Source organism: Ruegeria sp. K11 (assembly GCF_056531905.1).
This window is the reverse complement of the sequence record NZ_JBQFMP010000010.1, coordinates 57,158-114,541: the sequence shown is the minus strand read 5'-3', so window position 1 is coordinate 114,541 and position 57,384 is coordinate 57,158. Positions and strand designations below refer to the sequence as shown.

The 57,384-nt window shown below is 57.8% G+C and carries 51 protein-coding genes and 2 tRNA genes (2 of these 53 only partly in view); 24 read left to right on the top strand and 29 right to left on the bottom strand.

The annotated features are described in order from the left end of the window. From ACR0K4_RS16690 to ACR0K4_RS16650, 9 genes are all read right to left on the bottom strand, one after another. Window positions 1–628 carry the 5' portion of a carbon-nitrogen hydrolase family protein gene (locus ACR0K4_RS16690; protein ID WP_480854874.1) on the bottom strand. It extends 281 nt beyond the left edge of the window, so 628 of the gene's 909 nt are visible here — the first part of the coding sequence; it begins with the start codon at window positions 626–628; the stop codon falls past the left edge of the window. Window positions 629–708: 80 nt separating this feature from the next. Further along, entirely contained in the window at window positions 709–1,122 is a 414-nt protein-coding gene (locus tag ACR0K4_RS16685; RefSeq protein ID WP_480521188.1) for a GFA family protein, read from the bottom strand. A gap of 37 nt (window positions 1,123–1,159) precedes the next feature. Further along, window positions 1,160–1,870 carry a glutathione S-transferase family protein gene (locus ACR0K4_RS16680; protein WP_480854873.1) on the bottom strand — a complete coding sequence of 237 codons (711 nt, stop codon included), beginning with the start codon at window positions 1,868–1,870 and terminating at the stop codon, window positions 1,160–1,162. After that, window positions 1,867–3,048 (bottom strand): CaiB/BaiF CoA transferase family protein, encoded by a 1,182-nt coding sequence (locus ACR0K4_RS16675; protein WP_480854872.1) that lies wholly within the window; start codon window positions 3,046–3,048, stop codon window positions 1,867–1,869. Before ACR0K4_RS16675 ends, ACR0K4_RS16680 begins: the two co-directional genes overlap by 4 nt. Before the next feature lie 88 nt (window positions 3,049–3,136). After that, window positions 3,137–4,042: a LysR substrate-binding domain-containing protein gene (locus ACR0K4_RS16670; RefSeq protein WP_480854871.1), complete on the bottom strand. Its 906-nt coding sequence runs from the start codon at window positions 4,040–4,042 to the stop codon at window positions 3,137–3,139. Between the two features lie 100 nt (window positions 4,043–4,142). After that, window positions 4,143–5,873 carry a GMC family oxidoreductase gene (locus ACR0K4_RS16665; RefSeq protein WP_480521180.1) on the bottom strand — a complete coding sequence of 577 codons (1,731 nt, stop codon included), beginning with the start codon at window positions 5,871–5,873 and terminating at the stop codon, window positions 4,143–4,145. Window positions 5,874–5,972: 99 nt separating this feature from the next. Continuing rightward, window positions 5,973–6,920 (bottom strand): AraC-like ligand-binding domain-containing protein, encoded by a 948-nt coding sequence (locus ACR0K4_RS16660; protein WP_480854870.1) that lies wholly within the window; start codon window positions 6,918–6,920, stop codon window positions 5,973–5,975. Between the two features lie 143 nt (window positions 6,921–7,063). Next, on the bottom strand, window positions 7,064–8,185 hold the full coding sequence (locus ACR0K4_RS16655) for a hypothetical protein (protein WP_480854869.1): 1,122 nt from the start codon (window positions 8,183–8,185) through the stop codon (window positions 7,064–7,066). A gap of 44 nt (window positions 8,186–8,229) precedes the next feature. After that, window positions 8,230–10,512, bottom strand: coding sequence for an adenosylcobalamin-dependent ribonucleoside-diphosphate reductase (locus tag ACR0K4_RS16650; RefSeq protein WP_480854867.1), 2,283 nt, complete (start codon window positions 10,510–10,512; stop codon window positions 8,230–8,232). 129 nt (window positions 10,513–10,641) lie between these two features. On the opposite strand from ACR0K4_RS16650, the gene ACR0K4_RS16645 reads away from it, so the two are divergent. Next, window positions 10,642–11,073 (top strand): DUF1489 family protein, encoded by a 432-nt coding sequence (locus ACR0K4_RS16645; RefSeq protein WP_480521173.1) that lies wholly within the window; start codon window positions 10,642–10,644, stop codon window positions 11,071–11,073. Here ACR0K4_RS16645 and hisG read toward each other — a convergent pair. From hisG to hisS, 3 genes are read right to left on the bottom strand one after another with little or no spacing between them, the layout of a single operon-like run. Further along, window positions 11,070–11,759 carry an ATP phosphoribosyltransferase gene (gene hisG, locus ACR0K4_RS16640; protein ID WP_480521171.1) on the bottom strand — a complete coding sequence of 230 codons (690 nt, stop codon included), beginning with the start codon at window positions 11,757–11,759 and terminating at the stop codon, window positions 11,070–11,072. The genes ACR0K4_RS16645 and hisG overlap by 4 nt on opposite strands. Then, entirely contained in the window at window positions 11,756–12,844 is a 1,089-nt protein-coding gene (locus ACR0K4_RS16635; protein WP_480854865.1) for an ATP phosphoribosyltransferase regulatory subunit, read from the bottom strand. Before ACR0K4_RS16635 ends, hisG begins: the two co-directional genes overlap by 4 nt. A 3-nt stretch (window positions 12,845–12,847) precedes the next feature. Continuing rightward, a complete protein-coding gene (gene hisS, locus ACR0K4_RS16630; RefSeq protein ID WP_480854864.1) occupies window positions 12,848–14,335 on the bottom strand; it encodes a histidine--tRNA ligase in 1,488 nt (495 codons plus the stop codon). Window positions 14,336–14,461: 126 nt separating this feature from the next. Here hisS and ACR0K4_RS16625 point away from each other — a divergent pair, with 126 nt between their 5' ends. Next, window positions 14,462–14,656: a SlyX family protein gene (locus ACR0K4_RS16625; protein WP_480521165.1), complete on the top strand. Its 195-nt coding sequence runs from the start codon at window positions 14,462–14,464 to the stop codon at window positions 14,654–14,656. 4 nt (window positions 14,657–14,660) lie between these two features. On the opposite strand, the gene ACR0K4_RS16620 is transcribed toward ACR0K4_RS16625, so the two are convergent. The 3 genes from ACR0K4_RS16620 to dnaE form a co-directional block, all read right to left on the bottom strand. Further along, entirely contained in the window at window positions 14,661–15,029 is a 369-nt protein-coding gene (locus ACR0K4_RS16620; RefSeq protein ID WP_480854863.1) for a hypothetical protein, read from the bottom strand. 5 nt (window positions 15,030–15,034) lie between these two features. Continuing rightward, window positions 15,035–15,253 (bottom strand): YMGG-like glycine zipper-containing protein, encoded by a 219-nt coding sequence (locus tag ACR0K4_RS16615; protein WP_480521161.1) that lies wholly within the window; start codon window positions 15,251–15,253, stop codon window positions 15,035–15,037. A gap of 90 nt (window positions 15,254–15,343) precedes the next feature. Further along, window positions 15,344–18,844 carry a DNA polymerase III subunit alpha gene (gene dnaE / locus ACR0K4_RS16610; RefSeq protein ID WP_480854862.1) on the bottom strand — a complete coding sequence of 1,167 codons (3,501 nt, stop codon included), beginning with the start codon at window positions 18,842–18,844 and terminating at the stop codon, window positions 15,344–15,346. A 342-nt stretch (window positions 18,845–19,186) separates the two neighbouring features. Here dnaE and xdhA point away from each other — a divergent pair, with 342 nt between their 5' ends. The 7 genes from xdhA (at window position 19,187) to ACR0K4_RS16575 (ending at window position 28,605) form a co-directional block, all read left to right on the top strand. After that, window positions 19,187–20,584 carry a xanthine dehydrogenase small subunit gene (gene xdhA / locus ACR0K4_RS16605; protein WP_480854861.1) on the top strand — a complete coding sequence of 466 codons (1,398 nt, stop codon included), beginning with the start codon at window positions 19,187–19,189 and terminating at the stop codon, window positions 20,582–20,584. Next, on the top strand, window positions 20,581–22,983 hold the full coding sequence (xdhB, locus tag ACR0K4_RS16600) for a xanthine dehydrogenase molybdopterin binding subunit (RefSeq protein ID WP_480854860.1): 2,403 nt from the start codon (window positions 20,581–20,583) through the stop codon (window positions 22,981–22,983). Before xdhA ends, xdhB begins: the two co-directional genes overlap by 4 nt. Further along, a complete protein-coding gene (gene xdhC / locus ACR0K4_RS16595; RefSeq protein ID WP_480854859.1) occupies window positions 22,983–23,918 on the top strand; it encodes a xanthine dehydrogenase accessory protein XdhC in 936 nt (311 codons plus the stop codon). Before xdhB ends, xdhC begins: the two co-directional genes overlap by 1 nt. Then, window positions 23,915–25,432: an ABC transporter ATP-binding protein gene (locus ACR0K4_RS16590; protein ID WP_480854858.1), complete on the top strand. Its 1,518-nt coding sequence runs from the start codon at window positions 23,915–23,917 to the stop codon at window positions 25,430–25,432. Before xdhC ends, ACR0K4_RS16590 begins: the two co-directional genes overlap by 4 nt. Before the next feature lie 63 nt (window positions 25,433–25,495). Then, window positions 25,496–26,578: an ABC transporter permease gene (locus ACR0K4_RS16585; protein WP_480521149.1), complete on the top strand. Its 1,083-nt coding sequence runs from the start codon at window positions 25,496–25,498 to the stop codon at window positions 26,576–26,578. A 1-nt stretch (window position 26,579) separates the two neighbouring features. After that, complete coding sequence (locus tag ACR0K4_RS16580) at window positions 26,580–27,500, top strand: ABC transporter permease (RefSeq protein ID WP_480854857.1); 921 nt, start codon at window positions 26,580–26,582, stop codon at window positions 27,498–27,500. A 31-nt stretch (window positions 27,501–27,531) separates the two neighbouring features. Then, window positions 27,532–28,605, top strand: coding sequence for a BMP family ABC transporter substrate-binding protein (locus ACR0K4_RS16575; protein ID WP_480854856.1), 1,074 nt, complete (start codon window positions 27,532–27,534; stop codon window positions 28,603–28,605). 101 nt (window positions 28,606–28,706) lie between these two features. Here the strand turns inward: ACR0K4_RS16575 and ACR0K4_RS16570 are convergent, their stop codons facing one another. Genes ACR0K4_RS16570 through ACR0K4_RS16560 form a run of 3 tightly spaced genes read right to left on the bottom strand, consistent with a single transcriptional unit; the run spans window position 28,707 to window position 30,916 of the window. Further along, the gene (locus ACR0K4_RS16570) at window positions 28,707–29,246 is read right to left on the bottom strand and encodes a GNAT family N-acetyltransferase (protein WP_480854855.1); all 540 of its coding nucleotides are present in this window, start codon (window positions 29,244–29,246) and stop codon (window positions 28,707–28,709) included. A 35-nt stretch (window positions 29,247–29,281) separates the two neighbouring features. Beyond that, a complete protein-coding gene (locus ACR0K4_RS16565) occupies window positions 29,282–30,517 on the bottom strand; it encodes an HlyD family secretion protein (protein ID WP_480854854.1) in 1,236 nt (411 codons plus the stop codon). Between the two features lie 3 nt (window positions 30,518–30,520). Then, window positions 30,521–30,916 (bottom strand): hypothetical protein, encoded by a 396-nt coding sequence (locus ACR0K4_RS16560; protein ID WP_480521383.1) that lies wholly within the window; start codon window positions 30,914–30,916, stop codon window positions 30,521–30,523. A 201-nt stretch (window positions 30,917–31,117) separates the two neighbouring features. Here ACR0K4_RS16560 and ACR0K4_RS16555 point away from each other — a divergent pair, with 201 nt between their 5' ends. From ACR0K4_RS16555 to ACR0K4_RS16545, 3 genes are all read left to right on the top strand, one after another. Beyond that, window positions 31,118–32,185 carry an NAD(P)/FAD-dependent oxidoreductase gene (locus ACR0K4_RS16555; RefSeq protein ID WP_480854853.1) on the top strand — a complete coding sequence of 356 codons (1,068 nt, stop codon included), beginning with the start codon at window positions 31,118–31,120 and terminating at the stop codon, window positions 32,183–32,185. Then, window positions 32,182–32,835, top strand: a complete 654-nt coding sequence (locus ACR0K4_RS16550) for a DUF938 domain-containing protein (protein WP_480854852.1) — start codon at window positions 32,182–32,184, stop codon at window positions 32,833–32,835. Before ACR0K4_RS16555 ends, ACR0K4_RS16550 begins: the two co-directional genes overlap by 4 nt. Before the next feature lie 69 nt (window positions 32,836–32,904). Continuing rightward, window positions 32,905–33,249 (top strand): carboxymuconolactone decarboxylase family protein, encoded by a 345-nt coding sequence (locus tag ACR0K4_RS16545; RefSeq protein ID WP_480854851.1) that lies wholly within the window; start codon window positions 32,905–32,907, stop codon window positions 33,247–33,249. 273 nt (window positions 33,250–33,522) lie between these two features. Here ACR0K4_RS16545 and ACR0K4_RS16540 read toward each other — a convergent pair whose 3' ends face one another. From ACR0K4_RS16540 to ACR0K4_RS16525, 4 genes are all read right to left on the bottom strand, one after another. Further along, a complete protein-coding gene (locus ACR0K4_RS16540) occupies window positions 33,523–36,030 on the bottom strand; it encodes a GcvT family protein (RefSeq protein WP_480854850.1) in 2,508 nt (835 codons plus the stop codon). A 136-nt stretch (window positions 36,031–36,166) separates the two neighbouring features. After that, window positions 36,167–37,420, bottom strand: coding sequence for a hypothetical protein (locus tag ACR0K4_RS16535; protein WP_480854849.1), 1,254 nt, complete (start codon window positions 37,418–37,420; stop codon window positions 36,167–36,169). A gap of 109 nt (window positions 37,421–37,529) precedes the next feature. After that, window positions 37,530–38,927, bottom strand: a complete 1,398-nt coding sequence (locus tag ACR0K4_RS16530; RefSeq protein WP_480854848.1) for an FAD-binding oxidoreductase — start codon at window positions 38,925–38,927, stop codon at window positions 37,530–37,532. 33 nt (window positions 38,928–38,960) lie between these two features. Continuing rightward, window positions 38,961–39,947, bottom strand: coding sequence for a 2-hydroxyacid dehydrogenase (locus ACR0K4_RS16525; RefSeq protein ID WP_480854847.1), 987 nt, complete (start codon window positions 39,945–39,947; stop codon window positions 38,961–38,963). Between the two features lie 171 nt (window positions 39,948–40,118). On the opposite strand from ACR0K4_RS16525, the gene ACR0K4_RS16520 reads away from it, so the two are divergent. The 3 genes from ACR0K4_RS16520 to ACR0K4_RS16510 all read left to right on the top strand — a co-directional run bounded on the left by ACR0K4_RS16520 (window position 40,119) and on the right by ACR0K4_RS16510 (window position 41,360). Next, on the top strand, window positions 40,119–40,607 hold the full coding sequence (locus ACR0K4_RS16520; RefSeq protein WP_480521381.1) for an SH3 domain-containing protein: 489 nt from the start codon (window positions 40,119–40,121) through the stop codon (window positions 40,605–40,607). Window positions 40,608–40,788: 181 nt separating this feature from the next. Then, window positions 40,789–40,863, top strand: a tRNA-Gln gene (locus ACR0K4_RS16515). Window positions 40,864–41,081: 218 nt separating this feature from the next. Continuing rightward, window positions 41,082–41,360, top strand: coding sequence for a hypothetical protein (locus ACR0K4_RS16510; RefSeq protein ID WP_480854846.1), 279 nt, complete (start codon window positions 41,082–41,084; stop codon window positions 41,358–41,360). Window positions 41,361–41,715: 355 nt separating this feature from the next. Here ACR0K4_RS16510 and ACR0K4_RS16505 read toward each other — a convergent pair whose 3' ends face one another. Then, the gene (locus ACR0K4_RS16505; protein ID WP_480854845.1) at window positions 41,716–42,834 is read right to left on the bottom strand and encodes a linear amide C-N hydrolase; all 1,119 of its coding nucleotides are present in this window, start codon (window positions 42,832–42,834) and stop codon (window positions 41,716–41,718) included. A 1,012-nt stretch (window positions 42,835–43,846) separates the two neighbouring features. Next, window positions 43,847–44,407 carry a recombinase family protein gene (locus ACR0K4_RS16500; protein ID WP_480854844.1) on the bottom strand — a complete coding sequence of 187 codons (561 nt, stop codon included), beginning with the start codon at window positions 44,405–44,407 and terminating at the stop codon, window positions 43,847–43,849. Between the two features lie 419 nt (window positions 44,408–44,826). Here ACR0K4_RS16500 and ACR0K4_RS16495 point away from each other — a divergent pair, with 419 nt between their 5' ends. Both ACR0K4_RS16495 and ACR0K4_RS16490 read left to right on the top strand, forming a co-directional pair. Next, window positions 44,827–45,663, top strand: a complete 837-nt coding sequence (locus ACR0K4_RS16495; RefSeq protein ID WP_480854843.1) for a hypothetical protein — start codon at window positions 44,827–44,829, stop codon at window positions 45,661–45,663. After that, window positions 45,660–46,856 carry a hypothetical protein gene (locus tag ACR0K4_RS16490; protein ID WP_480854842.1) on the top strand — a complete coding sequence of 399 codons (1,197 nt, stop codon included), beginning with the start codon at window positions 45,660–45,662 and terminating at the stop codon, window positions 46,854–46,856. The genes ACR0K4_RS16495 and ACR0K4_RS16490 overlap by 4 nt, the downstream gene beginning before the upstream one ends. A 16-nt stretch (window positions 46,857–46,872) precedes the next feature. Here the strand turns inward: ACR0K4_RS16490 and ACR0K4_RS16485 are convergent, their stop codons facing one another. From ACR0K4_RS16485 to ACR0K4_RS16475, 3 genes are all read right to left on the bottom strand, one after another. Next, the gene (locus ACR0K4_RS16485) at window positions 46,873–48,303 is read right to left on the bottom strand and encodes a site-specific integrase (RefSeq protein ID WP_480854841.1); all 1,431 of its coding nucleotides are present in this window, start codon (window positions 48,301–48,303) and stop codon (window positions 46,873–46,875) included. 282 nt (window positions 48,304–48,585) lie between these two features. Beyond that, window positions 48,586–48,661 (bottom strand) — tRNA-Ala (locus ACR0K4_RS16480). Window positions 48,662–48,799: 138 nt separating this feature from the next. After that, on the bottom strand, window positions 48,800–49,126 hold the full coding sequence (locus ACR0K4_RS16475; RefSeq protein WP_480854840.1) for a TIGR02300 family protein: 327 nt from the start codon (window positions 49,124–49,126) through the stop codon (window positions 48,800–48,802). A gap of 100 nt (window positions 49,127–49,226) precedes the next feature. On the opposite strand from ACR0K4_RS16475, the gene ACR0K4_RS16470 reads away from it, so the two are divergent. The 3 genes from ACR0K4_RS16470 to ACR0K4_RS16460 all read left to right on the top strand — a co-directional run bounded on the left by ACR0K4_RS16470 (window position 49,227) and on the right by ACR0K4_RS16460 (window position 51,851). Next, window positions 49,227–49,919, top strand: a complete 693-nt coding sequence (locus ACR0K4_RS16470; protein WP_480854839.1) for a M48 family metallopeptidase — start codon at window positions 49,227–49,229, stop codon at window positions 49,917–49,919. Between the two features lie 30 nt (window positions 49,920–49,949). Then, on the top strand, window positions 49,950–50,597 hold the full coding sequence (locus tag ACR0K4_RS16465) for a GntR family transcriptional regulator (protein ID WP_480521115.1): 648 nt from the start codon (window positions 49,950–49,952) through the stop codon (window positions 50,595–50,597). Window positions 50,598–50,720: 123 nt separating this feature from the next. Beyond that, a complete protein-coding gene (locus ACR0K4_RS16460) occupies window positions 50,721–51,851 on the top strand; it encodes a lytic murein transglycosylase (RefSeq protein WP_480854838.1) in 1,131 nt (376 codons plus the stop codon). Between the two features lie 4 nt (window positions 51,852–51,855). On the opposite strand, the gene ACR0K4_RS16455 is transcribed toward ACR0K4_RS16460, so the two are convergent. Beyond that, the gene (locus tag ACR0K4_RS16455; RefSeq protein ID WP_480521112.1) at window positions 51,856–52,818 is read right to left on the bottom strand and encodes an acetyl-CoA carboxylase carboxyltransferase subunit alpha; all 963 of its coding nucleotides are present in this window, start codon (window positions 52,816–52,818) and stop codon (window positions 51,856–51,858) included. A gap of 362 nt (window positions 52,819–53,180) precedes the next feature. On the opposite strand from ACR0K4_RS16455, the gene ACR0K4_RS16450 reads away from it, so the two are divergent. Next, window positions 53,181–53,759, top strand: a complete 579-nt coding sequence (locus ACR0K4_RS16450) for a PA14 domain-containing protein (protein ID WP_480854837.1) — start codon at window positions 53,181–53,183, stop codon at window positions 53,757–53,759. Window positions 53,760–53,786: 27 nt separating this feature from the next. Here the strand turns inward: ACR0K4_RS16450 and ACR0K4_RS16445 are convergent, their stop codons facing one another. Then, window positions 53,787–54,749, bottom strand: a complete 963-nt coding sequence (locus ACR0K4_RS16445; RefSeq protein ID WP_480521108.1) for an L-malyl-CoA/beta-methylmalyl-CoA lyase — start codon at window positions 54,747–54,749, stop codon at window positions 53,787–53,789. Window positions 54,750–55,044: 295 nt separating this feature from the next. Here ACR0K4_RS16445 and dgcN point away from each other — a divergent pair, with 295 nt between their 5' ends. The 3 genes from dgcN to ACR0K4_RS16430 form a co-directional block, all read left to right on the top strand. Continuing rightward, the gene (dgcN, locus tag ACR0K4_RS16440; RefSeq protein ID WP_480854836.1) at window positions 55,045–56,046 is read left to right on the top strand and encodes an N-acetyltransferase DgcN; all 1,002 of its coding nucleotides are present in this window, start codon (window positions 55,045–55,047) and stop codon (window positions 56,044–56,046) included. Window positions 56,047–56,112: 66 nt separating this feature from the next. Next, window positions 56,113–57,078: an N-acetyl-D-Glu racemase DgcA gene (gene dgcA / locus ACR0K4_RS16435; protein ID WP_480854835.1), complete on the top strand. Its 966-nt coding sequence runs from the start codon at window positions 56,113–56,115 to the stop codon at window positions 57,076–57,078. Window positions 57,079–57,107: 29 nt separating this feature from the next. Further along, on the top strand, window positions 57,108–57,384 hold the 5' end (the start) of the coding sequence (locus ACR0K4_RS16430; protein ID WP_480854834.1) for a D-amino-acid transaminase. 584 nt of this gene lie beyond the right edge of the window; only the first 277 of its 861 coding nucleotides appear in the window; its start codon is at window positions 57,108–57,110; its stop codon lies off the right edge, out of view.

Here is a 57,384-nt window from a genome sequence, read left to right as displayed (position 1 = left end):
CCACATAAACCCGCCCCTCCATCGCGATGAACTGGGTTATGTGATCCGTGACATCCAGATCTCCAGGCCATGTCGCGATATGCAGCTGTTCGCCCTGCTGATACAGCGCCTGGCGCGCCAATGGCTGCCAATTCTCGTAGCAGTTCAGCCCACCGACTTTCACACCTTGCCAATCCTGAACCGACAGGCCGTGCCCGTCTCCGTCGGCCCACAACAGACGTTCATGAAAGGTGGGTTTCAATTTCCGATGTACGTTCACGACACCCTGATCGGGATGGATCGTAACCAGCGTGGCATAGACCGAACCGCCCGAGCCCGAGCGTTCGACAATACCGGTCATCACGGCGACACCCAACGTGTCGGCCTCAGCGCAGATGGCGGCGATTTCGGGGCCGTCCGTGGTGATCGCCGACTTCAGATAAGCCAAATGGCCGACTTTCAGCAGCTCATCATTATGCGCAACGCCCTGCGCCCGCAGCCAGACAGGATAGCCCGACAGAAATACCTCGGGGAAGACCACAAGATTCGCGCCGTTGGCCGCAGCCTCGCGCAGCAACCCGATCAGCTTGTCCGTGCTGGCCTGAGGATCAAGAAAAACCGGTGCGGCCTGGACAGCGGCAACTTTCATTGGGGCGCTCCTGCGAATTGGGCAAATTGTCTCCGCGCCCGACCACATCAGGCGCGGATCAAACTGTCAAATTATCGGGCTCAGCCCGGATTGGCAGGGGCTTTGGCCATGTCGTCGGTCACGGGTCCCCAGGGCTGAGCCGAGTTGCACCAGATCTGGATCGTGGGTTTGACCCAGCTGCTGTCCTGCAGCGTTCCGGCTTTCACAGCAGCCAGATTGTCGAAAGCTGGCAATTCGGTCGCCAGTGGCGAGCCACAATTCTTGCAGAAATTCCGCGTGACCGGCTGGCCCGAGGCGCCGTTGACCACATACTGACTAAGGCTGTCGCCCGTGAATGTGATCGAAGATGTCGGCACCAGCACATTTGTGGAATAGGCCGAACCACTTTGCTTCTGACAATCGGGGCAATGGCAGACCACCATCATCGCGGGTTCTTCGGCGCTGGAACTATAGGTGACCTGGCCACACAGGCAGCTTCCTTGGATCTTGGGCATTGGGTTCTCCTTGTTGGTAGGTTTCGCTTGATTTTGTTTACGCAGATGGCTCTCGGGTCGGCATCAGATGGGCAGCGGACTGGTTGAACAGCGTTGCGTTTTGTTCAGCGGTGGCCTTGTCGCTGAATTGCGCGTCCTTGTGCAGGTTGATCGCAGTCACCACCGCCGGACGTGTCTTGATCCGTAGCCGCCAGGCGGCCACATTTGGGAAGTTATCCAGCGAAACACCCAGCGGTTTGGCGATAAATGCCCAGGGAAAACACATCATATCGACGATGGTGTAGCGGCCAAGCATATAATCGCGCCCGTCCAGCCAGGTCTCCATCACCGCCAGCGCGCGTTCGAATTCACCCTTGTAGCGTTTGTGGGCATAAGGCTGATTTTCGGGGGCATAATTGACGAAATGACTCAGCTGCCCACCCATCGGTCCTTGATTGGCAGCCTGCCAGAACAGCCATTCGTTAAAGGCAATCCGCTCCCGGGTGGTTTGAGGGCCAAACTGGCCGGAACGTTCGGCCAGATACAACAAGATTGCGCCGCTTTCAAAAACGGTTTGCGGACCGTCTTCGGCATCATGGTCCAGAATGGCGGGCATCTTTGCATTGGGGCTGATGGCGCGGAAATCAGGGGTAAGCTGATCCCCTGCCCGCAGGTTCATCAGGATGGTCCGGTGTTCCAACCCGGTTTCGGCCAGCATGACGGCCACTTTCCAGCCATTGGGCGTAGGCGAGTAATAAAAATCGATCATGAGGCATCCGCCAGTTTGCCAGCACCCAGTTCGGCCCGAACTTCATCGGTATGCTCGCCCAATTCCGGGGCCGGGCGCAAATCGGTTGCAGGCGTTCCGTGGAACACGGCCGCAGGTCGGGTCTGGCGCAGGCGGCCTGCCTTGGGGTGGTCGTATTCTACAAAAATACCATTGGCCTGCATCTGGGGATGCTGCCGCATCTCCCGCCGCGTCAGAACCGGAGCACAGGGTACACCCGCTTCCTCCAAAGCGGCCAGCAGCGCGTCGCGGTCCATCTCGCGCACAATTGTCTGCGTCAGGTCCAGCCGCGCATCGCGGTTGATGTCGCGCAATTCGGTGGTTTTGAAACGCGGATCATCCAGGATATCCGGACGCCCCGTGGCATGCGCCAAGGCCTCCCAATGTTTGTTCTGCATGATCGAGATGCTGAGATATCCGCCCTTCACTTGATAGATCAGATCGTGAAAGGACTGGCTTTCTTCCTTCTCCATCTCATCGCCCACAAAGGTGTGCCCGTTCATGTCCGACGCCCACAGGAATGCGGCCACGGTATCCAGCATCGACAATGTCACCTTTTGCCCCTTGCCCGTGCGTTCACGTGCAAATAGCGCGGCCGTCACGGCCTGACTGGCCTGAACCGCCGTCAGCTTGTCGGGCAGGATGGTGCGCACCAGCCTTGGGCGTTCTTCATCTGATCCCGCCTGCACGGTTGTCAGCGCCGAGAGCGCCTGAATTAACGGGTCATAAACCGGTTTGCCGGACAGCGGCCCGTCAAACCCAAAACCCGAGATGGACATGTAAACCAAACGAGGGTTCAGCGCGCTCAGCACTTCATAGCTCAGGCCCAGACGGTCCGCGACGCCGGGGCGAAAGTTCTGGATGAACACATCGGCCCCTTCGACCAGTTTCTTGATCATCGCGATGTCGTCAGGGTCTTTCAGGTTCGCCACAACCGAGCGTTTGTTGCGGTTGTTGTTGAGATATGACGCCGAGTGCCCACCGCGCCGGGTGGCCACATGGCGTGTGAAATCGCCGTCAGCGCGTTCAATCTTGATCACATCTGCGCCTTGATCGGCCAGAATCATGGTGCTCATCGGACCGGAAACGACTGCGGTCAGGTCAATGACCCGTACACCTGACAGGGGTCCGCTGCGCTGAAAGCCGCTGTGTTGTGTCATCACCACTCTCCTGTTGCCTGTCTTTGAAAGCTAGGCCGCAGCAGGGAGTTGGGGTAGTGCAAAATTCTCAGGAAGAGTTGAAAAAAATTCAGCTCGCGTGGCCCCTCAACCACTCATAAAAGCGCTTCAGGTCGGACCGGATCGGCCCGTCTGGCCGGACCACGTAATACGCGATATTGTCCGCGTCAGGTACGTCAAACGGAGCCACCAATGCGCCGACCGACAACAGTGTATCCACCAGCGGACGCCGCCCAAGGGCAATTCCCAGCCCGTCCTGAGCCGCCTGAATTGTCAGCTCATAGGTCTCCAGACTGTAGCGTTGTTCTGCCGCTGGGGCCTTTAGGCCGCGCGCGTCACACCAGCGGTTCCATTCATCGTTCACCGTTGTGTTGACAAGAACCCGCTGCGTTTCCAGTGCCTGTGAAATAGGCATCCCCCGGATTTGCGCGGCAAGGGCGGGCGACATCACGGGCACGATGGTCTCGGACAACAACTGGGATGACACCGTTCCCGGCCAATCCCCCATCCCGCGCCGGATCGCAAGGTCGACATTTTCCCGCTCCAGATCGACCACACGTGTCGTGGTCACAAGATTAACCTCTAGATCCGGGTGGGTGCGCTCCAGATCGACCAGACGCGGCAGCAACCAGCCCGCGGCAAAAGATGGCGTCAGTGTCAGCGACACGCGCTTGCGGCCGGGCATGGACCGGATCGCTTCGGTTGCGCTGAGAATTTCGGACATGGGCCCTTTGATGCGGTCAAAAAACTGCCGGCCATCTGTGGTCAGGTACAGGCGGCCTTTTCGGTTTTCGATCAACCGCACGCCCAGTTCAGCCTCGAGCGATTTGACCTGATGACTGATTGAGGACGCCGAGACATTCAACCGTTCCGCCGCCTGCACCGCACTTCCGGTCAAGGCAACTTCGTAAAAGGATTTCAACCCGCCGAAGGGCGGGAAATAATCGTGCTTTCCGGTCAGGCGCGATCTGGACATGTCCTGACCCTAGCGTCGGATGATCACAAATGGCAGCCCCGGATTGAACGGCAGGATGCCACGCCCCCAAGATCGGGATCGGTGACGCGGCACTCAGACCTTATCCGATCAAAATATCTGCCATCCGTTCGCCGATAATAACGGTCGGAGCCATCGTGTTACCGGTCGAGACGCGCGGCATAACGGATGCATCCGCGATAGACAGCCCCTCAAGCCCGTGCACGGACAGGTTGCCATCGACGACCGACATGTCATCCTGCCCCATTTTGCAGGTGCAGCTTTGGTGGAAATAGGTGCCTGCCGCGTTCCGCGCAAAATCTTTCAGGCTGGCCCCGTCCAGCGCGCCCGGCATAACCTCGCGCTTGGCATATTCGGCCATCGGCGCGGCGTTCCCGATCTCGCGGCACAGTTCAATACATGTGGTCAGTGCAGTCAGGTCGGCCTCTTCCCGCAGGAACCCGCCATCAATCGACAGTGGAGCGTTCACATCCGCGCTGGTCAATCGCACGCTGCCCCGGCTTTGCGGGCGCACCAAACCCGGCGCGATCGTCCACGACCCTGGCGGAACCTCCGTCTGCGCCCCGGTGACTTCCGAGGCATAAGGCACTTCGATATGGAAAGGTTGCAGATCAGGCGTATCCAGCGCAGCGTCGGACTTCCAGAAGAACGTGGCCTCGGCTGCGCTGTTGGCGGGCGGCAGAGGGGTGTTGTATTCCCAGATACACCCTGCAGCCAGAATGTGATCCTGAAAGTTCTGGCCAACGCCCTGAAGGTTATGCCTGACGTCGATCCCCAGCGGTTCAAGATCCTGTGCCCGGCCGATTCCGGACTGCATCAATATACGTGGTGAGTTGATCGCGCCTGCCGACAAAATGACCCTGGATCCGGCAGCAACCGTTTGCAATTCCCCATCCTTCTCAAACGTGACGCCGGTTACCTTGCTGCCGTCCATCGTCAGATTGTGTACCGTGGCCCCGGTCAGCAGCGTGATGTTGGGCTGCGACAGTGTCTCCCACAGGTAGGATGCGGGCAGGTTCAAACGCTGGCCATCGCGGATGCGTACATTGGCCAGTGCCGCACCGCCGTCGCCTTCCATCATGGCGCCGTTCATGTCGTCATAAGCGGGGATGCCGACAGTTTCACAGGCGTCGACAAAGGACTGCGCCGACGGGTTGAAGCCGCGAACCTGATCCACATAAAGGCGTCCACCGCTTCCGCGCCGGTCTGGGTCAGGCGCGCCGTGCCAGTCTTCGATCCGTTTGTATATCTCAAGCACCGAGTCATAGCTCCACGCGTCATCCCCGGTCTCGGATGCCCAGAAATCAAAGTCATTCTTGTGGCCGCGCGCCCAGATCATCACGTTGATCGACGACCCCCCACCCACGACCTTGCCCATCGGCAGGATCAGAGACCGCCCGTTGACGGCCTCATTGGCATCCGCCGAATAGCCCCAATCCCGCTCGGACCGGATGTTGGTGGGCCACAGCAAAGGATTGAGCACCGCGTCAATCTGATCAGTTCCCCCGGCCTCGAGCACCAGAACCGTCGCATCCGTCTCGGCGGCCAATCGACCGGCGACAACAGCCCCACCCGACCCTGATCCAATGACGATATAGTCATACTGCGCGGCCAATGCCTGCGCGTTGTAGCGCTGGGTAATGGCTGCATCGCCCAGAGTTTGCGCCGCAGCCTTGACCGCCAGCGCACTGGCTCCTGTCGCAAGGGCCAACTGAACGAACCTGCGGCGACTGATCCGACCGTGCAGCAATCCCGCCTGCAATGCGTTGAATTTATCTCCGGCCAATAGGTCCAAAGTTGGCTTTAGGTGCATCTTTTTCTTCCTCTTTCCATCAATCTGTCGCAACACACCGATACCGCCTGATGGTCCGGTTACAGGACCCGGCCCAGAACGGCGCAGGCCAGGTTCGGATCAGGCCCGCCGCTTCCGGTAGTCGCGGGGCGTGGTCCCGTACTGAGATCGGAAGTTCCGTGTCAGGCTTTGGTGATGCCCAAAGCCCCACCGCAGGGCAATTTCGCTGATGGACATACGCGCGTATCGCGGATCTCGCAGGTCGTCGGCTATGCGCGCCAGCCGCATTTTGCGAATGGTGGACGAGATCGACCTGTTATCATTGCCATAGATTTCCGTCAGCCGACGCACGGACATACCCATGCGCGCCGCCAAGGCATTCCGGTCAAAGTCAGGGTCACCCAGATTGGCCTGAATCGCAGAATCCGCACGCAGCAGAATTTGCTGCTCGGGTTTTGACAGCTCAAAAGAGGCATCTCCGACCGAGGCCAGCCCGGCCACGAACAAATCGAGGATGGCGGCCTGCATCGCATTTCGTACGGGTTCGGTGGCGTCGTCTATGGTTTGCACCAGTTGAACGACACTCGCGCCGGTCGCGCGCCCGACCGCACTGTTGCCGGGCACGGTGATGCCTGTGAACTGATCCGCGTTGGGCAAATGGCCAAGCAGATCGTTGCGGGGAATCTGGACAACCAGTTGCTGAAACCCGTCCTGCAAATCGATGCTATACCGATCCGTACTGCTGTACAGAGTGAAATCACCTGGCGTTAAATGAGCCACCCGCCCGCATTGGCTGATCGTGCCCTGCCTGGCGGTTTGCAAGCTGATAAGAAAGCTCTCTTCTGTAGCGCGGGATACATCTTTCTGGCGGCGTCGCACCAGTTGCTGGCTACCGGTCACGAATGACGTCGATAGGCGCGACATGCGATTCAATGAGATTTCGCCATTGAAATCGTCGGGTTGGTCGCATTGGCAATCAAGCATCACATAGGCATCGCAAACCGCCTCGCGCCAGAATGCAAACCTGTCTTTTTGCCGGATGTTTTTCGTGCTCAGCAATGAAGTCATCGTAAAAACCCCGCCTCCCGCAGTTTTTCTATCACGAAACTGTTGTTTCAAAAAACCTAGCGGGTGCGTCGCTCAATCTGAACGATCTTTCCGCCCGGATTGAGAAACCGGCTGGACTGACGACAATGACGATAATAGCTGTCTTAGCCGCGAATGGCTTTCAGGCCTTTGCGAACTTGACGCTTCAGGGATTTTCGGACACCTGCCGTTTCACACAATTCACGAATGGTTTCGGCGACCAATAGGTCCCTTAACTTGGGGTCGACATTCAAAAGCTGCTCAAGGTCGGCCTGTTCCAAATCCAGAGATGGTGGCACATCCAAAGCGCCATAATCGATGTCCTGAAACTCCAGACCTTGCTCGTCCCGCACCCAGCGCAGGTCGTCCCGATTGTGATATAGCACAGCCGCCGATGCCTCTGGTCGCAACGTGGCGCGCGGTAAGTCCAGCTTGGCTGAAGCCTGCGCAAGCGCCACGTTCAATTGTCTGTTCGCACCTTTGAAAACGCCGTCCAGATCACGAAAGGCGCGGCTTCTGATCCAATATTGCGCGGCCGTCAGCTCTGCCGGGCCGGAAACGTTCGCATTTACCTGCTTGACGGCTTTCGCGGCGGCCTCATTCAGGCCGGCAAAATGCAGCATGTCCGCAACCACATCCCCCCGCGCAAGCTGAGCACGGTCGAACAGCCGAATAAATACCGCCTCGCCGAAGACAGCTGAATAGTTGTCATAAACCCGAGAAATCGAACGGGCCGGGTCCCCGAAGCTGCGGGAACTTCCGGATGCTTTCATCTGTTGCTGAATGCGAGCCAGATAGCCTGCGACGGGGTTGCGATAGTAACACAACACCCGAAATTCCGCATCGATGGGTGCAAACAGGGCCTTCAACCGTCCGATCGCTTCCCGATCCAGAAAGCTGAAGGATTCTGATGAAATTATAATGTGTTCAGCTTTGGACCGCTGTATCTTTGCGATGATGCGATCCAGACCGCTTTGCGCGGCTGCAACGGTTTTTGCCGCCTCTGCCGCTTTGTTCTTGAAACGCGTGGATCGGGGCCACTTGTCGCGATCCGGTTCGATCAGAGGCACCAGCCAGCGGTGGTTCTTCTTGAGCCGCACCAGCTGCATCAGCGCGCTGGTCGACGGCGTGTCCAGAGGATACAATACGCCACTGCGCTCCAGCATCCGCCGGTTCGCAGCCAGAGTGTCCTGAATCGACGTACTGCCGGTTTTCGGGTTACCGATATGCAGGGTGATGGTTTTCATGATGCCGTGGCTGCGCCTGCGCTGCTATGCATGATCCTCGCGGTTCATCCGCATTTGGAATGCCCGCAACTGCGGCAGGTCATGCATCCTTCGATCATGACCATGTCGAACTGACCGCAGGACGGGCACGCCTTCCCGCGTGGCGCGTCCATGTTCACCACTTGTGCTTGTGGGTCGGATTTCAGCCCCATGCCTTCGCCCTCAAGAAAACCGATATTGACCATGTGCTGTTCGATCACCCCACCAATTGCGGCGAGTATGGACGGGATATACTTGCCCTTGACCCAGGCCCCACCGCGCGGATCAAAGACGGCTTTCAGCTCTTCGACCACGAAAGACACATCCCCGCCGCGCCGGAACACCGCCGAGATCATGCGGGTCAAAGCGAGCGTCCAGGCATAATGCTCCATGTTCTTCGAGTTGATGAACACCTCGAACGGACGCCGCCGCCCGCCGATGACGATATCGTTGATCGTCAGGTAAATCGCATGTTCACTGTCTGGCCATTTCAGCTTGTAGGTCGACCCCTCCAACGCCTGTGGACGATCCAGAGGCTCGGACATATAGACCACCTCGCCTCCATCCACCTCATGCGGGGCAGCAGCGCTTTCGCCGGGGGCGGTATCTGCGCTCTCGGATACAGTCAGGACCGAGCCGGTCACGTCATTCGGGCGATAGGTGGTGCAGCCTTTGCAGCCCTGATCCCAGGCCTGCATGTAGACGTCCTTGAAGGCGTCAAAGCTGATATCCTCAGGGCAGTTGATCGTCTTGGAAATCGAGCTGTCGATCCATTTCTGCGCCGCAGCCTGCATCTTGACGTGGTCGGACGGGGTCAGCGTCTGCGCGTTGACGAAATACTCCGGCAACTCGGAGTCACCAAACTTGTCGCGCCACATCTGCACGGCATAGTCCACAACTTCTTCCTCGGTGCGAGAGCCGTCCTTCTGCAGCACTTTGCGCGTGTAGGCATAGGCAAAGACCGGCTCGATCCCCGACGACACGTTGCCCGCATACAAGGAAATCGTGCCTGTCGGCGCTATCGAGGTCAGCAGCGCGTTGCGGATGCCATGTTCACGGATCGCATCGCGTACATCCTCGTCCATCTGCTGCATGGTGCCGCTGGCCAGATACTTGTCAGCGTCAAACAGGGGAAACGCGCCCTTCTCGCGTGCCAAATCGACCGACGCCAGATACGCGGCGCGGGCGATACTGTGCAACCAGCGCTCGGTCTGACGCGCCGCCTCGTCGGACCCATAGCGCAGACCCAGCATCAGCAGAGCATCGGCCAGACCTGTCACGCCCAGCCCAATACGGCGCTTGTCCTGCGCTTCGGCCTCTTGTTCCGCCAGCGGGAATTTCGACGCGTCCACCACGTTGTCCATCATGCGCACGGCAGTGGCGACCAGCTCTTGCAAGGCCGCCTCGTCCAGATGCGCCGCATCTTCGAACGGGTCCGCGACCAGTCGCGCCAGATTGATCGACCCCAGCAGGCACGCCCCGTAGGGCGGCAGAGGCTGCTCACCACACGGGTTGGTGGCCGCGATGGTTTCCACATAGCTCAGGTTGTTGGCCTTGTTGATCCTGTCGATGAAGATCACGCCGGGCTCGGCATAGTCATAGGTGGCCTGCATGATCTTGTTCCAAAGATCACGGGCCTGAACCGTGTGATAAATCTTGCCGTCGAACACCAACTCCCACGGGCCATCGGCCTTGACCGCCTCCATGAACGGATCTGTCACCAGCACCGACATGTTGAACATGCGCAGCCGCGCCGGGTCGGATTTTGCGGTGATGAACTGTTCGATATCGGGGTGATCGCAGCGCATGGTCGCCATCATCGCCCCGCGTCGTGAGCCTGCGGACATGATCGTGCGACACATGGCGTCCCAGACATCCATAAAGCTCAGCGGTCCGGATGCATCCGCCGCGACCCCTTTTACATCGGCACCGCGTGGACGGATGGTCGAGAAATCATAGCCGATCCCGCCACCCTGCTGCATGGTCAGTGCGGCCTCTTTCAGCATGTCGAAAATGCCGCCCATGCTGTCGGGCACGGTGCCCATGACGAAACAGTTGAACAGCGTCACCTGCCGCGCGGTACCGGCGCCCGCGGTGATGCGCCCGGCGGGCAGGTATTTGAAATCCTCCAGCGCGCTGTAGAATTTTTCTTCCCAATGCGCCGGGTCCTGTTCCACCCGCGCCAGATCGCGGGCGATGCGCCGCCAACTGTCCTCGACCGTCTGATCGATGGGTGTGCCATCCGCCTGTTTAAAGCGGTATTTCATGTCCCAGATCTGCTCGGCGATGGGGGCGGCAAAGCGGCTCATTGGTGATTCCCTGTGCTGAAAGAGATATGAATACTAGACCGGATCACATCTAAACCACAACACCTTGATGACAAGCCGCAGAAGGCTACAATATAGGGACCCGCCATGGGACGACTCTGTGGGAAAGCTGTGGATAAGTACGTAAATCTCATCAAACTGTCCGTCGGATCGGAAAGCGTTGACACGCTGATGGCGTGGCAGGACGGTCGCAGGCCGCTCTATGAGGATGGATGCCCGCGTCACGTCACCCGCATGTGGCCCAAGCGCGAGGCCGAGATTCTGAATGGCGGATCAATCTATTGGGTGATCAAGGGCGTCGTGCAATGCCGTCAGCGCATCCTGCGACTGGACGAAGTACGCGGCGAGGACGGCATCCGCCGCTGCGCCATTGTGCTGGACCCCGAGGTGCATCGCACGCAGAACGCCCTCAAGCGCCCGTTTCAGGGCTGGCGCTATCTGAAACCCGAAGACGCACCCGCCGATCTACCGAAAGGGCGCGAGCAGGACGATGCGTTGCCTGACGATCTGAACCGCGCATTGGCCGATATCGGCGTGCTTTAACCCAGCCGGTCCAGCAGGTCGTTCAAAACTGCTTTTTCACCCATGTCGTATTTCGCCACCCGACTGCGCCACAAAGTCGCCTGTGACTGCAAAATCTGCCCATCCGTCAGGATTTTCAGGTGGTTCGCCCGCAACGTCTCGCCGGTCGAGGTGATATCGGCGATGGCCTCGGCGGTTTCGTTCACCACCGTCCCCTCGGTCGCGCCCTGACTGTCGACCAGAGTGTAGTCGGCCACGCCTGCATCCGTCAGGAACTCGCGCACCAGCCGGTGGTACTTGGTCGCGATGCGCAGGCGGTGGCCGTGCGACTTACGAAAAGCCGCGGCCGCCGCATCCAGATCATCCAGCGTATCCACATCGACCCAGCAGGCCGGTGTTGCGATGATCAGATCGGCCTTGCCAAACCCCAGCTGTGATACTTCTTCCAACTGCTGTTCCCACCGTGGCAGTTTCTCATGCACCAGATCGATGCCGGTGACGCCCAGATGAATCCGCCCTGCCGCCAGTTCGCGCGGAATTTCCCCGGCAGATAACAGGATCAGCGACACACCGTCGATCCCTTCGACCTTGCCCGCATATTCCCGGTCCGATCCGCTGCGCGAGAGGGTGATACCGCGCTTTTCGAACCACGAGAACGTCTTGTCCATCAACCGGCCCTTCGAGGGCACGCCCAGTTTCAGGCTCATTGCGCGCCCTCCTCGATCTCGAGCATCAGGTCAGGACGCAGCACGCCGCCCACTGCGGGGATTTCTGCGCCGCCACCCAGTTGCCGGGTCAACGCATCATAGCGCCCGCCGGTGGCGATCGGCGGCAGGTCCGCGCGGCCTTCGGCGTAAAAGCCAAAGACAAAACCGTCATAATACTCCATCGACGTACGGCCATAGGAGGCTTCGAAATCCAACCGCTCGACATCGACGCCCCGCGCCTGCAGCGCGGAGATACGGCCTTCCAGCCGATCCAGCGCGGGGGTGATCTGGGGCAGGTCCACTGCGACATCGCGCAGTTGTTCCAAAGCAAACGGCATGGTTTCGCGCACGTTCAGCAACGTTTCCAGCCCCACCAGTTCAGTATCTGAAATAGGCGGGGTATCCCGGTCTTCTCGCAGCGCGGCGATGCGCGCCTCAATCTCAGAGGCGCGGCGTTTGCCGATCATGTGCACGTCAATTGCCAGAGGGTCCGCTGCGTCCAGCAGGGCGTCGCGCCCCTCGGGACCCGGCTTGCGGCCTGCAAAGCGATCCAGCAACACCCGAAACCGGCGCGGACGCCACAGATGCCGCATTAGCGCGGCTTTGCGCCGGTCAGTGGTTTTCAGCCCGGCAACGGCGGCGGTCAGGATGCCAATATCCCCCGTCGCCGCGCGCAACGGTATCCCGCGCAGTTGAAGGGCAAACAACGAGAATACTTCGGCATCGGCCCCGGCGGGATCACTGCGGTCAAAGACCTCGTACCCGACCTGGATATACTCGTTCGAGCGATCCGGGTCGTGTTCCTGACGGCGGAAAACCTCGCCGGAGTAGGTGTACCGCGCAGGTTCGGCCCCATCCTGCATGTGCATCTGCACCACCGGCAGAGTAAAATCCGGGCGCAGCATCTGCTCGCCGCGCAGCGCGTCCGAGGTCACATAGGCACGGGCGCGGATATCTTCGCCATAGAGATCCAGCAAAGTATCCGCCGGTTGTAGCAGAGGCGTATCCACCACCTGCGCCCCGGCGGCCTCGAACCGGACGCGCATCATCGCGGCGCGGGCCTGTATCTGGGAACGGTTGGGCATCGCCTAGTCCTGACTGTCTAGAATCTCGCGCACTTTGGCGACCAGATCGCCACGCGGCACTTCGAACTGGCTGGGGCGTTCTTTCCACTCCTTAAGCGTGGCGCTTTCGGCAATCTTCGCGCCGAGGATCAGGTCCTTGATCTGCACAATCCCGTTGGCCTTCTCGTCACCGCCTTCGATCACCGCAATGGGTGAGTTCCGCTTGTCCGCGTATTTCAATTGGTTGCCGAAGTTCTTGGGGTTGCCCAGATAAACCTCGGCCCGGATACCGGCATTGCGCAGCTCAGCCACCATCGCCTGATAGTCCGCCATCCGGTCGCGGTCCATCACCGTGACGACCACGGGGCCCGTCGCCTGCGCGGTAATCCGGCCCTTCTCGCGCAGGGCGGCCAGCAGGCGGTCCACGCCGATTGAGATACCGGTCGCGGGCACTTCCTGCCCGGTAAACCGCTTGACCAGATCGTCATAGCGACCACCACCCGAGACCGAGCCGAACTGCCGTTTGCGGCCTTTCTCATCGAAAATTTCAAAGGTCAGTTCGGCCTCATAGACCGGCCCGGTGTAATAGCCGAGGCCACGCACGACCGAGGGGTCAATCTCAACCCGGTCCGAGCCATAGCCGCCCGCATCCAGCAGCGCTCCGATCTGTTCCAATTCGGCGATCCCGTCGGTCCCGATTTTGCTGGCGCCAACAGCTGCACGCAGGTTGGCCAGCGTCCCGGCGGTATCGGCGGCCTTGGAGGTCAGAAAGGCAATCACCGGCTCGGCCTGATCGTCGCTGAGGCCCACGCCATCGATAAACGCGCCCGACGCGTCCAGGCGGCCCTTGGTCAACAACTCGCGCACACCGGTTTCACCTACCTTGTCGAATTTGTCGATGGTGCGCAGGACATTATCGCGGGCGGCGGCGTCTTCGCCCAGCCCCATTGCCTCAAGGACGCCATTCAGAACCTTGCGATTATTCACCCGCACCAGATAATCGCCGCGCGGGATGCCCACGGTCTCCAGCGTGTCCGACAGCATCGCACAAATCTCGGCATCCGCTGCCATCGAGGCCGTTCCGACCGTATCCGCATCACATTGATAAAACTGACGATACCGCCCCGGCCCCGGCTTCTCATTCCGCCAGACCGGCCCCATCGCATAGCGGCGATAGGGCGTTGGCAGGTCGTTGCGATGCTGCGCGTAGACGCGGGCCAGAGGCGCAGTCAGGTCATAGCGTAGGGCCATCCAGTCGCCGTTACCGCCCTCGTCAAACTCCTGCCACGCAAAGACGCCCTCGTTCGGGCGGTCCACATCCGGAAGGAACTTGCCCAGCGCCTCGACCGTTTCGACCGCGCTGCTTTCCAAAGCATCAAACCCGTAACGATGATAAACCCCCGCAATCGTCCGCAGCATCTCGGTGCGCTGCGAGACTTCCTGGCCGAAATAATCGCGGAACCCTTTCGGCGTGACGGCCTTGGGGCGGGGCTGTTTCTTGGGCTTGGCCATGTGGGGCGTCCTTGGGGCTTAGTGTTCCGCGCGCGGTCTATCCCATGGCCCGCATCGGGGCAAGGCGGGGTTTCTCTGGCCATGAGCCAATCGCGTCGTTATGACCACCGGCAAAGGAGTTCCCCCATGCAGCATCTGGAAGAACAGATCGCCCATCTGACCCGCACAGTCGAAGACCTGAACGCCGTCGTCACCGCGCAACAATCCGAGATCGACCGCCTGACCCGCCGGGTCGAGATGCTGTTCCAGCGCGAGGCTGAACGCGCGCAGGAAGGATCAGGCGGGATCGTCTACGGCGACGAGCGCCCGCCTCACTATTAAAGGATCACAGCCCCAGCGTCGATTTCACCGCATTATCGACCACGCCGCCCAAAAGGGCATCCTTGTCTGCAGCGCAGCCATCGGACAGCGCGGCGATGAAGGTTTCTCGCAGCTGGGCTTTTTCCTCGTCAGTGGTCGCGTGGTCTTCGATATTGATCTGACGGTTATACAGCGACAGGGCCGCCATTTTCCTGACGACGGTTACAACAAATTCTTCGTCACCGTCTGCCTCTTCCGCGATCGAGGCGCAGGTATAATGCATAACAGGTAGTGCGTCCTGCACCATCTGATCTGCCGCCTCATCCGCAAGTGCAAGCGAGGGGCCACCAAGAAGAACGGCACACGCCGCCAATTTGAACGCAGTATTTCTCATCACACTCACTTCCAGTTATGCCCGATAACGGCCCCGGCCACACCACCGATTGCCGCGCCTTTGCCGTCGCCGATCAAAGCCCCGACGCCAGCACCTATGAGCGCGCCTTCGATGGTCTTCTTTTTCTTTTTGTCATCCGCCAAACTCACCGATGCGGAAACCAGTACCAGCCCCGCAGTTGCCGCAAAGACCAGCTTTCGCATTGAAAAACATTTCGTTGTCATTTGGATCGCCTCCCAAGGTCTATCCCACTCAAACGGGCTAAGGATCAGCCTAACCGGGCGCATGGGTCGTGGCAACATTCGGGTGCGTGGTCAAAATTCCTCGACCGACATCACCCCATCCAACGACTTGATCGCACCCTTGATCTGAGGATTGATGGGGAAGGACTGGCCAAGGTCCATCTCGACCTCGCCGGGCAGGGACGGGTCCAGCAGGCACAGCTGAACCGGGCCGCGTGACGCGCCCTTGGCAGCTGCTTTGGCGTCCTCCAGAACCTTGGAAATGATCGGCAACACCTCGGCCTCGTCAACGAACACCCGCAGCCCGGACGCACCTGCATCCGCCACAACCGCATCCACCGGACCAACCGACCGACCCAGCAGCTTAAGCTGATCGGCTTCCATCGTGGCCTCGACATTGATGACCACCTGAGCACCCGTTTCCAAAAACTCTCGGCATTTCTCAAGCGTGTCCGAGAACAGCGTCACTTCGTAAGCACCGGTCGGGTCCGATAACTGGGCAAAGGCAAAGCGGTTACCGCGCGCTGATTTCCGTTCCTGCCGCCCGGCGACGACACCGGCCATCTGGGCCAAATGCGGACCGGACCGGGCCTTTTCCGTGACCTCATCCAACGTCATCACCTTTTTGCGCTTCAACGCCGGCATGTAGTCGTCCAACGGGTGACCGGACAGATAAAAGCCAATGGCTTTGAATTCCTCGCTCAGCCGCTCGGCAGGCAGCCAGTCCGGTGACAGGGACAAGCGGGGTTCGGGCAGATCATCGCCCGCTTCGCCAAACAACGAGACCTGATTAGAGTTTCTTTGTTCATGGATCGCGGCCGAATACTGCACCAGCGGATCAAGGCTTTCAAAGACGCGGCGGCGGTTGCTGTCCAACTGATCAAACGCCCCGGCCCGCGCCAACATCTCAAGCGGGCGTTTGCCGACCTTTTTCAGATCGACCCGGCGGGCAAAGTCGAAAAGGTTCACGAATGGTTTGTCACCACGTCCCTCGACCACAAGGTTCATCGCCTCAACGCCCACGTTTTTGAGCGCGCCCAGCGCATAGACCAGTTCACCGTTCACCACATCGAACGTCGCCAGAGACCGGTTCACGCAGGGCGGCACATAGGGTAGCTCCAGCCCTTTGCGGACCTCTTCGAAATAAACCGCCAGCTTGTCGGTCAGGTGGATATCGCAGTTCATGACGCCCGCCATGAACTCGACCGGGTGGTTCGCCTTCAGCCAGCCGGTCTGGTAACTGACCACCGCATAGGCCGCCGCGTGGGATTTGTTGAAGCCGTAGTTGGCGAACTTGTCCAGCAGGTTCCAGACCTCGGTCGCCTTGGCCTCATCCACATCATTCTCGGCAGCACCTTTGAGGAACTTGGGCCGTTCGGCGTCCATCGCCTCTTGGATTTTCTTACCCATCGCGCGGCGCAGCAGGTCGGCGCCGCCAAGGCTGTAACCCGCCATTTCCTGCGCGATCTGCATCACCTGTTCCTGATAGACGATGATGCCCTGCGTCTCGTCCAGAATATGGTCGATGGACGGGTGAAGTTTGTCCCGTTCGCTGAGCTTGTTCTTCACCTCGCAGAACTTGGGAATGTTCTCCATCGGGCCGGGACGATAGAGAGCGACAAGCGCGATGATATCTTCGATACAGTCCGGCTTCATCCGCTTGAGCGCATCCATCATGCCCGAGGATTCCACCTGGAACACCGCAACCGTCTTGGCCGCCGAATAGAGTTTGTACGTTGCCTCATCATCCAACGGGATGGCGTTGATCTCGTTCACCGCCCCTTCGGCAGGCTCGTAAAGCTCGGTCCCATCGGGTGCGATGTGCAAATCCCGCCCGGACTTGAAGATCAAATCCATCGCGTTCTGGATCACTGTCAGGGTTTTCAAACCCAGAAAGTCGAACTTCACCAACCCGGCCTGTTCCACCCATTTCATGTTGAACTGGGTGGCGGGCATGTCTGAACGCGGGTCCTGATAGATCGGCACCAGCGCATCCAGCGGGCGATCTCCGATCACCACCCCGGCGGCGTGGGTCGAGGCGTTGCGCAGCAGCCCTTCGACCTGCTGACCGTAAGTCAGCAGACGGTCCACAACCTCTTCATTCCGCGCCTCTTCCCGCAGGCGGGGTTCGTCTTTCAACGCCTTTTCGATGGAGACGGGTTTGACCCCCTCAACCGGGATCATCTTGGACAGCCGATCCACCTGCCCGTAGGGCATTTGCAGCACCCGCCCGATATCGCGCACGGCGGCCTTCGACAGCAACGCACCAAAGGTGATGATCTGCCCCACCTTGTCGCGCCCGTACTTCTGCTGCACGTAGCGGATCACCTCTTCCCGGCGGTCCATGCAGAAGTCGATATCGAAGTCGGGCATCGAAACCCGCTCAGGGTTCAAAAACCGTTCGAACAGCAGAGAATAGCGCAGCGGGTCAAGGTCGGTGATCGTCAGCGCATAGGCCACCAGAGAGCCAGCACCCGAGCCCCGCCCCGGCCCCACCGGAATGTCGTGATCCTTGGCCCATTGGATAAAGTCGGCAACGATCAGGAAATAGCCGGGAAACCCCATGCCCTCAATAATGCCAAGTTCGAAATCCAGCCGTTCCTGGTATTCCTCGGGCGTCACTGCATGGGGGATAACCGCAAGACGCTTTTGCAGGCCTTCATTGGCGATGCGCCGCAGTTCGGCAACCTCATCATCGGCAAATTTCGGCAAGATCGGATCGCGGCGATAGGCCATGAAAGCGCAGCGGCGCGCGATTTCGATCGTATTCTCCACAGCCTCAGGCAAGTCAGCGAACAGAGTGACCATTTCCTGCTGTGACTTAAAATAGTGCTGCGCGGTCAGGCGGCGGCGGCCTTCTTGTTGGTCGACATAAGCCCCCTCGGCAATACAGATCAGCGCATCATGCGCTTCATACATATCCGAAGTCGGGAAATAAACGTCGTTAGTGGCGACCATCGGCAGGTTCTTGGCATAAGCCATCTCAACATGGCCGCGCTCAGTCAGGCGTTCGACCTCAGGCTGGCCATCTTCGCCGGGATGACGCTGCAACTCGATATACAGACGATCCGGGAACATCCCCGCCAACCGATCCACCAGAGCCTCGGCCGCAGGCCGCTGTCCCTGCTGCAACAGCATCCCCACCGGCCCATCCGGCCCGCCGGTGAGACAGATCAGACCATCCGACCGCTCCGCCAACTCGTCCAAAGTGACCTGCGGCAACTGCCCGCCCTTGTCCACATAGAGGCACGAGCTGAGCTTCATCAGGTTCTCATACCCGGCCTCGGACTGCGCCAGCAGTACTAGCGGCGCGGGCGCTTTCGGCTTCTCACCGGGCTGCGCCTGCACAAACGCCAAATCAACCTGACATCCCATGATCGGCTGAATACCCGCACCACTGGCGGTCACGGAAAACTCCAACGCCGAGAACATCGAATTGGTGTCCGTCACCGCAACGGCAGGCATCTCGGCCTTCTCGCACAGACCCGGCAGCTTCTTCAGCCGCACAGCGCCTTCCAGCAGAGAATATTCGGTGTGAACGCGGAGGTGAATGAATCGAGGGGTACTGCTCATACCCCTACGCTATCCCAGCCAGAGGCGCTGCAAAAGCGTGAACCGACGCTTTGGGATGCTCAAAAAATCAGCTCTGATTATTCGGCTTTTCCAGAAGGTGCTTCGGAAAGCGACAGACCCGAAAGACAAAAAATACTTTAGTTTCAGACGACTGAATGTCAGACATGCGCGACATTTCATCGCTTGCGCGGTGTAATGGTGCATTCCGCAGGCAGTTTTTCTTGCCAGATCGGCTGCGCTGTTTCTAACATCAACCGGCAAGCAATTCGCCCGCCACTCTTTCTACGTCGCATCGAAGGAGGGCCCGACGGGCGCAACAGGGTAACGCGACGGGTTTCTCGAATGGATATCACGTTTCTTCTGAACGGAGAGACAGTGGAACTGGCGGATGTCGATCCGACAGCAACCCTGCTGGACTGGCTGCGCGAGGATCGCGGCCTGACCGGCACCAAGGAAGGCTGCAACGAAGGCGACTGCGGGGCCTGCACGGTCATGATCACCGAAGACGGCACGGCCAAAGCCCTGAATTCCTGCATCCTCTTCCTGCCTCAGCTGCACGGCAAAGCGGTCCGCACGGTCGAAGGAGCCAGCGGCCCCAATCAAGAACCACATCCGGTGCAACAGGCGATGGTCGATCTGCACGGCTCCCAATGCGGCTTCTGCACCCCCGGCTTTGTCATGTCGATGCTTGCAGGCCACGCCAATGGCGCAACCGATCACGACACCCAGCTTGCAGGCAACCTGTGCCGCTGCACGGGTTACGCCCCGATCATCCGCGCGGCCAAAGCCGCCGAACCCCACCCCGTCCCTGAATGGGCCACCAACGACCAATCCTTCTCTTGTTCACAAATACCTCGGGGAGAGGCCGCAGGCCGGGGGTTAGAGCCCCCCTTCCTGCCCGAAACCGCCGACGAACTGGCCGCGCTTTATACGCAACACCCCGACGCCACTCTGATTGCCGGAGCGACGGATGTGGGCCTCTGGGTCACCAAGCAACTGCGCGACCTCGACCCGGTGATCTTCCTCAGCCGCTGCGATGACCTCAAGGACATCACGATCACCGATGACGAAATCCGTTTCGGAGCGATGGTCGACATGAACCGCATGGGCGAAGCTCTGGCAGGCCATCACCCGTCCTATGCCGAGATGATCCGCCGCTATGCCAGCGTTCAAGTGCGCCACGCGGCCACCGTGGGCGGCAATATCGCCAATGGCTCACCGATCGGAGACAACCCACCGGCGCTGATCGCGTTGGGCGCGACCCTGCATCTGCGCAAGGGCGACGAACGGCGACAGATTCCGTTGGAGAAGTTCTTCATCGACTACGGCAAACAGGACCGCGCGCCCGCTGAATTCGTCGAAGCCGTCAGTTTCGCCCGGCAGCCCGACCGGCTGAAGGTCTACAAGCTTAGCAAACGGTTCGATCAGGATATCTCAGCCGTCTGTGGCTGTTTCAACATCACCGTCTCGGACGGCACCGTCACACAGGCGCGCATCGCATTTGGCGGCATGGCGGGCATTCCGAAACGGGCAACTAACGTCGAGGCCGCACTGATCGGCAAACCCTGGACGCGCGAGACAATCGACGCCGCGCTGCCCGCCTTTGCCGACGACTACACTCCACTCACGGACATGCGCGCCTCGGCCACCTATCGTCTGGAAACGGCCAAAGCGATGCTGGAACGCTATTTCCTCGAGGATCAGGGTGAAGTCACCAACGTGTTGGAGGTGTCGGCATGAGCGTATCCAAGCCCCTCCCCCACGATGCCGCTCCGCTGCATGTGTCCGGCACCGCGCGGTATGTGGATGACATCCCGACGCCTAAGGACTCGCTGCATCTCGCATTCGGCCTCAGCCCGATTGCCAAAGGCAAAATCATCGCGATGGACCTTTCAGCAGTCAAATCCGCCGACGGCGTTGTCATGGTGATGACCGCAGACGACCTGCCCTTTGCCAATGACGTTTCCCCGTCCATTCACGACGAACCCTTGCTGTCGGACGGCACGGTCAACTATATCGGCCAGCCGGTGTTTCTGGTTGTCGCCACCAGCCATCTGGCCGCCCGCAAAGCCGCACGATTGGGCAAGATCGACTATGCGGAAGAAGCTCCGATCCTGACGGTCGAAGACGCGTTGGCCGCAGATAGCCGGTTCGAGGACGGCCCGCGCATCTATGCCAAGGGAGACGCCGATGCCGCCATCGCCAGCGCGCCCCACGTGATCGAAGGCACGTTCGAACTTGGTGGGCAGGAACATTTCTATTTGGAAGTTCAGGCCGCTCTGGCGGTGCCGAATGAGGGTGCCGATATGCTGGTGCATTCCTCGACCCAGCACCCGACCGAAATACAGCACAAAGTGGCCGACGCGTTGGGCCTTCCCATGCACGCGGTTCGGGTTGAAACCCGCCGCATGGGTGGCGGCTTTGGCGGTAAGGAAAGTCAGGGCAACGCGCTGGCCGTCGCCTGCGCCATCGCCGCGCGGGCGACAGGCAAAGCCTGCAAGATGCGCTATGACCGCGATGATGACATGATCATCACCGGCAAGCGCCACGCGTTCCGGATTTCCTACAAGGCCGGGTTCGATGAGAACGGGCATATTCAGGGTATTTCCTTCCTGCACCACGCGATCTGCGGCTGGGCGCAGGACCTGTCCCTGCCCGTCGCCGACCGCGCGATGCTGCATTCCGACAACGCCTATCTGCTACCCAACGCGCGGATCGAGAGTCACCGACTGAAGACCAACACCCAATCCGCCACCGCCTATCGTGGGTTCGGAGGCCCTCAGGGTATGGTCGGGATCGAACGCGTGATGGACCACGCCGCGCATGAGCTGGGACTGGACCCCGTCGAACTGCGCCAACGCAACTACTATGAGCCCGCGCATAAAGTGGCTGATCAGACGCTGCACGAGAAACCGCTGGGCCATCCTGACCCGCGTGAAGACCTGACCAGCCGGGGCGCGGTGGAAACCGGGGATGCCCCGCCTCGACCTCTGCCCGCAGGTGGTAACACCACGCCTTACGGCATGGAGGTCAGCGATTTTGAGCTGCACGGCATGACCGAAGCACTACTGGAATCCAGCGACTATGCCGCGCGGAAAGCAGCGATTGCAAAATGGAATGCCGAGAACAGCGTGATCAAGAAGGGCATCGCTTTCTCTCCGGTCAAATTCGGGATTTCCTTTACGCTGACCCACCTGAACCAGGCAGGCGCGTTGGTGCATGTGTACCAAGACGGCTCGGTCCACCTGAACCATGGCGGCACCGAAATGGGACAGGGCCTGTTCCAGAAGGTCGCTCAGGTCGCCGCGTCGCGCTTTGGCATTCCGCTGGAGATGGTGAAGATCACCGCAACCGATACGGCCAAAGTGCCGAACACCTCGGCCACGGCGGCGTCCTCGGGCAGTGACTTGAACGGTATGGCGGTGAAAGCGGCCTGCGACACGATCCGCGACCGGATGGCCGACTATCTGGCCGAGCGGCATCAGGCCGATCCATCTGTGGTCACCTTCGCGGACGGCCACGTTTCAATTGGTGAGGAACGTTATTCCTTCGCCGAAGCTGCGGCGCTGGCGTATCAGGGCCGCATCAGCCTGTCAGCAACCGGGTTCTACAAGACCCCCAAGATCGAATGGGACCGGATCGCCGGACGTGGTCGCCCGTTTTTCTACTTTGCCTATGGGGCGTCCGTCACCGAAGTGGCCATCGACACGCTAACCGGCGAAAACCGCATCCTGCGTACCGATATCCTCCATGACGCGGGCGCTTCGCTGAACCCTGCGCTGGATATCGGGCAGGTCGAAGGCGGCTATGTTCAAGGCGCGGGCTGGCTGACGACCGAGGAACTGGTTTGGGACGGCAACGGCAACCTGCGGACCCATGCACCGTCGACATACAAGATTCCGGCCTGCTCGGACCGGCCTGATATCTTCAACGTAGCGCTCTGGGATGGCGAGAACCGCGAGGATACGATCTATCGCTCAAAAGCGGTGGGCGAGCCGCCTTTCATGCTGGGTATCTCGGCATGGCTGGCACTGTCGAATGCGGTCGCGGCCTGCGGTGATGCCTATCCTGCGCTGGACGCACCAGCCACCGCGGAAGAGGTCTGGCGTGGCGTCCAGAGGGTGAAGGGAGGCATCTGATGGGATTTGACGTGGAAGCTTTGAGGGAGGCGGTCAGAATCCATGGGCGCGTAGTCCGGATTGTCATCGCAGGGATCAAGGGATCGTCCCCGCGCGAAGTGGGCGCCGCGATGCTGGTCTGGCAGGATGGTCAAAGCGGCACCATCGGCGGCGGCACGCTGGAGTATCAAGCAGCCGAAGCCGCGATGTCCCAAACGACCCCGGCCCGCCTGACCCATCACGCGCTTGGTCCGGATATGGGCCAATGCTGCGGCGGTGCTGTATCGCTGCTGAGCGAGGTCTATGACTGGGACACCGTCAACGTTCTGGACGACGCTGTGATCGCGCGTGCTCCGTCCGGCGGAGACATGCCCCTGTCGGTCAAACGACTGCTGGCGTCGGCGCGCAGTCAGGGCATCGCGCCCGAGCCGCAACTGGTCGACGGCTGGATGATCGAGCCAGTCCACAAACCGACCCGCGACCTATGGATTTGGGGCGCAGGCCACGTCGGTCGTGCCTTGGTCGATGTTCTGGCACCGCTACCTGATCTCGCGATCACATGGGTCGATACGGGCCCTGAGCGTTTTCCCGATACCGTCCCCGTCGGAGTGACCGTGGTTCCAACCGCCAAACCGGCCGAATTGGTCCGCCATGCACCGGACGAAGCCGAGCATCTTGTGCTGACTTATTCGCACAATCTGGATCTGGAGCTGTGCAACCGGCTGCTTTCGCACGATTTCCGCTTTGCCGGGCTGATCGGCTCGGCTACGAAATGGGCGCGATTCCGGTCGCGGCTGGCAGCCCTTGGGCACTCGCCCGAACGGATCAGCCGGATCACCTGCCCGATCGGCGATCCGGGCCTGGGCAAACACCCGCACATGATCGCCGTCGGCGTCGCCGCGCAGCTCTTGCGCCCGGCCCGACAGACCGAGTTGAAGAAGGACCTGAGCGCGTGACCACTCCACTTTTGAGTCTTCAAGGGCTGACCAAAGCCTATCCCGGCGTCGTGGCCAATGATCAGGTGTCTTTCGATATTGGCGAAGGCGAGGTGCACGCCTTGCTGGGCGAAAACGGCGCGGGCAAATCCACGCTGGTGAAGATGATCTATGGGCTGGTTAAGCCCGACAGTGGCACGATGCTGCTGCGCGGCCAGCCTTTTGCGCCGCCAGAACCGCGCGCTGCGCGTGGCGATGGGATTGCGATGGTATTTCAACATTTCTCGCTGTTTGACGCCTTGAATGTGGCCGAGAATATCGCGTTGGGAATGGAAAACCCGCCCCCGATGGGTGATCTGGCCTCGCGTATCCGGGAGGTATCTGAGACCTACGGCCTGCCGCTGGACCCCTATCGCACGGTGGGTGACCTGTCCGCCGGTGAGCGGCAGCGGGTTGAGATCATTCGCTGCCTGCTGCAGGACCCGAAGCTGTTGATCATGGACGAACCGACCAGCGTGCTGACGCCTCAGGAGGTTGATATCCTGTTTGAGACGCTGAACAAATTGCGTTCCGAGGGAACCTCGATCCTCTATATCTCTCACAAGTTGGAAGAAATCCGAACGCTGTGCGATCACGCCACGATCCTACGGTTGGGCAAGAATGTGGGCGAATGCGTTCCGGCAGAGACCTCGGCGCGGGACATGGCCGAGATGATGGTCGGATCGACTCTGCAGACGCCAGAACGGTCGGGGCGCGCGTTTGGTGAGGTCGCGCTGGATGTCAGTGGATTATCGGTGCCGTCACCGTCAGAGTTCGGAACGGCTCTGAAAAATGTTCATATGACCGTTCGCAAGGGCGAGGTTCTGGGCATTGGCGGCGTCGCCGGGAACGGGCAGGACGAATTGTTGGGCGTGTTGTCGGGTGAAATCACGACGGCTGCCGATGCGATCAAGTTCAACGGCCAGCCGATTGGCAAACTCGGACCTACCGCACGCCGCAAACTGGGTGTGTTGACCGCGCCCGAAGAACGGCTCGGGCATGCCGCCGCGCCGGATATGAGCCTGACCGAAAATGCCCTGCTGACCGGATCGGTCCGGGAAGGGTTGGAGAGCAACGGGTTTCTGAAATGGGCCGAAACCAAGAGTTTTGCTGAGAAGATCATCAGCGCGTTTGACGTCCGGACGCCGGGGCCTGAGAACGCGGCGCGCTCGCTGTCGGGTGGGAACCTGCAGAAATTTGTGATCGGTCGCGAAGTGTTGCAGAACCCCGATGTGCTGGTGGTCAACCAGCCGACATGGGGCGTGGATGCGGCGGCTGCAGCCTCGATCCGGCAGGCCATTCTGGATCTCGCGGCCAAGGGGACAGCCGTCATCTGCATCTCGCAGGACCTTGATGAATTGATGGAAATCTCGGACAGCTTTGCGGCTTTGAACGAAGGACGGTTGAGCGCGCCGCGCGAAACCACCGGTCTGACGGTGGACGAGATCGGCCTGATGATGGGCGGAGCGCATGGCATGGAGGTGGCGCATGTTTGAGCAGTCGCGTCGCCTTCGGCGAGAGTGTTTGGAAAAAGATGAAGACGGGCAGGGGATGAGCAGATGATTGTGTTGGAGAAACGGCCTCAGCCATCCAGGGCCTGGTCTTATGCGACCCCTTTGGTGGCGGTGATTGCCACGATGGTGTTTGGTGGCGTTTTGTTCGCTCTGCTCGGCAAGAACCCGGTGGAGGCCATCGGAACCATCTTCTGGGAGCCATTGTTCGGCGAGTTTGCGTTCTATTACCGCCCGCAACTGTTGGTCAAAGGCGCGCCTTTGGTGCTGATCGCGATTGGCTTGTCGCTGGGGTTTCGCGCTGGCATCTGGAACATCGGTGCCGAAGGGCAGTATATCATGGGCGCCATATTTGGTGCCGGTGCCGGGCTGGCCTTCTACCCTCTGGACGCGTGGTACATCTTTCCGATCATGGTGATTGCCGGAGCCTTTGGTGGTTGGCTTTGGGCGATGATCCCGGCCTTTCTGAAGGTGCGGTTCGGAACCAATGAAATCCTCGTGTCACTGATGTTGGTATATGTGGCCGAGCAGATGCTCGCCTCGGTATCATTGGGCCTGCTGAAGAACCCTGAAGGGTTCGGCTTCCCTGGGTCCCGTAACCTGCAGTCATATGAAAGTGCGCATAACGCCGAACTGATCGCCGGATCAGGGATGCATTGGGGCGTGGTGACGGCATTTGTGGCAGTTATATTTGCCTATGTTCTGCTGAACCGGCATATGCTGGGCTTTCACATCCGGTTGACCGGCGAGGCCCCGCGTGCGGCGAAATTCGCAGGCGTGAACCCGGCGCGTTTGATCCTGTTTTGTCTGGGTATGTCAGGTGCGTTGGCCGGTCTGGCGGGGATGTTTGAGGTCTCAGGGCCGTCGGGTCAGGTCAGTATCGATTTCAACGTGGGCTACGGATTTACCGCAATCATTGTGGCCTTCCTTGGCCGCCTGCATCCAGTAGGGATCCTGTTGGCCGGGTTTCTGATGGCACTGACTTACATCGGCGGCGAAATCGCACAATCTCAACTGGGCCTGCCTGCCGCCGCGATTCAGGTGTTTCAGGGGATGCTTTTGTTCTTCCTGCTGGCCTTTGATCTCCTGACAAATTTCCGCATCCGTGCGGCCCATAGCGAGGTAGCGTGATATGGACCTTGGTGAAATTAACCCCGTCCTTCTGGTCGCCTCGTTGATGGTGGCCGCAACCCCCCTGCTTTTGGCCGCGATCGGAGAGCTGGTCGTCGAAAAGGCAGGCGTTCTGAACCTTGGCGTCGAGGGCATGATGATCGTCGGCGCGATCAGTGGCTTTGCGATCTCGGTCGAGACGGGTTCGCCCTGGCTGGGCTTTATTGCGTCGGCTATTGGCGGCGCGGTGCTGTCGCTGCTGTTTGTGTTGCTGACGCAGGTGGCGCTGGCCAATCAGGTGGCAAGCGGGCTTGCACTCACCTTGTTTGGCCTCGGCTTCAGCGCCCTTCTGGGGCAAAGCTATGTGGGGATCAAACCGCCCAGCATGGGCGATATTCATATCCCGGTGATCAGTGATATTCCGGTGATCGGTCCCATCCTGTTTCAACATGACCCGATCCTTTATGTCGGAATCGCGCTGACGGCGGCTGTCTGGGCCACGCTGAAATACACCCGTGTCGGCCTGATCCTGCGGGCGGTGGGGGAAAACCACGATGCTGCACACGCGCTTGGCTACAAGGTCATCAAGATCCGCATCATGGCGATCCTGTTTGGCGGAGCCTGTGCCGGTATGGGCGGTGCTTACATCAGCCTGATCCGCGTCCCACAATGGACCGAAGGCATGACCGCCGGTGTCGGCTGGATCGCGCTGGCGCTGGTGGTGTTCGCCAGCTGGAAACCATGGCGCGCCTTGCTGGGTGCCTATTTGTTCGGCGGCATCACCGTTCTGCAGCTCAATTTGCAGGCAGCGGGCGTTGCCATTCCGGTCGAGTATCTGGCAATGTCGCCCTACATTATCACGATCCTTGTGCTTGTGATCCTTTCGGCCGACAAGAGCAGCGCACCTGCCGCATTGGGCCGGACCTTCCACGCCTCGCACTAGGGGCCAACTGTACTAACTTGGGGAGTAACACATGAAATTCACCACTCTATTGACAAGCGCCGCCATGGCGCTGGGGCTGGCAACAGGCGCCATGGCCGAAGACAAGACCAAGGTTGGCTTTGTCTATGTTGGGCCCGTCGGCGACGGCGGCTGGACCTATGAACACGACAAGGGTCGTCAGGCAATCGAAGAACACTTTGGTGACAAGGTCGAGACGGTGTTCGTTGAATCCGTTCCCGAAGGTCCGGATTCCGAGCGTGTGATGACGCAGATGGCGCTGGAAGGGGCCGATCTGATCTTTACCACCTCGTTCGGCTATATGGATCCGACGATCAACGTGGCCAAAAAATTCCCGAACGTGAAGTTCGAACACGCGACCGGGTATAAGACGGCACCAAACGTCTCGGTCTACTCCGCGCGCTTCTACGAAGGCCGTGCAGTTCAGGGCCATATCGCGGGCAAGATGACGGAATCGAACATCATCGGCTATATCGGCTCCTACCCGATCCCCGAAGTGATCCGTGGCATCAACTCGGCCTATATCCACGCCAAGAAGGTGAACCCGGATGTCGAGTTCAAGATCATCTGGGCCTACACTTGGTTCGACCCGGCGAAAGAGGCTGACGCGGCCACCGTTCTGATCGAACAGGGTGCGGATGTGATCCTGCAGCACACCGACTCGACCGCGCCACAGGCGGCTGCGCAAGAGGCGGGCAATGTTGTCACCTTCGGTCAGGCGTCTGACATGAGCGAATACGCCCCCTTCCCGCGCGTCAGCTCGATCATCGACAACTGGGCCCCCTATTACATCGCACGTACTCAGGCCGTGATCGACGGTTCCTGGGAGACTGTGAACACCTGGGACGGCATCCGCGAAGGTATGGTTGAAATTGGTGAGATTTCCGACCGCGTCCCGGCTGACATTAAGGAAGAAGCACTTGCCATGAAAGCCGCCATGGCCGCGGGTGAATACCATCCGTTCACCGGTCCGCTGAAAAAGCAGGACGGCAGCGATTGGCTGGCCGAAGGCGAGACAGCTGATGACGGCACGCTGGCAGGTATGAACTTCTATGTCGAAGGGCTGGAAGGCGAAATTCCGCAATAACACCTGCTATCTTCAATCATAGAAAAGGCCTGCGCTACCTGCGGGCCTTTTTTCTTTTGCGCGGTCGTCACCTGGCCGTCACGGATCAGCGAGTGTAGGCTTCACCAGAACTGCGGGTCGGCGAAGGCCTCGACGCATGAACAGGCTCCGGCGACTGACAGCATCGGCTCGGACGACAGCGACTGAGCCAGCCACCCTTCAGGGTATTGCAGCTTGAATGGGGCTTGTGCGAATGCCTCGGTAATCTGTCGGAACCCGACCTGCGCATAGTAGCCGGGGTCGCCGTAGGTTAAGACCAGATCGACCCCCTCTTGTGCAAGCCAGGCCAAACCCTGCGCAATAAGGCGTTGGCCGATACCCTGGCCCTGATGATCGGTCGAGACGGCAACTGGTCCGAGGACAAAAACGGTTCTGTGGTCGTCCTGATATCGCAATCGCGAAAAGACGATACACCCCAAAATGTCCGAGCCTTCGTCAGCAGTGAACACAAACAGATCCGACGCGGGCGTCTCAATCATTAACCTCAAAGCCAACGCCCCGATCAACGCGCCCTCGTCAACACCTTCCGATGCGGCGAATACCGATCTGAACAGATCACTTATTGCCTCCGTTCTGGAGCTGAATTCAGTTGAAAACCGCATTGGTCCTCATTGGTTTTGGCGTCGGCGGGGCCCAGTCAATGCCCCCCGCTCAGCACCAGCTCGTTCACGGGCATCAAGATCAGACGCAGGCGCAATCCTGCGGCATGGACCACACCGATGGTATCGATGACGTGAAGCAATGCGCCTTGCCAGAACCCATGCTCTTCATGTTCCAGCTTTTCGTGGTTGTCTGTATAGACATTCGCAAGACAGTTGCTGCCCGGCGGAATGTTATCTGCCATGCCTTTATAAAGTGGTTCCAGGTACACCAGGATCGAACCCGGGTTGGTGTTGGTCTGCACATCTCGCAGCTCGTCCGAGGGGCGGATTTGCCCGGATGGGATGACATCCTGAACCTGCACGACCACTACCGGTATGACGGTGAAAGGTTTTGTCATACAACCCAGCTCTCCGATCATGCCGGGTTTGATGACTTGCGCCGACAGCTGATTGAATGCCGCCTGAAACCGGTCATGCCCCGAATTGGACGGCACCAGAATACCCGCAGGGCGCAGCACAGGGCTGACGTAATCACCGACCTGAAGGCCGAACTGTTCGACGCGTCCGGTGACTCCGGCGCTGATGACGGTTTTGTCCAACTCGGTCAGAGCCGAGTCGAGCTGCGCATTGGCGCTGGCCAATTGGGCCGGGATCAACTCTTCGATCTGCTGAACGACAGCGGCCCGGTTCGATTGGGCGGCAACCAGTTGTGCCTCGCGTTCAGCCACAAGATTTTCCAGCCGGTCAATCTCGGCCAGCCGCACCGCGCTTGATCCCTCATCCCGCAGGGTGGTGTTGCGGTCGAGGTCCTCCAACGCCTGATCCAATGCGGCCTTGGCTCCGGCAATCCCGGCCTCGGATTCAGCCAGATCCGTTTGCGCCACTTTCAGCGAGGCCTGAACCTGCGCAATTTGCGCATGCGCGGCTTCGACCTGAGCCCTCTGGGTGAAATCCTCGATCCGGAAAATCGGCTGTCCGGCTGTCACCAGCTGATTGTTGGTCACATATACTTCGGACACCCGCCCACCCAATTGCGGCAGAATCGTCACCGTGCGGAAGAACGATGCTGCGGCGGAACTGGAGGGGTGGAAATAGAACAGGGTCGTGATCACGGTCAGCGCCAGGATCGCGCAGGTCGTAAGGCCCCACCGCAACTCGTACCACATTGTGAACAGGGTAATCTCGTGACCGATCCTTTTGCCCTGCACAAATCGGCGGAACAGATAATCCGGCAGCACCGTTACAAGGGCGCACATCAGTGTTTCCAGCATGTTTCAGTGCCCCTGCGCTTTTGGTTCATTCAACTCTGCGACCGCGGATTCGGCCCTGCCAGCCGGGTCCGCGCGATCCCCCGGAGCAAGCGATCGGATCGCATCCGCGATCGACCGCAACGGGGCCGCAAAATCAGGGAACTGGAAACCGGCAACCAGAACGGCGGCAATCCAGAAAATTCCATTATGGGTGAACAGCGCGAGCAGGGCCAGAATTCCAACCAGTTGAAACTGCGGGTGGTTGGTTTCATGCGCCATTTTCTCGGGGATCGAATGCAACGTAAAATATGCCACGCCAAGTAATACAATCACGCCAACGGTAAAGATTATCATGAATGTAAGAAGAAAATCGCTGCCATCCGCCTGGGTCACATATGACGGAATATGGCCGGTGGCCATGGGGTGAATATCTACGGCGTCCACATCTGTCTCCAAATCCTCTGATGTTGCACTAAAAGCAGGCTGAAGGCGGCCAATCAAGTTCCTTTGATACCATCATGCGTCTTTCCGACGCCTCTGGGGCGTGCGATGGTCTGGCTATGTGCGACACCCGCCGAAATTCAGATACCCCAAGCAACTCTCCCTTCCGAGGTCTTTTTGATGATTGATTTTCTTGTGATAGGAGGTGGTATCGCCGGACTGAGTGCTGGCGCATACTTGTCCAGTCATGGCTCAGTCACGGTATTAGAGGCCGAAACGGCCTTAGGCTATCACACGTCAGGCCGATCCGCTGCGCTGTTTGAAAAAGGCTATGGCCCGCCTTCTGTGATGGCCCTGAACGCAGCGAGTGCTGCATTTTTCGAAGAGGGAGATTACCTGTCCTCTCGTGGATTGATGTTGTTGGCAGACAAGGACCAAAGCGACCTGTTTCACCGCGACGTCGCGGATATGGGTTTACAGCAGATATCCATATCCGACGCCCAGCGTCAGATTCCAATCCTGAACCCCAACACTGTGTGTTTAGCAGCCCTCAGCGAAAACGCATTCGATATCGACACAGATCGCGTTTTACAGAATTTCGCCCGAACCATTCGTGCCAATTCAGGTCAAATTCTGTGCAATCAGCGCGTTCACACGATTGGCAAAACGGACCATTGGACCATCAGCGCCAGCCAAACGTTCGAGGCCCGCCAAGTTGTAAATGCGGCCGGAGCCTGGGCCGACGAGGTCGCGCGGCTTTCAGGCATTGAGCCGATTGGAATTACACCATGCCGCCGTTCCATCGCCCGCATTCCCGCACCCGGAGGGCACGACCTGCGCAAATGGCCCGTGATGCTGGGTGCTGGCGAAAGCTGGTATGCCAAACCCGATGCCGGAAAACTGCTGGTCTCTCCGGCCGACGCGGATCCGGTTCCGCCCCATGACGCTTTTGCGGATGATTTTGTGCTGGCAGAAGGGATAGCCAGGTACGAAGCCATGGTCACCGAGCCCGTCACAAGGGTCGAAACCAACTGGGCGGGGTTACGCAGCTTTGTTCAGGACGGAACACTGGTTCTGGGACCGGACCCATTAGATCCGTCGTTCATCTGGGCCGCCGGGCAAGGCGGGTACGGATTCCAGACGGCACCCGCTGCAGGGCAGTTGCTGTCCGATCTTGTAACCGGTGCATCCCCTCAATTGGACGCCGCCGCAACGGTCTCTCTCAGTGCCGAGCGGTTTCGCACATGACCTCTCACAAGCTCCCGAAAACGGCTGGCGGTGCTGTGCACGGTGATGGCCATAAACTGATTGCACCTGCGGCCAGCCGGAATTCCGATGCCCTGAGCGCTTTGCTGGAACGGATCGCCCCCGCCACCGGTCGCGCTTTGGAGCTTGCCAGCGGAACAGGCCAGCATGTCGCGGAATTCGCACGACGCTTGCCCGATTTTCACTGGCAACCCAGCGAAATCGATCCCGAACGACGCTCGAGTATTGATGCATACACACGCAACTTGAAAAATGTGGAATGCGCTGCAAACCTGAATGCCACGTCCCCAGGGTGGCATGACTCATTCGCCGGACAAGACCTGGTTGTTCTGATCAATCTCCTGCATCTGATCCCTTGGCAAGACGTGCAGACACTGGTGCGCCAAGCCGCTCTGACGCTGAATGCTTCGGGCCGCCTCGTCTTGTACGGCCCATTCAAACGGTCCGGCCGTCTGACCAGCGATGGCGATCTGCGGTTCCATGACGCCTTGGTACAACAGGACCCCGAGATCGGTTACAAGGACGATCAAGACATCCTGAAATTGCTGAGGCAGTGTCAGCTGGATCTGGTCGAATTGACAAAAATGCCCGCCAACAATCTGGCCTTCGTCGCCCAGAAGCCGCCGATCTGATCAAGATCAAGGCTTCAGCCCACGTCCTCCATCATATTCTAACTGCAATATGTGTTAGAGGTCACAAACATGAACTGGCAAGACAAACTGTCAAGCACACGTAAAGGATTACGAAATCTGAATTCCGCCATCCCGGATACTGCCCGTGCTTTTGGCACATTGGGCAAAACCGTCAAGCAAGATGGGACGTTGGATTACAAAACCAAAGAGTTCATCGCTTTGGGCATGGCAATCGCAATTCGGTGCGAGCCTTGTATTACGCTTCACGCCGAAGCGCTGGTCAAAGCCGGTGCGACCCGGGACGAGGTTGCAGATGTGCTGGCTGTTGCCGTCCAGATGGGCGGAGGCCCATCCATGATGTACGCGGCCAAGGCCATGGAGTGTTTCGACGAGCTCTCTGCCGGATCAGCTTAAGGTCGCAAAAGCCTGCTCGCGCAGGCTTGCCTCCGGCGGAGGTATTTTTGAACAGAAGAAGAAATGGTTTCTTAACTTCTCCGTGCCAAGAACACCTTTGCGGTACAGGCGGAGGCGCCGATGGCCGTAACAGGAGAAGGCCCCCCTTGCCAAAAGCAGGGGGGCTGGATCTTGCCACCAGCCCCCGCTTCTTCTGTTCGTAAATACCTCCGCCGGAGGCATGTGTCGCCGCAGGCGACGCATTCACATGCGCCGCCTCAGTCTTTTTCCTTGTCAGCCGTCCTTGCGGATGGTTTCGTTCTTTGGGTCGTAGGGGCTGTCGCAGGTCACGACCGCATCCCACAGCTTGTCCTGAATCTTGACCTTCAGCTTGGTGCCTTCAACTGCAAGTTCGGGCGTCACATAACCCATGCCGATGGATTTTTCGAACGCCACTGAGTAGCCGCCCGAGGTCAGACGACCCACGCGCTGACCTTCGGGCGTGTACAGCGCCTCGCGGCCCCACGGGTCGGCATCGTCCGGTCCGTCGATCAGCAGGGTGCAGCACTTAAAGCGCACGCCGGTCTCTTCCAGCTTGGCCTTGCCGTAGAAGTCTTTCGACAGGTCGACAAAACGAGGCAGGTCGGCCTCAAGCGGGGTCGCATCGCGACCCAGTTCAGTGCCGAAGGCGCGATAGGATTTCTCCTGACGCAGCCAGTTCTGGGCGCGCGCACCGACCAGCTTCATACCGTGCTTCTCACCAGCTTTTTCAAGCAGATCGAAAAGGTAGTTCTGCATCTCGATCGGGTGGTGCAGTTCCCAACCCAGCTCACCGGTATAGGCCACGCGGATCGCATTCACGGGGCACATACCCAATTCGATCTGACGGGTCGACAGCCACGGGAAGCGCTTGTTGGACAGCGCGGTGTCCGGATCGGCGTCTTTGATGACCTCTTTCAGAACGTCGCGCGACTTGGGTCCGGCGATGGCAAAGACGCCCCACTGAGTGGTCACGTCCTGGATCTCGATGTAACCGAACTCCTCCATCTTGTCCTCGGCCGCCTTACGCAGATAGTCGGCGTCGTACTCGGTCCAGGCACCGGCGGAGACGATGTAGTAGTTGTTCTCGCCGTTGCGGACGATGGTGTATTCGGTGCGGGTGGTACCGTGCGAAGTCAGCGCGTAGGTCAGGTTGATACGACCGATCTTGGGCAGCTTGTTGCAGGTGAACCAATCCAGAAACTGGGTCGCACCGGGGCCTTTGACGACATGCTTGGTAAAGGCCGACGCGTCGATCAGGCCAACGCCTTCGCGGATCGCTTTGGCTTCTTCGACGGCATATTGCCACCAGCCGCCACGGCGGAACGAGCGGGCGTCATGGTCGAAGTTTTCGGGTGCATCAACCGGGCCATAGTAGTTGGGACGTTCCCAACCGTTCACCCAGCCGAACTGAGCGCCGCGCGCTTTCTGGCGGTCATAGGCCGGAACAGTGCGCAGCGGGCGGCAGGCCGCGCGCTCTTCGTCGGGGTGGTGCAGGATGTAGACGTGCTCATAGCACTCTTCGTTCTTGCGCGCTGCAAACTCGGTGGTCATCCAGTTGGACGAATACCGCTTGGGGTCCAGCGAGGCCATGTCGATCTCGGCTTCGCCATCGACCATCATCTGTGCCAGATAGTAGCCGGTGCCGCCTGCAGCGGTGATCCCGAAGCTGAAGCCCTCGGCCAGCCACATGTTGCGCAGGCCCGGAGCGGGACCAACCAGCGGGTTGCCGTCGGGGGTATAGCAGATCGGGCCGTTGAAATCGTCCTTCAGGCCGGATTCGGCGCAGGACGGCACACGCTCGGCCATTGCCATGTACTGATCTGCGATCCGATCGATATCCAGCGGGAACAGGTCAGCGCGGAAGCTGTCCGGAACGCCATGTTCGAAACGTGCAGGCGCACCGTGTTCATAGATGCCCAAAATCCAGCCACCGCGTTCTTCGCGCGCATAGGATTCATTGTCGGCGTCACGCACAACCGGATGCTCGGGGTTACCGGCTTCACGCCATTTGACCAACTCGGGGTCTTTGTCCATGACGATGAACGTGTGCTCAACCGGGATCGCGGGCATCTTGATGCCCAGCATCTTGGCGGTGCGCTGTGCGTGGTTGCCCGATGCGGTCACGACGTGTTCCGCGGTGATTACCACCTGCTCGTCAGAAGGAACAAGGTTGCCGCCCTGCTCGATCATCTTGGTGCAGGTGACTTCCCAATGCGTGCCGTTCCAGTGGAAAGCATCGGCCTGCATCTTTCGAACGATGTCGACGCCGCGTTGACGGGCACCCTTGGCCATCGCTTGGGTCACGTCGGCAGGGTTAATATAGCCATCTTCGGTGTGATAGATCGCGCCCTTCAGGTCGCCGGTTTCGATCAGCGGCCAGCGTTCCTTGATCTGCTCAGGCGTCAGCCATTCGTAGGCCACATCGCAGGTCTCGGCGGTCGAGGCATAGAGCATGTATTCGTCCATACGCTCTTGCGTCTGCGCCATGCGCAGATTGCCGACGACGGCGAAGCCTGCGTTCAGGCCAGTCTCAGCCTCAAGCTGCTTGTAGAAATCAACCGAGTACTTGTGGATATGGGTCGTCGCATAGGACATGTTGAACAGCGGCAGCAGACCAGCTGCGTGCCAGGTGGACCCGGAGGTCAGCTCATCGCGTTCGATCAGCATCACATCGTCCCAGCCTGCCTTGGCCAGGTGATAGGCAATCGAGGTGCCGACGGCGCCACCGCCAACGACCAGTGCTTTGACTTGGGTTTTCATAGCCGGGTGTCTCCGCTTGAATTCAGTTGACACCATATGGCGTATTTGAGACGCCCGGCGCGACATTCATCCGACCTGTGATAAGAAAAAAACGACCCGCAGGTTACTGCGGATCATGGTTTCGCAGGCCGCAGCCCTAATTCCCGCCCACGGAACAGCGCTTGATGCTGCCTACCTGTGCGCAGGGCTTGATCCCGCCCCCTTTGTGAACCCGCACCTCGCGCGGTGCCGGGGCTTCTTGTACCGGAGCCTTTTGCGCGGTCTCAACCGTTCCGGAACCAACGGCAGGCAGCTTGGCCATCAAGCGCCCCAAAAGTCCACGCCCCTTGGATTTCGGTTCAGCGCTGGCCTGACGTTGATCGGATGTCAGCAACAGCTCTTGCGCCCGCCCGTACCCGATCTGCATAACCTGCTGGTTTTCAAATACCTTGCCACCGGTTACGTCCATCAGCCCGTCACTATTGAACCCCGAGGCCGTCAGTGTGTTGACCATCAATGCCGTCATATCCATGTTCTGAATTTTTTCAGCCGATACCTTGTCCTGCATCCGCTGCATCTGACCGTAAAGATCATCCATCTTGCTTGCCATTTCCGGCTGCTGATCGTCGGGTACGAAAATACCCGCCCCAACAACAGGTGACGGATAGGCCAGCAACTCATTCAGGCCCGCGTAGTCGATTCGCTCGAGTATATCCCGGATCGCGGCGTCATCAGCCCGGGTCTGCAGTCGGATTACGACCTCTTCGTCAAATCCGATACGACCTTCTATGCTGCGATATTCCTTGTTCGAATTCTGTATTGCTGCGTTTTCCAGAACCTCAACGAAACCGACACCGTCGATCACCGCGAAGCCTTGCTTGACAGACATCGCATTCAGAAAAGCCGCCTGCCGCCCCAACGCCAAGTTCGCAAGCGAGTTCCGCGCGGATTTTGGCTTCAGCGAGATGTCGAGCCAAAAGGTCTGGCCTTCATTGGAATAGACGGCACCTGTTTCCGCCAGCTTACGAACCAAACCCTCGCGCCCCGAACTGCGCAGGGCCGCAAGTTCCTGCGGGGTGGAAATTGAGCTGATCAAAGGCGTGGGCGCAAACTGGGTCAGGACCGTTGTCACAGGCGCAGTCTGTTCGTCCGATAGCTCATGTCTTACCCAGCTTTCAGTTGCCGTGGGCAAAAACGACTTCGTCCACGCTTTCCAGCGGTCCTTACGAACACTTTCCGCCTGTTTGGCCACGCGTTCTGTCTGATACACGTTGAAGCGATCGTTGACCGTGTCGAGATAGCCGCTCAGCGACAAGAGACCTTCGTGCTTTTTGTCTTGCTGATAGTAGTCAAGACCGATCACGACACTTATTGCGATCAGCAGAAATCCAACAAAACGTACGGCGTCCATCTCTTGCCCCAAAGAGTCTCAATCTGCTTTGGCGCTGATACTGATTGCGGATTGGGGCGCGGGAGTGACCGCAACAAGGAGACTGGTGGGTATTCCAACATCCAATCCGCTATAATATCTTACCCGGATTCATGATGTTATCCGGATCGATGACCGATTTGATCGCAGCCATGTAATGAGTGGCCTGTCCGAGTTCCTTCACCAGATAGGGGCGTTTGCCCTGTCCGATCCCGTGCTCGCCGGTACAGGTTCCCTCCATCGAAATCGCCAGCTCGTTCAACCACCCGACAAAATCATCGGCATTGGCCACTTCTTCGGCGTCTTCCATGTCTATCAACAGCAGAGTGTGAAAGTTGCCATCCCCCACATGCCCGACCATCGGCGCCATCAGACCCATCGCTTCGGCCTTTTCCTGAGTTGCAGTGACGCATTCCGCCAACCGCGAGATCGGGACGCAGACATCCGTTGATATCCCGCGCGCGCCCGGTCGCAGTTGCAGACTGGCCCAATACATATCGTGCCGCGCCTGCCAAAGCTTGTTCCGCTCTTCAGTGGTCGAGGTCGCCGCAAAATCGCCACCTCCGAATTCTTCCGCGATCTGGCCAAACGTCTCGGCCTGTTCCGCAGCACCGCTGTCAGAGCCGTGGAATTCCAGCAGCAACAAAGGTGTCTCAGGCAAGCTCAGACCGGAATAGGCGTTTGCCGCTTTGACTGACATTTCGTCCAGCAGCTCAATCCGGGCCACGGGAATACCGTACTGGATCGTTGTCATCACAGCGCGACAGGCCGCGTCGACGGTCGGGAATGAACACCGGGCCGACGTGATCGCCTCGGGGATGCCCTGAAGGCGCAGGGTAATCTCGGTGATGATCCCCAGCGTCCCCTCGGACCCGACCAGCAGACGCGTCAGGTCATACCCCGCCGATGACTTCTTGGCGCGGTGCCCTGTGCGAATGATCTGGCCGTCAGGCATCACCGCTTCGAGGCTGAGGATGTTATCCTTCATCGTGCCATATCGCACCGCATTCGTTCCCGAAGCCCGCGTTGCCGCCATCCCGCCCAGCGAAGCATCGGCACCCGGATCGATTGGAAAGAACAACCCTTGATCACGCAGATGGGCGTTCAACCGTGTGCGGGTCACACCTGGCTGCACAACGCAATCCAGATCATCCGCATGCACGGCCAGAACCTGATCCATCTGCGCCAAATCGACGGAAATCCCGCCTGCAGGAGCATTTACATGGCCCTCAAGCGAGGTTCCGGTGCCAAACGGGATAACCGGAACCTTGTGCGCGGCGCAGGTCTTTACGATATCGGCGACCTCTGCGGTGCTTTTGGGGAACACAACAGCGTCAGGGCTTTGATTCTCGATCCAGGTCGTCGTGTGACCATGCTGTTCGCGGATCGCCGCGCCGGTTTGCAGACGGTCACCAAAACGTTGCTTAAGAATACCCAAAACAGTATCGATCCCGGCCTCGTTCCGGGGCAAAGCCGTTGCTTTCACCATTTGTCTTCCTCCTTTACCGCAGCGGGCTGCGGATCACAGCATCGCGGGCACAACCTGATCCGGCGGCCTGTGACCATCTTCAAATGTCTTGATATTGATGATCACCTTTTCGCCCATCTCGATCCGGCCCTCCAACGTGGCCGATCCCATATGCGGCAGCAGCACAACATTCGGCAACTGCCTGAGACGCGGATTCACGTCCGTACCGTGCTCATAGACATCCAGACCCGCGCCCGCGATCTCTCCTCCGCGGATCATACGGGTCAGGGCGTTTTCATCGATCACCTCGCCGCGAGATGTATTCACAATCACCGCCGAAGGCTTCATCAGCTTCAACCGCCGCGCGTTCATCAGATGAAAGGTCGAAGGCGTCGAGGGGCAATGGACCGATATCACATCCATCCGCGCCACCATCTGATCGAGGCTTTCCCAATAGGTTGCCTCAAGCTCCTGTTCGACCTCCGGACGCAAGCGACGGCGATTGTGGTAATGCACCTGCATGCCAAAGGCGCTGGCGCGACAGGCAACAGCCTGACCTATACGCCCCATGCCAAGAATCCCCAGACGTCGACCGCCTACGCGCCCGCCCAACAAAGCGGTCGGAGCCCACCCGGCCCAATCGCCCTTTTGCATCTGGCTCAGCCCCTCGGGGATGCGGCGGGTTACGGCCAGGATCAGTGCCATGGTCATATCGGCTGTGTCATCGGTCAGAACACCGGGCGTATTTGACACCAGGATGCCGCGCTGCCGGGCCGTGGCAACGTCGATATTGTCCACCCCGGCGCCGTAATTGGCAATCAGGCGCAGCCGCTCTCCGGCCTGCCCAAGAAGGCCGCCATCAATTGTGTCGGTGATGGTCGGAACCAGCACATCGGCGTCTTTCACAGCTGCCGTCAATTCCTCTCGGGACATTGGCATATCACTGTCGCGCAAACGCACGTCGAACAGTTCGCTCAACCGCGTTTCCACCGCCTCGGGCAACCGTCGCGTAACGACAACACTCAGACGTTCTTTCGGCACCTCAGCTCTCCTACTGCTTTGCAATCAGTCACGCGCCATGGCATCGTGGCGCAGGATCACACCGGGCACAAGAACCCGCCGAGCGCAGACTCGACCTTTTTTTGACATACGAACACTGAACGTAAGAGCAGGCAGGCAGTGAGTTCGATTTTTTTCGTAAAACGCCCGATTGTGGCGCTGGTGATTGTATTTTTGGTGGCGATCAGTGCGGTTACGGCCAGCGCACAGGAAAAACGCGGCCAAGTCACCAACCTGCCGCTGCCCCGTTATGTCTCGATGAAAGCAGCAGAAGGCAACGTACGGCGCGGTCCGTCTCTGACCCATCGAATCGACTGGGTCTTCAAGCGCCGGGGAATGCCATTGCAGATCACGGCAGAATACGGCAACTGGAGAAGGGTGCAGGATCACGATGGCGCCGGCGGCTGGGTTCACTATGCGCTGTTGTCCGGAGTACGCACGGTTTTGGTCGAATCCGACATGTTGCCTGTCTATGCAAATCCCGATCCGGCGTCTCAGGTCAATGCGCAATTCGAAACAGGCGTGGTCGCAAGACTGGGCACCTGCACGCTGGACTGGTGCCGCATCTCAGCAGGCGGCCATCGCGGATGGACCTTGAAGGCCAACCTATGGGGTGTCGACCCGTCTGAACTCCGCGAGTAAGACTTCAAGTCAACCGCAATCCGCGCACTGCGTTTGCCTGTCAAAACAGCCTGATCCGGCGGCATTCATAAGGTCACCACGTGCCGGGATCCTTCAAAAAACTATTTTCCGGCTGGCAAAGTTTTTTTGTCGAAAAGCTCTTGAACCCTGAAACCAACAGTCGTAGATAGCCGCTCACCGTTGGGGTGTAGCCAAGTGGTAAGGCAGCGGTTTTTGGTACCGTGTATCGTAGGTTCGAATCCTACCACCCCAGCCATCTTTCACTTTTGTATCGTCCAGCTTGAAACGCAACTTTTTTCAAATTCGGCGAATATAGCTTTCGGTTGTCATCTCAGTTGGCTCATTTTCAAGTTACCAAGAACTGCCTCGACACATGAGGTCTGATCGCTCTGGGTTCGGCATCCAGGGCTGAACGCTGCAGTTTCGCTGCGTCCAATTCTGTGCTCTCTACAGCCCACCAAGCAGCTTTTGGCGATGGCACGGGCGATGTTCACCGATCTGTGGGAGACGCGTGCCCTAGAGGCCAAGAGCACCAAGGAAACGCTGAACAAACAGCTCGAGTTTTTGGATGCCGAAGTGAAATCGCCGCTTGGACGTATCGTGCAAACATTTAGTCCGACGGTCATCAGCGCATATGAGACCCTTATCGAAGAACTGGAACATCAACGCCTGAAACTGGCAGACAGTTCGATTCCGCGCCTCCTTCTAAAAGACACCGGTCGGAATTTATTGATCCGACCCTCCAGCTTCTGACAAACTCGTGGAATCTTTGCAGGAAAGGCGGATTTGCAATGCAGCAAACAGTGCTACTGTTTGACCTTGGCAGAGCCCCTTCTCTATAGCCGGAATGATGGTTATCGAACCGCTAAAACCACCTTTCCATTCAAGGTGTTAGCGGAAATTTCAACCCCAAAAAGTGAGATGGTGGAGCCTAGGGGAAACGCCGCCGAACGCCTAACGCACTGATAGTAAACACTATTGTGGTGTGGTGGTTTGTACTGTGTCTCACCTTAGTGTCACACCCGAACATAGGCAACCAGTACGTTTGGGTTGATGTCTCGGGCCACGTTCCTACTCTGTTGCTTCCGTGGCCCAAGTGCGCATGTGACTAGTTGGTCGGTGTCATATCGACGATTGTCGGTTCGCGATTGCCACTTGTTGGGAATACTATCATCTCGTCACCCATCGCTTCGAAGTCGATTTGTTTGAGATCGACCATGTGCACAGTGCGGTCATACATCGTGTGATAGTAGTACGTCAGTTCTAGCGAGTTGCTTGCAGTCGTTACCTGTGTCGCGCTGTATAGCAGGTCCTCAGACTGTACATCGTCCTGAGCACCCTCTGCTGCGTCGGCTGGTATGTTGAAGTTATCGAGTATCCGGAACGCCTCGCGCACAGTGTCATATCCGCCTTCTGTCTCACGTGCCGTTTGAGAGAATGCGACCGCGCGGACAAACCGCGAAGGAGGTGTGAAATCACCGGGTAGACCAATCATTCCGCTTCCTGCGCCCAGCGGTGCAAAGGTGACGCCGCTGGCTTCGACTTCGGGAAGGCCGATAGCCGTCAGATTTACATAGTTGTTGAGGTTGGTCATGTGCCAGTCGTAATTGGGCGAGTTGGTGATGACACCAAGCGGAGCCTCAAAGACGGTCAGTTCACCGTCAATGTACTCTACGACGATCCGGCCACCAAAGCGGTCTGCGACCAACATGTGGAACGGAAACGGGAAGCCGAGCGTCTCGTCAACAACTCCTACAACACGTATGCCCTCAAGACCGGCCTGTGCCTCCTCAACTGTCTCGAACATAGACAGGACGTAAGCAGCTAGAAGGTCGCCGGGTATAGTGTTGTCAGCAAGATCGGGCAGATACTCTTGGTATTCTGTAAACCCCGGCAAATAGAATAGTCCGGCGGTCAATCCAGCCTCATTGATACCATCAGCAGGTGCTCCGTGGTCCAGCATACTAATGCCAACCATCCCAAAGCGTCCTGTCCAAGCGGCCCCTTCTTGTCCATCGGGCATCTCCCCTGCGCTGTAAGCGAAGCCCCTTGGTATGACGTTGATCTTGGTCTCAAGATCGAATGGGCCCCATTCCGCTGTTCTTGCGCGAACGATGCTCCCGTCCGTTCCTGTCAGCATGATCCCTGTGCAGGCCCAAGCCATTGAAACGGATGCAACCAAGGCGACCCCAGCGCGCGCGCCGAGCTTTATCAATCTGTGCACCATCTTCGTAAGTCTCCTGCTGCTAAATTGGGTAACAATAAGGAAAGCCTACATGCGTGACACTGACATGTCTGCCTTCTATGTCGCAGTTGCTTACATAATTTAGGGAATGTAACGGCTGGATTTGGCCAATCCCTTAGCCTGTGTGGTACTCTAGTCATTGGATCGGCCACGGTCGCTCATCGGTCAGGAAGGCGTTCACCAGCATATAGAACAAGTTGGTGTCAGCAGTGCTGTCCTGTACCCGTTGCAGTCGCTTCGACTTGGTTGGTAGACTACCTATGCTGGCACGTCTTTCACCGAAATATTCAACCGGATGCAATGATAAAAAGTAATATAAAACAGACAGATATGTTGTGCTGGTTGGTAGTATATACCAAGGATACTAATCTTCATGCTGATACTGGCTAACCATCCAGCGCACTAAGCATATCGGTGCATAGTATTACTTTTAGTGTGATAAATTATGTATATACACATGATATATACTATTAGGTATCTTCTACTGATGAATACCTAGTGCACATACATACAGTGTGCGTTCTAAGTGGAGCCATTAGTATATTATATGCATATACACAATTACTCGACTATGTAGGTATAGTACAGTGTATATACTATGGATATTATCTATAGATGTATATACAATAAATATACTATTCGGACATTCCTACTATCATCGGATCAATACTGAACATTAACCTTGCAGAGGCAGACAGATGAGGCATTCAGAAAGCCTAATCTGTTCGCAGTCTTGCAATAATCCAACTGGGGCAAACGGATCGAACATTCGGTAAATGCTACGCATCCGTTTCTTACCTCATTAGAGGAAGGGTTAAGCAAAGCATGATCGCATCCGGTTCTTCCCTCATTAGACGGAGGGTTTAGCATTCTCGGGTCCGAACCCGATCAAATTACCGAATTGCAAAGAAGATAGATGACCCGGCACAAGCGTATATCTTTTGAGGTTTTGATAGGCACCCATACAGTCTGCCAACAACTGCGGTAGCTTCGGTCAGCTTTGGCCCGCATTGAGTATCCGGTAGACCGATGCGCGGCTGATCCCGAGGTCTTGAGCAATCTTGGTAGCGCCTATGCCTTTTCCTGCCAGAGCAAGCACCTCGTCCGACTTTGCCAATGCAGTTGGTTTGCGTCCTTTGTACTTTCCGGCAGCTTTGGCCTTAGCAATTCCTTCGCGCTGTCGCTCCAGCATAATCTCACGTTCAAACTCGGCCACGCTTCCAAGCAGGTTCAACATCAGCTTGCCTTGGGCCGTAGAGGTGTCGAGATTTAACCCCAATATCGTTAGGTGTGCGCCAACGGCGTCAAGCTGGCTGCGAATATCCATCAGGTGAGCCATAGAGCGTGCCAGACGGTCCAGTTTGGTGACTACTAGGTGATCACCCTCCCTGATGAAGTTGAGCGCCTCTGTGAGCTTCTCACGCGCCCTCACATCCACTGAGGATACCTGTTCGGTGAATACCTTCTCGCACCCGACCTTTTCCAGCTCCCGTAGTTGAGCATCAAGCCCAGCCGTCTGATCTAAAGTGGAAGTCCTAGCATAGCCAACAAGCATGATCCGTTCCGTCTCTCAAAGTCATAGACATTGAGATACATACTGTCTCAAAAGGTAAAGTCAATATCTGTGAGACACAATTTGCGCATGTGCCAGTTGTGTCGCTGGGGCAGGGTTCATTGAGACGGAACTGGTTCTTGGCCTTGCTGTATAGCTCGTTTGCAAAGTCGCAATGGAAGTGCAGATGGTCGATATAGACCAACAGGTTAATGGCAAAACTAACTGAACAGCCCACCCCATGGGGGAACTCGCCGCCAAGTGTTCATTAGATACCCCCTCGCAAATTGTCACAGTTTTTTTGAGAGGTGGCAGAGAGCGCCGTAGATATTCGGTGCACTAGATCAGCCTATGGTATTGCTTCAAAAGAACGACAACCACATATTGTAGGGGTAGCCCATATCGCAACTACAGGCTTCTGAGTGGAAAACCAAAGCAACAACCGACTAAAGAGCATCAGACAACTGGCTGTTGTAGATGGATGGTTTGATCAAGAAGAAGGCAATCCAAACCGTTACTCTTTGCACCTAAATGCTTCCTTTCGCCGAGAACGACTTGGAGGCGTCGAGAGTTCTAATATTCACTTTAGAGTACTGCTTCGTCAGTGCGAGATCGTTGTCGAACTGCCGGAACGCGGTAACGGGTTTGATGTTGATCCAAGAACTGTAGCCAGAAGCGCACCAGCATCGCCAATTACCGTGTCAGACAAAGAGCACCGTTCGGACACGACGCAAGCAGAGATGAACTTCGAACTGGGAGGTAAGACCACTGGGGCAATGCGTGGCCTGTTCGGTCGGAAGAAGCAGACTTCGCAGGACGTTGAAAGTGTAAGACAGGTCGCACCTTTGGAAAGCCTGCAAAGCCTGTCAGAAGACGGCCACAGGAGTTGGATCGTCTCATCACCCCTGCACAACGTTTTGGAGGGTTCATTGTGGGAAGCGGATAAGGACCCACGATACACCGTGATAGATCGAAGGCCAAAGGAACAAATCGAGTTTGAGAGGGAGCAAAACATTGCACCGGTCGCCGTGGTTGCTATTCGCTGTAAAAGGGAAGATGTCCACATTTACGACATCAAATTTAAGCAGCTGGAGGAAGACAACATTCAGCAAAATAGGGCCAATCAAAAGACGAGAGAGCGCGCGGCTGAAAGCTATTTGAAGAGTGAGATGCAGCGTCAGGGTCTTAGAGTTGGCAATATTCAAGACAAGTTTTCAGAAATGACCCTCGCTGAGTATACCATTCCGTTATTCTTATGAGCAACGTATTCAAAACTGCCGAGAAAATCCTCACGGCTGAAACGGACAACCTCTTGGAGCTGGCTAAGATTGCGGGTATCGATCCGAGGAAGATGTACTTTCAGGCAGACTTAAGCGGTGCCGATCTACGTTTACAAGACATATCGTTTTTGGTCGGTCTTCGAGCGAACTACAGTGAGGCAATTCTCACAACAGAACAACGCTCCTATCTAGCCACGAATGACACCTATGCCGAGGATGGCGCTGACCACGGCGAGTTACGGTTGTTAGGATTGCTGCGCTTAGAGACGATTGAAGATTACCTAAATAGCCTAAGTCATCTTAAGGACACTGACCCGCTTTATGACAGGCTGTTGCAGCCGCTTCAGGATACCTTGAACGCGCCGATCTCACCTAGCTTCGAGGTAAATTATGTTCGTCGCTTCGTAAGAGAACTCGCAAAGAGTTGGCCAGCACGCCTTATGGTTTCCGAGCAAAAGGAATTGTTAGGCGCTCTCACAAGAGCAAGGTTTCAGTTCTATGAGGCATGTTTTGACGATGTGGATCGCTTTTTGCCAGAAACAATAAAGGCCAACAACTTTATCGACGTTTTTGATTTGGCAAGTTGTAGCTTAGGATTTGTGTCGTCTGTGCTAGATGAGGCAGCTTCAAGAGGCAAAAGTGGATTTGCGAAGTTAGCTACCGCAATAGTAGAGAGTTTTCAGGAGCTTCCAGATAAGTTGGCGGCAACGATTTTGAACAACGAGCCTCGCCAAGATTTAACTGTGGCGGTCCTTAAAAGGCTTTCTGAAAATAGCCTTGTTAAAGAAAAAATCGCGCTTGCTAAGGTGCTTTGCAACCGATCATTCAGCGGCGCTGCGGTGAAGCTGTATTCGGAGGCGTTAAGTAATTCGCCCTCTATTCGAATGGCTTACCTGAGTACAACCATGAAATCTCAGAACACAGAACTAGCCATAGTTGCTCTGCAAGAGAGGCTTCGGTTGCCTAGGCCTCTTGGCACTATTGAGTTGAGCGACATCGCGTATCATCTTCCTGATCAACCTAGTCGAATTAGATACGCGAATAGGACGCAAAGCTTGCTGTCTGCGCACCAACACAGAATACTTGTAATCGAGATAGAAAAGATCGCTAAGACATTAGGTGAGCACCACAGAATTCGTCAGACATGGCCGGAGTACTTCGGAAGGCAATAGCCATATGTCCAACGGATCAAGTACCTAACGCATCAACTGAGAAGCGTTCAACGGCTTCCTTGGTCTGCTTTGGTGTGTACCCTTCCTTCATATAAACCTGTTGAGTAACCCCTTGGCGTTCATGCCCTACAATAAACTGTATCCTTTCAGTTGGGACGTCAGCTTGTCCTAGCCTAGTCGCAAATGTGTGACGAAGACCGTGAAATACATGAGCGTCTGACTTGATGCCGAGACTAGTTGTGAATGTTCGGTTAAACCACTTACTGAGCTTGTCTCCGTAGCCATGTTTGGGGCTGTAAGTATAGTCTGGGAATAGCCTGTTGTGCTCTGCTGATCGACGCTTGTTAACGTACTCCAATAGGCCGAGCTCGATTAGCTTCGAATGTATAGGGACGCTGCGGTGCGCAGCATCACTCTTCAGCCCTTTTTTGTCCTCGCCGTCCTCGGTGATGTCAAACAGCCATATGCCATCTTCTTGCCTAATATCGCTCAACTCTAGTTGGCACACCTCGTTCAGCCGCGCACCGCTGAACATTGCGATAAGTGTTGCCCATCGGTGGCTCTCTTTTCTGTAAAACTTGCTTTCCGGTTCAGTTAGCGCCTTGTAGGCTTTGCTTAACGCATCTTGCGTGTAAGCTTTTCTTTCTTTGGCTTGCCCGCCTTTTTTCCCAATAGTTAGCCCTTGAAACAATGCCTCTGTAGTGTAGCCATGTGCCTCTGCCCACGCCCAAAAGTTTTTGTAAGTACTTAGGTAGCTGTTCACCGTGGCATTGCTGATCCTAGGAATGTCTTTGACGTCTATGGCCTCACGCAGTGTCAGCCCTTGCGTCGCAGCAGCTTTCGACCTGTTGGCTGGCAATGACAGAATAGCGTTCTTGAGTTCTGCCGCTTGCTGTTTGCCGATTTGGTTCATACCGCAATCTGCACCAAACCACTCAACTGCAATCGCCAATCCAGCCTTGCGTTTCTGAACTGTTCCGGGTGTCCAGTTCGCGATCTTTGCTTGCTCGGTGAAATAGGCTTCTACAGCTTCAGAAAGCGTGGGGTCGTTGTGCTGAGGTGGCGGCGCTTTATCGCGTGCCTCAGTAGTTACCTCTGGGGCTAAGAAATCGTATTTCTCAAAGGTCTTGTCGTGTTCCAGTAGGGCCTTGGTTAGTGCCAATTGAGCTTTCTTGATTTCACCTAAGATCAAAAAGGCGTCCTCTTGTGTCTTCGGTTGCCTGACCCCGGTGCCGTTGCATAACTTATCTAGTTCTGAGCGGGCATAGTCTCTGCCAAGCATGTCCCAATAGTCTTCGTTATCCGCCTCATGAAGACGAATGGTGTCAGCGATGCGTTCTTTCTCTAGTTCGGTATAGGGACCGAGTTCATCCCTACGTGCCTTTGCCTTCTTTAGTACTTCCGTGAAGTACTCATGCACCTTTGTGCGTAGTTCGCCGTAGTTCATGCCCGAATGTTCTATGTGCTTTGTTATTGTGTCGCCGCACACTGCAAGACGCCGTGCCAGAGTACCAGCCTCTTTAGGGCACCTTGTACGCAAAGACACCCGAAGGGTCCTACGTGTGGCGCTTGGTCTAGTGTGGGGTTTTGGTCTTGTGTCGGGCAGTGGCCAACGGAAGTAATAGATGCCATGTCTGGACAGTGAGAGATACGCATGCAGCTTCATTTTGTGTCACACCTGTGTGTCACACCGCTCTAATGCTTGCTATCTAGTTGTATTGTTAGGTTTTGGTGGAGCCTAGGGGAGTCGAACCCCTGACCTCTTGCATGCCATGCAAGCGCTCTCCCAACTGAGCTAAGGCCCCATGCAGGTACCGCCGCAGCGGTGGACGGACGTTTATGAGACGCCGCAGGTGAGTTCAAGCCCAAAAAGCGGAAACGGTGAAAAAGTTTGCCGCCGACCCGGGCAGGAAACGAGGCGGCGCGGGCCGCCTCTGGTCCGGTCAGTTTTCGTCTTCCGACGACATATCCTTGATGTCGTCCAGCGAGACGTTGTCGCCGTCATCGTCATCGTCGTCCAGCAGATCATCGTCCAGTTCGACATCGACATTGTCGTCATCGTCCAGCACGATATCCTCGTCCGAGGACGCCTCACGCGCTTTGACCGAGGCCGCGTCTTCCGCATCAGCAGCGATCATCCGGCTTTTGCCGGTTTCCAGTTCCACGATCTCACCCGTGTAGGGGCTGACGATCGGGTCCTTGTTCAGGTCGTAAAAGCGTTTGCCGGTGGTCGGGCAGACACGCTTTACGCCCCATTCTTCCTTGGGCATATCAAATCCCCTTGATATCAGGTGAATCTCAACAATGATTCAGGTCACCTGCCACATGCGGCAGGCACTGTCAAAGCCTTTGCGCGAAGGAGATCGGCCCATGGGGCGACACGCATTGCCGGGACGGCCTCCGGTGCCGCTGACATTGCGCAAATCGGCGCGCGCGCGGCGGATCAGTTTGCGGATTTCCCAGTTAGATGGGCGCGTTACGCTCACCTACCCTCAAGGCATTGCCGAATCCGAGGCGTTGAAATTCGCACATCAGAAAGAAGAGTGGATTCGGCAACATCTGGATGACCAGCCAGACCCATCTGTCGTGCAGATCGGCCAGACCATTCCGGTTGAAGGTCAGATGCGCCGAATCGTCCACGCCCCAGGGCGACGGGTCCTGATGCGCAGGGATGAGATTGGCGTGCCCGCGGGGGCCGAAGGGCGCCGACTGGCCCGCTTTCTCAAGGAACTGGCACGGGACCGGCTGACCGGGGCCAGCGATGATTATGCGGCGATGCTGGGCTTGCCCTACAGCACCCTGACACTGCGCGACACGCGTTCACGCTGGGGGTCTTGCACCTCTGCAGGCGGGTTGATGTTCTCGTGGCGCCTGATCATGGCACCGACCGATGTACTGCACTATGTTGCGGCGCATGAGGTGGCACATTTGGCCGAGATGAACCACTCACCCGCTTTCTGGGCGCAGGTCGAAAATATCTATGGACCTTACAAGGCACCGCGTCGCTGGTTGCGGGACAACGGTGCTGCGCTGCATCGGTATCGGTTTGAAGCCACAGATTGACTGCATTGAAATTTGTGATCACATAACCGGATGATGAATCCACGCACGGCCGAATCCCAGGCGCCCACCCATGATCAAGTTTACCGGGCTTTGCGATCCCGTATTATGCATGGCGAAATTGCACCAGGTCAGGCGTTGACGTTGCGAGGGATTGGCAAGGAGTTTGGCGTCTCAATGACCCCTGCACGCGAAGCTGTACGCCGGTTGGCGGCCGAGGGTGCATTGTTCCTGTCCACCTCGGGGCGGGTCTCGACCCCGGAACTGACCAACGACCGGATAGAAGAACTTGCCGCGCTGCGCGCGCTTTTGGAGGTCGAACTGGCCAGCCGCGCCCTGCCCCGCGCGCATATCGCACTGATCGATCGATTGCAGAGCATCAATATGACCGTTGCTGAAATGGTCACGAAACGGGACGCGGTGGGCTATATTCGCGCCAATCTGGAGTTTCACCGCACACTCTATTTGCGGGCGCAGGCCCCGGCCATGTTGGCGATCGCCGAAACCGTCTGGTTGCAGATGGGGCCGACAATGCGAGCCCTCTATGGTCGGTTGCGGCGTACAGACCCACCGCATTATCACCGTCTGATCATTGCCGCGCTCAAGGCCGGGGATGAGCCTGGCTTGCGTCTGGCAGTCCGCTCGGACGTGACCCAGGGGTTGCGGCTGCTGGTCAGTTAGGCGGCATACCGCTCAGGGGTGTGGATTACCGGACCTTCAGGCTTTTGAAGGGCGCGTATTTCTGGTGCGAAGCCCCTGTCTGCGCTATTGTGAGGTCAATCACAACAAGAGCAGATTTCAGTCATGATCACCCGCAGGACATTCTCAGTTTTACTTGGTTCAGGCCTGCTTGCGGCCTGTTCGGGCGGTGGCGCCCCAAGCAACGCGCCCGCGTCCCGAATGCGGACCGTTCCGAACGCGGGATGGGATGCGTGGGTCGCAGGATTCAAAGGCCGCGCCGCCGCGCAAGGCATTTCACAGACAACGATCAACCGCGCCTTTCAAGGGGCTGGCTATCTGCCCGATGTGATTGAGCGCGACCGCAATCAGGTGGAGTTCAAACGCTCGCTTGAGGATTATCTGGCCATCGCCGCTTCGGACGAACGGATCAGCACCGGGCAACAGATGCTGCAGCGTCACAACAGCACCCTGTCCCAGATCGAGGCAAAATATGGTGTCGAGAAAGAGGTGATCGTTGCCGTCTGGGGGCTGGAAAGCCGCTATGGTGCGCGGCGCGGTGACGTACCGGTCATCTCAGCCACGTCTACGCTGGCCTATGACGGGCGGCGCGGTGCCTTCTTTGAAAAACAGCTGGTGGCTGCGCTGAAGATCATTCAGGAGGGCGACACCACGCCTGCCAACATGACCGGCAGTTGGGCCGGAGCGATGGGGCATACGCAGTTTATTCCCACATCGTATCAGGCATTTGCGGTGGATTTCACTGGTGACGGACGGCGCGATATCTGGTCGGATGATCCGGCGGACGCATTGGCCTCAACAGCGGCTTATCTTGCGCGATCCGGATGGGAGCGGGGTCGGCCCTGGGGAGGCGAGGTTGGGACCGTCAGCGGCACGCCAGTCTCCGTATTGCAACCGCAGAACCCGGGACCCCGCATTGCCGTATTCCGGAATTTTCAGGTCATCAAACGCTATAACAACTCGGACAGCTATGCCATTGGCGTTGGACATCTGTCAGACCGGATCGCAGGCGGCGCGCCGTTTCAGGCGTCGTTTGGGCCGGATGAAAATGGCCTGACGTTGCAGGACCGCAAAGAGTTGCAGCGACGCCTGACATCCGCAGGCTACGATACGCAAGGCGCGGACGGGGTGATCGGCAAGAATACCACATCCGCGATCAGCGCGTATCAGCGCGCAAACGGCCTGCCTGCGACAGGAGAGCCCTCGGTGGACTTACTGCGCAGGCTCGGCGGTTGACGGCTCAGGCCGCCAGCCCTTTTGAGCCGATATCAAGGAATTTCTGGCGGCGGTCGCGGATCAGCGTTGCCGCATCCTTGCCGTCCAGATCTTTCAGCATCGCCGTGATCGCAGCCCGGACCGATTCAAAGGTTGTTAAGCGGTCACGGTGGGCACCGCCTTTGGGTTCGGTGATGATCCGGTCGCAGATGCCCAGTTTATAGAGGTCTTGCGCCGTCAGACGCAGTGCCTCGGCCGCTTCGCGCATCTTCTCGGAGTCTTTCCACAGGATCGAAGCACAACCTTCAGGTGAGATCACCGAATAGACCGAATGCTCCAGCATTGCCACACGGTTCGCCGTTGCAAACGCCACGGCACCACCAGAACCGCCTTCGCCAATGATCACGGAAACCAGAGGCACACCGATTTTCAAACACATCTCGGTCGAGCGGGCGATGGCTTCGGATTGGCCGCGTTCTTCGGCGCCCTTTCCGGGATAAGCCCCTGCGGTGTCGATCAAAGTAATCACCGGCAGACCAAACCGCCCTGCCATTTCCATCAGGCGCACGGCTTTGCGATAGCCTTCGGGGCGCGCCATGCCGAAATTGCGCTCGATCCGCGATTTGGTGTCGCTGCCCTTTTCATGTCCGATCACCATCACCGGCTGATCATCGAACCGCGCAAGGCCGCCAATCACTGCCAGATCGTCCGCGAAATTCCGATCTCCGGCCAAGGGCGTGAATTCGGTGAACAGCTCGGCAACATAGTCCTGACAATGGGGTCGTTCAGGATGCCGTGCCACCTGACATTTCCGCCAGGGCGTCAGATCGGCATACAGCTCTTCCAGCAGTTTCGCAGCCTTGGCATCCAGCGCCGAGGCTTCTTCGGCCACGTCCATCTCTTCATTGGCACGCGCCAGCGCACGCAGCTCTTCGGCTTTGCCTTCGATTTCGGCCAGGGGTTTTTCGAAATCCAGATACTGGGTCATGACGCCTCTCAACGCGGAAATTCTCTGCTATATGACCTGTGGGGAACCGGGATGCAACTCGGCATGAGTGCGCGAACATGAATTGGGACGGATCCAGCGGGTTGTGGCACTACTCGTTAAGCCCATACGATTCTGGCACCGGGAAAAGAAACCTCCTCTCGAAACCCGTTTGACGAGGGGCCGCGTGTAACACCACTTACAAAAACTCTGATGGATCAACATGAGATATCAGCGAAGGTTTACCTGCACAATTGTGAAGTTTAACTCACTTGCAGGTGCAATTCTCACGTCCTAGTGTCCAATAAACGTCTCAACCAAAAATGGGGAGAAACCTCAGCGAGACTACACTCAGGGAGAAGACCATGAACCTATTCCGGACCGGAGCGCTGGCCGCGGTCCTGGCGATGACAGCCGGGGGCGTAATGTCGGAACCATTAAAACTGCAGCCCGCTGACCCTCAGCCCAACCCGAAATCGGGTCTGAACGTAAAATACGCATGGGAAGGCAATCCTCCGCGTAAGATCCAGAATCTGGCCAAAGCAGAACACCTGCTGAAAAAAGCGAAGCCCGGGCCTCCGCTAAGGGGGCTGGATTACCGGGAAACGAACGACGGTGATCCGGTTTTGACCTTTGACAAGGCTTACAACGTTGCTGCCGAAATCACCGGGTACATCCACTTTGACTCACCCGGCATCTATGAGCTTGAAACCTGGTCCAATGATGGCATCGATGCCTGGGTCGGCGGTCAACAAATAGGATACCTCAATAACCGTCAGCCATGCGATGCGAACCAGAGAACCGAAGTCGAAGTTCCTAAGGCAGGATGGTATCCACTGCACATAAAGTATTTTCAGAAATACGTGGCATCTTGCCTGATGATGAAATGGGGCAAACAAGGCGAGCGGATTACCTGGACGCCAAATGACGTGTTTGGGCGCTGAAGTAAGGCACCTGCAAAGGTGCCGTTCTTAGTTGTTCGAGGCAATCAACTCCGCCTGCGCCACAATCACTTCGGCTTGTTTGATCGAGGCGATATCAACCAGCCGCCCCTTATAGACCGTCGCGCCTTCGCCATTTGCCTTGGCCTGCTCCATCGCGGCCAGGATGTCGCGCGCCTCAGACACTGCTTCGTCTGACGGTGTAAAGACCTGATTGGCCAAGGCGATCTGTTTGGGATGGATCGCCCACTTGCCAACCATGCCCAACGTCGCCGAGCGCTTGGCCTGCGCGATATACCCGTCGTCGTCCGAGAAATCTCCGAAGGGACCATCCACCGGTAGAACGCCATGAGTTCGGCAAGCCGCGACAATCGCGGCTTGTGCCCAGTGCCACGGGTCGGACCAATGCTTGTCGCCTTCGTGCAGCATGTAGTAGTTTTCCTGTGTACCTCCGATGCCGGTGGTCTGCATCCCCATCGATGCTGCAAAATCCGCCGCCCCCAGGCTCATGGCCTGCAGTCTGGGTGATGAGGCCGCGATCTCTTCGACATGCGCAAGACCGGCGGCCGACTCGATGATGACCTCGAAGCTGATCGGTTTGGAGCGGCCCTTGGCGTGTTCAATCGCGGTAACCAACGCGTCGACCGCGTAGACATCCGCCGCACACCCGACTTTGGGGATCATGATCTGGTCGAGGCGATCGCTGGCCTGTTCCATCAGATCGACCACGTCACGATACCAGTATGGTGTGTCCAACCCGTTGATGCGCACCGAAAGGTATTTGTTCCCCCAGTCGACGGTGTTCAGCGCCTCGATGACATTGGCACGCGCTGCGTCCTTGTCGGTTGGCGCAACCGAGTCCTCGAGATCAAGGTTGATAACATCCGCAGCCGATGCCGCCATCTTCGCAAACAACTTGGTATTGGACCCCGGCCCGAACAACTGGCAGCGGTTCGGGCGCGCTGGGGCGGCGGGTTGAATGCGGAAACTCATCGGGACCTCACGTAAGAAAGGAAATTACGATTTTATTCCCCTTCGGGATATTAAATTGCGCAGCGCTGCGCAAGCATGTTTATGCACTTGCGGCATTGCAATTGCAGCATTCACTGGCAATCCGTTTGTTTTCGGCGCTTATGGATTAATCACTTAAGAAACTTGCAATAATTTTGCAATTTTGAACTATTCTACACAATAAACTCTCGCGATCCCTCTCTTTGCTGGAGCGAATCGAGAAACCCTCGTCTGACCGCTCCCTTAGCCTGCTTCGGAATCAAAGGAGTGCACCGCAATGATCGAAACACCGTATCTGCTGTTTTTGGGTGATGCCCCCGACCAACTGGCCGCCAAAGTTGCTATCGGAATCCGGGATTGGCGACCGGAAAACGCCGTAGGCCAGTTCCGGATGGAAGGCTGCAAGGCCGATCTGGGCATGACCGATATGACCCTGGCCGAGGCCAAGGCTGCCGGAGCCAAGACGCTGGTGATCGGTGTAGCAAATCGCGGTGGCGTTATCAGCCAGGCCTGGAAGAAGGTGCTGATCGAAGCGCTGGAAATGGGGTACGATCTGGCATCGGGGCTGCACAACCTGTTGCGGGACGAAGGCGATCTGGTTGCTGCTGCCCAAACCCATGGGGGCACCCTGCACGACGTGCGTGTGCCGACTGACGGGTATCCGATTGCCAATGGCCGCAAGCGCAGTGGAAAGCGATGCCTGGCCGTCGGCACCGATTGCTCTGCGGGCAAAATGTATACGGCAATGTCGATGGATGCCGAGATGCGCAAGCGGGGTTTAAAATCCACGTTCCGCGCCACCGGTCAAACGGGAATTCTGATCACCGGGCAAGGTGTGCCCCTCGATGCGGTTGTTGCGGATTTCATGGCGGGCGCGGTGGAGTATCTGACCCCGGGAAACGATGAGGATCATTGGGATCACATCGAAGGTCAGGGGTCTTTGTTCCACGTGTCATATTCAGGGGTGACAATGGCATTGGTGCATGGCGGACAACCTGATGCCCTGATCCTGTGTCATGAACCGACCCGCACTCATATGCGTGGCCTGCCGGAATACGGCCTGCCAACATTGACTGAACTTCGTGACACCGCCTTACCAATCGCTCGCATCGCAAACCCGGACTGTCAGGTGGTTGGGATTTCAATCAACACCCAAAACCTGAACGAAGACGCGGCGCGAGAGTATATTACAGAGGTGGAGGCTGAGATGGGGTTACCTGCCACTGATCCTTATCGTTTTGGTGCGGGGAAACTTGTGGATGCGCTCATGGCGCTGTGATCTATCTGTCCTGTCGGAGGACCGCCTCCGGCGGGAGTATTTTTGAAAAGATGAAGGAGGGGGCGCGTGCAGATCCAAGTCTCTCGTGATGTTTTTCGCTTGGCGCAGGTTTTTACGATCTCGCGCGGATCGCGGACCGAGGCGCAGGTGCTGACCGTTCGTGTATCTGAAGATGGGATCGGCGGATGGGGGGAGTGCGTGCCTTATGCCCGGTATGGCGAGACGCTGGATTCTGTTGAAGCGGAAATCGCAGGCCTTCCGGACAGGTTTGATCGGGCGGAGTTGATGGGTTTGTTGCCAGCGGGCGCGGCGCGAAACGCGGTGGATTGCGCACTTTGGGATCTGGAGTGCAAACGTGCGGGTCGTCGAGTGTGGGACCTGGCCGGGTTACCCGTGCCGCAGCCGGAAATCACCGCCTATACGCTTTCACTGGATGCACCTGAAGCGATGCGGGTGCAGGCTGCGGCAAACGCGCATCGACCCTTGCTCAAGATCAAACTGGGGACGCCGGACGACATGCCGCGGCTTGAAGCCGTGCGTGCGGGGGCTCCGGACGCCCGGATCATCGTGGACGCCAACGAAGGCTGGTCTGCCGAGGTTTATGCAGATCTTGCGCCGCATCTGGTGCGGTTGGGGGTCGCTTTGGTCGAACAGCCTCTGCCTGCTGACGATGACGAAGCCTTGATCGGGATGCAACGCCCGGTGCCGGTTTGCGCTGACGAATCCTGTCATGATCGCGACAGCTTGCCCAACCTCAAAGGCAAGTATGATGTCATCAATATCAAACTGGACAAAACCGGCGGCCTGACGGAAGCGCTGGAATTGCGCGAAGCGGCGATTGCAGAAGGCTTTGACATCATGGTCGGTTGCATGGTCGGCAGCTCTCTGGCCATGGCCCCGGCAACTTTGTTGGCGCAAGGTGCGATGGTGACAGACCTTGACGGCCCGCTTCTGTTGGCCGAAGACCGCGATACCCCGCTGGTTTTTGACGATACCGGGGTCCACCCGCCCCAAGCCGCGCTCTGGGGCTGAGGACGGCCCTGAAACGAAAAGGATATAAAATGACCCGCACCGTTTATGTGAACGGAGAGTATCTGCCCGAAACCGAGGCGAAGGTCTCGATCTTTGACCGGGGATTTCTGATGGCGGATGCTGTCTATGAGGTTACCAGCGTTCTGGACGGCAAGCTGATTGATTTCGAAGGCCACGCTGTTCGGCTGAAACGGTCTTTGGACGAGTTGCAGATGGCCTCGCCCTGCAGCCAGGACGAGTTGCTGGAGATACACCGCAAACTGGTTGAGTTGAACGATATTGATGAGGGTCTGGTATATCTGCAGG

Bases quoted from the DNA above. Each gene is read 5' to 3' on its own strand.
- ACR0K4_RS16685 (WP_480521188.1), bottom strand. From the start codon at position 1,122: ATGCCCAAGATCCAAGGAAGCTGCCTGTGTGGCCAGGTCACCTATAGT.
- ACR0K4_RS16680 (WP_480854873.1), bottom strand. From the start codon at position 1,870: ATGATCGATTTTTATTACTCGCCTACGCCCAATGGCTGGAAAGTGGCC.
- ACR0K4_RS16675 (WP_480854872.1), bottom strand. From the start codon at position 3,048: ATGACACAACACAGCGGCTTTCAGCGCAGCGGACCCCTGTCAGGTGTA.
- ACR0K4_RS16670 (WP_480854871.1), bottom strand. From the start codon at position 4,042: ATGTCCAGATCGCGCCTGACCGGAAAGCACGATTATTTCCCGCCCTTC.
- ACR0K4_RS16665 (WP_480521180.1), bottom strand. From the start codon at position 5,873: ATGCACCTAAAGCCAACTTTGGACCTATTGGCCGGAGATAAATTCAAC.
- ACR0K4_RS16660 (WP_480854870.1), bottom strand. From the start codon at position 6,920: ATGACTTCATTGCTGAGCACGAAAAACATCCGGCAAAAAGACAGGTTT.
- ACR0K4_RS16655 (WP_480854869.1), bottom strand. From the start codon at position 8,185: ATGAAAACCATCACCCTGCATATCGGTAACCCGAAAACCGGCAGTACG.
- ACR0K4_RS16650 (WP_480854867.1), bottom strand. From the start codon at position 10,512: ATGAGCCGCTTTGCCGCCCCCATCGCCGAGCAGATCTGGGACATGAAA.
- hisG (WP_480521171.1), bottom strand. From the start codon at position 11,759: ATGAGCCTGAAACTGGGCGTGCCCTCGAAGGGCCGGTTGATGGACAAG.
- ACR0K4_RS16635 (WP_480854865.1), bottom strand. From the start codon at position 12,844: ATGCCCAACCGTTCCCAGATACAGGCCCGCGCCGCGATGATGCGCGTC.
- hisS (WP_480854864.1), bottom strand. From the start codon at position 14,335: ATGGCCAAGCCCAAGAAACAGCCCCGCCCCAAGGCCGTCACGCCGAAA.
- ACR0K4_RS16625 (WP_480521165.1), top strand. From the start codon at position 14,462: ATGCAGCATCTGGAAGAACAGATCGCCCATCTGACCCGCACAGTCGAA.
- ACR0K4_RS16620 (WP_480854863.1), bottom strand. From the start codon at position 15,029: ATGAGAAATACTGCGTTCAAATTGGCGGCGTGTGCCGTTCTTCTTGGT.
- ACR0K4_RS16615 (WP_480521161.1), bottom strand. From the start codon at position 15,253: ATGACAACGAAATGTTTTTCAATGCGAAAGCTGGTCTTTGCGGCAACT.
- dnaE (WP_480854862.1), bottom strand. From the start codon at position 18,844: ATGAGCAGTACCCCTCGATTCATTCACCTCCGCGTTCACACCGAATAT.
- xdhA (WP_480854861.1), top strand. From the start codon at position 19,187: ATGGATATCACGTTTCTTCTGAACGGAGAGACAGTGGAACTGGCGGAT.
- xdhB (WP_480854860.1), top strand. From the start codon at position 20,581: ATGAGCGTATCCAAGCCCCTCCCCCACGATGCCGCTCCGCTGCATGTG.
- xdhC (WP_480854859.1), top strand. From the start codon at position 22,983: ATGGGATTTGACGTGGAAGCTTTGAGGGAGGCGGTCAGAATCCATGGG.
- ACR0K4_RS16585 (WP_480521149.1), top strand. From the start codon at position 25,496: ATGATTGTGTTGGAGAAACGGCCTCAGCCATCCAGGGCCTGGTCTTAT.
- ACR0K4_RS16580 (WP_480854857.1), top strand. From the start codon at position 26,580: ATGGACCTTGGTGAAATTAACCCCGTCCTTCTGGTCGCCTCGTTGATG.
- ACR0K4_RS16575 (WP_480854856.1), top strand. From the start codon at position 27,532: ATGAAATTCACCACTCTATTGACAAGCGCCGCCATGGCGCTGGGGCTG.
- ACR0K4_RS16570 (WP_480854855.1), bottom strand. From the start codon at position 29,246: ATGCGGTTTTCAACTGAATTCAGCTCCAGAACGGAGGCAATAAGTGAT.
- ACR0K4_RS16565 (WP_480854854.1), bottom strand. From the start codon at position 30,517: ATGCTGGAAACACTGATGTGCGCCCTTGTAACGGTGCTGCCGGATTAT.
- ACR0K4_RS16560 (WP_480521383.1), bottom strand. From the start codon at position 30,916: ATGGCCACCGGCCATATTCCGTCATATGTGACCCAGGCGGATGGCAGC.
- ACR0K4_RS16555 (WP_480854853.1), top strand. From the start codon at position 31,118: ATGATTGATTTTCTTGTGATAGGAGGTGGTATCGCCGGACTGAGTGCT.
- ACR0K4_RS16550 (WP_480854852.1), top strand. From the start codon at position 32,182: ATGACCTCTCACAAGCTCCCGAAAACGGCTGGCGGTGCTGTGCACGGT.
- ACR0K4_RS16545 (WP_480854851.1), top strand. From the start codon at position 32,905: ATGAACTGGCAAGACAAACTGTCAAGCACACGTAAAGGATTACGAAAT.
- ACR0K4_RS16540 (WP_480854850.1), bottom strand. From the start codon at position 36,030: ATGAAAACCCAAGTCAAAGCACTGGTCGTTGGCGGTGGCGCCGTCGGC.
- ACR0K4_RS16535 (WP_480854849.1), bottom strand. From the start codon at position 37,420: ATGGACGCCGTACGTTTTGTTGGATTTCTGCTGATCGCAATAAGTGTC.
- ACR0K4_RS16530 (WP_480854848.1), bottom strand. From the start codon at position 38,927: ATGGTGAAAGCAACGGCTTTGCCCCGGAACGAGGCCGGGATCGATACT.
- ACR0K4_RS16510 (WP_480854846.1), top strand. From the start codon at position 41,082: ATGGCACGGGCGATGTTCACCGATCTGTGGGAGACGCGTGCCCTAGAG.
- ACR0K4_RS16505 (WP_480854845.1), bottom strand. From the start codon at position 42,834: ATGGTGCACAGATTGATAAAGCTCGGCGCGCGCGCTGGGGTCGCCTTG.
- ACR0K4_RS16500 (WP_480854844.1), bottom strand. From the start codon at position 44,407: ATGCTTGTTGGCTATGCTAGGACTTCCACTTTAGATCAGACGGCTGGG.
- ACR0K4_RS16490 (WP_480854842.1), top strand. From the start codon at position 45,660: ATGAGCAACGTATTCAAAACTGCCGAGAAAATCCTCACGGCTGAAACG.
- ACR0K4_RS16485 (WP_480854841.1), bottom strand. From the start codon at position 48,303: ATGAACTACGGCGAACTACGCACAAAGGTGCATGAGTACTTCACGGAA.
- ACR0K4_RS16475 (WP_480854840.1), bottom strand. From the start codon at position 49,126: ATGCCCAAGGAAGAATGGGGCGTAAAGCGTGTCTGCCCGACCACCGGC.
- ACR0K4_RS16470 (WP_480854839.1), top strand. From the start codon at position 49,227: ATGGGGCGACACGCATTGCCGGGACGGCCTCCGGTGCCGCTGACATTG.
- ACR0K4_RS16465 (WP_480521115.1), top strand. From the start codon at position 49,950: ATGATGAATCCACGCACGGCCGAATCCCAGGCGCCCACCCATGATCAA.
- ACR0K4_RS16460 (WP_480854838.1), top strand. From the start codon at position 50,721: ATGATCACCCGCAGGACATTCTCAGTTTTACTTGGTTCAGGCCTGCTT.
- ACR0K4_RS16455 (WP_480521112.1), bottom strand. From the start codon at position 52,818: ATGACCCAGTATCTGGATTTCGAAAAACCCCTGGCCGAAATCGAAGGC.
- ACR0K4_RS16450 (WP_480854837.1), top strand. From the start codon at position 53,181: ATGAACCTATTCCGGACCGGAGCGCTGGCCGCGGTCCTGGCGATGACA.
- ACR0K4_RS16445 (WP_480521108.1), bottom strand. From the start codon at position 54,749: ATGAGTTTCCGCATTCAACCCGCCGCCCCAGCGCGCCCGAACCGCTGC.
- dgcN (WP_480854836.1), top strand. From the start codon at position 55,045: ATGATCGAAACACCGTATCTGCTGTTTTTGGGTGATGCCCCCGACCAA.